Below are 57,671 nucleotides of genomic sequence, written 5' to 3'. Positions count from 1 at the left end.
CGGTTGCCGCGTCCACCGCGGAGGTCGCGTCGTCGAGGACCAGGATCCTCGGGTCGACCAGCAGGGCTCTGGCAAGCGCGATGCGCTGACGCTGTCCGCCCGAGAGCGTCAGGCCGCGTTCGCCGACGACGGTGTCGTATCCGTCCGGGAGTGCGTCGATGAAGGCGTCTGCCTGTGCCAAAGCCGCGGCGGCACGGATGTCCTCGCCGGAGGCGTCCTCGCGGCCGAGTGCGATGTTGGCGGCAATGGTGTCGGAGAACAGGAATGGCTCGTCGAAGACCAGGCTGACGGCGGCACGCAACTGTTCGGTGCGCAGTTCGGCGATGGGGAACGTCTCGCCGGCGGTATCGACGCTGACCTGACCCGATGTCGGCGCGTAGAACCGGGGGAGAAGCAAAGACAAGGCGGTCTTCCCCGACGCGGCCGGACCTACGACGGCGACGGTCTCGCCCGGTTCTATGCGAAGGTTCAGCCCGGTCAGGACGTCGCGTTCGGTGTCGAATCCGAATGCCACGTCTTCGAAGGTGACTCCGAGCGGACCGTCGGGCAGGTCCACCGGATGGTCAGGATCGGCGATGTCCGGCTGGGCGTTGATGACGTCGTAGACACGCTCGACAGCGGCGCGCGCCAGCTGCGCCATGACGATCACCGACGACAGTGTTCGGGTGACTCCGGTCATCGTGACGATGTAGGTGGCGAACGCGAGAAACGTTCCCACAGTGATCTTGTCGTGTAGCGCGAGATACCCACCGAGGGCGATCACACCCACCTGCCCGAGCTGGGGCAAGGCGGCCATAGTTGGCGCGAATTTCGCGTTCAACCACGCGGCGCGAAGCCGCTCCGAGTACAGCGTGCGACTGTGCTTTTCGAGCTGGTCGACGGCTCGTTGTTCCTGCCCGAATCCCTTGACGACGCGAACGCCCGTGACGGTTTCCTCGACGTGTTGGGCGAGGTCGGCTGCCCGCTGCTGTGCGGACCACGTTGCGGCGAACAGCATCGGGCGCATCAGGAACACCACGAGTCCTACGGCTGGGATGACGGCGACAGCGACGAGAGTCAGCAGCGGGGAGAGCCATGCCATGATGCCGATTGCGAGTACAAATTGCAGGAGTGCACCCGCCGACATCGGCACCATGGCGAGCAAACCCTGGACGAGTTGTAGATCGGTGATGGAGCGGGAGACCACCTGGCCAGTGCGGATCTGATCCTGTCCTCGTCCGTCCAGGCGTTGCAACGAGCCGAGGAGGGCAAGTCGCAAGTCGTGTTGAACGTCGAGCGAGAGTCGGCCGGCCAGCATCCGTCGGCCGTACTGGCACGCGAAGCGGACGATCGCGAGCAACGCGATCGCCAACGCGACGAAGCCGATCGCATTGCCAGGGTTCTCCTGGCCGGCGGCGTCGAGCGCATAGCGGGTCAGGAGCGGAAACGAGATGTCGATCGCAGAGGCGATGACGGTGACGAGTAGCGCGCCGATGGCAACTCTTCGGTGCAGCCAGCATGCGTGGGCCAAGCGGCGGATCCAGCCCGGAGCTCGATCCACGTCTCCAGCTACCGGACTGTCCGTGTTGATCGTGTTCATCGAGATCCACGGTAGACCCGGCCCCAGACAGCTTTTTCAGGTGATGTCGCGGGTCCGGGTTCGCAGCCAACCGAGTCCGCAGAACAGAACGACCCAAGCGGCCAGCATCATCGGGCCACTCGGCCAGGACGCAAAGGCCTCGACGTCGATCGACGGTGCCGCATTGACGATGGTGCCGATCGTGGCCGATACCGGAAGCGCGGCCCCGATACCACCGAGATCCATCGCCAGCAGCACTGCGCGGACGATCCATTCACCGAAGACGAACCACAAAATGACCGAAAGGGCGCCCGCCATCGACGATCCGGTGAGCAGTGCCACCCCGGCGCCGAGCAGTGCCCACAGCGCACACGCCAGAATGCCTGCGGCGCAGATGGCGAAAAGATCGGTGGTGAAGCTGAAATCCCGGCCGAAGAGCAACATCGCACCGATGCTGACAACTTCGACCGCCAGCGCGTAGCCGACGGCGAATACCGCGACGACGGCAAGCTTCGCGCCGAGAACGCCGTCGCGCCCACGAGCGGTGAGAAATGTCGTGGTGAGAGTCTTGTAGCCGAATTCCGAACCGGCCGTGAGCGCTCCGAAGACGGCCGCGAACACCAGGACAAGGGTGTTCGAGACACCCAGGCTGACACCGGTGGACACAACGTTGACGTCGAAAGTCGTGTCGGCGGAATCGGCCACAACTTCGACGAAGGTCCGAGTGGAGGCAGCAATCAGCACAGCCACGACGACCGGTGCGATTGCCAGTGCCCACCAGTAGCGCAGGGTGAGAACTTTGAGTGTCTCCGCGCGCACGAGTGTGGTCATCGGTGTCCTCCGGAAGGTCCGTATGCGGCAGGGCCGTAGTAGCCCGGTCCCGAACCCGGGCCGGGTGGGCGGTGGTATCCGACCTGGGGGACGGCATATTGCGGCGTTGTCATCGCCAGGAACAGTTGCTCGAGATCTGCGCCTTCGGTCGCGACGCCGAAGATCGTGACTCCGGCCGCCGACGCCACCGGTGGGAGCGCGGACGTGTCCGTGCCGCCCACCGCGAGCCGTCCGTCCTGGGTGATCTGGGCGTCGATGATTCCGCGAGCGGCCAATGCCGTGGCGAGGAGCGCGGGGTTGGAGCAGGAGACGAGCAGTCGACTGCGCTGGGAGCGGCGAAGTTCGTCCATGGTCCCTTGGTAGACGAGTGAGCCGGCGCTGACGATGACCACGCTGTCAACGGTTGCTTCCACCTCACGGAGCGCGTGGCTGGAGATCAGAACTGTTCGGCCGGAACCGGCGAAGGTCTGCAGGAACTGACGTAGCCACGCCATGCCTTCCGGATCGAGTCCGTTCGCGGGTTCGTCGAGTACGAGGATCTCGGGATCACCGAGCATCGCGGTGGCAAGGATCAGGCGTTGGCGCATCCCGAGCGAGAATGTGCCGGTCTTGTGGGCTCCGACCGAACCCAGACCGACCATTCCGAGTACCTGCGCGGCGCGTTGAGTCGGCATACCGATCGCGGCCGCGTAGATCTCGAGGTGTGCCAGCGCAGTGCGTTTCGGATGGAGGCTGCCCACGTCGAGGACGGCGCCGACGGTCCGCGCCGGGTTGGGGAGCGAACGCATCGGCGCTCCGTTGACGGTGGCCGATCCCGAGGTCGGCGACACCAGGCCGAGGAGCATGCGCAACGTGGTTGTCTTGCCCGAACCGTTCGGGCCGAGAAAGCCGGTGATCGAGCCCGCCTGTACGTCGAAGCTCAGGTCGTTGACCGCGTGCGCCGCCTTGAACGTCTTCGTCAACCCACGAATCTCGATGGGCGCAGAGAAGGATCCCAGTGCGGTGTTCGTCAATGCTGCTCCCGGGTCGGCGGCGAATACGTGATGCGAGCCTACGGCCCGGACAGCTATCTGCGGATGGCCCGGCGTGTCTTCGTTTCAGGGAGGAGGGCGGCATCGTCGGCAGGCATCACGATGAGGTGATCGGTCCACCTGGCGGGCGCGGGTCCGAAGGCTTCGCGCGCGTTCTTGACGACGCCCTTGCCGATGGCCCGGTTACCCGCACCGCCGATGACGGCTCCGATCCCGGCGGGAACGAGTTTGCCGAGGATCAGTGCGCTGCGCCTGGCGGCGTACTTGGTCACGAACTTCCGCACGAGGGTGCTGTTCATTCCCTTCATCGTGGGTCCGGGAATCTTGCTCGTGATCGCGGTTCCCCAGTTCTTGGCCGTGATACCGGTGGCCTTCTGGACGATCTCCATGCCGGATTCGCCGAGGGCGACTGCCAGGACCAGGGCGCGTCGTTGCTGGTGATCCTGCACGGAGATTCCGTGCACCGACGCGATTGCCAACGTCAGCAGCGCGGACGCTTCGAGGAAGAAAGCGGATTCCGCACCGACGGCAGCGATGGACGCGACCGTGCCGACGCCCGGCACCGCGGCCGTGGCACCGACGGCACTGCCGCTTCCGGTCACGGCGAGAATGAACATCTTCTCCATCCGCTCGACGATCTGAGCGGGCGACTCGTCGGGGTGCGCCTTACGGACATGGTTGACGTATTTGGCCACTGCGGGCGCTTGCAGGCGGCTTCCGTTGTCGAGAACGGAAACGAGGACCTTCTCGATACGCCCGCTGTCGTTGTTCGTCGACTTGCTCATTGCTGCCCCTCCACAGTTGTCCTCCTCTGAAACGAGGTGGACCGTATCTCGAGAATAGGTGAAGTTTTCGGTAGCGGCGGTGATCGCAGGGGCCATAGGCTCGTACGAGACTCGGTTTTCTTCGTGAGTTTTCCCAGGCAGGAGTTCGAGTGTTATGACCGCCACTTCGGAACCTCGTTCGACGACCATCTGGCCGACACTGCGCTACCTCGACGCCCGATCGGCAATCCACTTTCTGGTGAGCACCTTCGGTTTCGTGGAGAAGGCCGTCTACGGAGAGGGTGACGTGGTCGACCACGCCCAACTCGACTGGCCCGGCGGTGGCGGCATCATGCTGGGTTCCCCGCGCACCGATTCGGCGATCGCCGGCCTACCACCCGGAATCGGTTCGGTGTACATCGTGGTGGACGACGCAGACGCCGCCGATGCACTCTACGAACGCGCTGTCGCGGCCGGAGCCACGATCACGCAGGGATTGCGCGACGAAGACTACGGTTCGCGAGGCTTCACGTGCCGTGATCCAGAAGGTGTGTACTGGAGTTTCGGGACATACGCAGGGGAGTAGCCTCGCCGCGATCTATCTGGTGGCCCAGTGCTGCGCTGGAACCACTTCGGACGGGATGGGCGGATGAGGCGGTGTGCCGTCCCCGAACGGTCGGCCGCCCAACTGTTCGCGGCCGTGTGGTTCGAGCCAGTGCGTCAATTCCGGTCCCTTGGGCACGATTCCGGAGGGATTGATCTCGGAATGCACGATGTAGTAGTGAGCTTTGATCTGCGTGAAGTCGATGGTGTCACCGAATCCTGGGGTCTGGAACAGATCGCGTGCGTAGTCCCACAGCACCGGCATCTCGCTGAGTTTGCTTCTGTTGCACTTGAAATGGCCGTGATAGACGGGATCGAATCGCGCCAGTGTCGTGAACAGGCGTACATCAGCTTCGGTGATGCTCTCGCCTACCAGGAAGCGTTGCCGCGCAAGACGTTCGGTGAGCCAGTCGAGCCGGGCGAACAGCGTGTCGTATGCCTCGTCGTACGCCTGCTGTGAACCGGCGAACCCGCATCGGTAGACGCCGTTGTTCACGTCGCGGAACACGTACTCGGCCACTTCGTCGATCTCGTTTCGCAGAGGCTCCGGGTACAGATCCGGTGCACCTTCGCGGTGGTACTTCTTCCACTGCGTCGAGAAATCGAGGGTGATCTGTGGGTAGTCGTTGGTGACCACCTTGCCCGTGGAGATCTCCACCATGGCGGGCACCGTGATTCCCCTGGGGTAGTCGGGATCTCGGGCGAAGTACGCGTCCTGTAGTCGCGGGATCTTCAGTACCGGATCGACGCCGCCGGGATCGAGATCGAAAGTCCAGCTTCGCTTGTCGTGGACCGGACCGCAGATGCCCATCGACAGTACGTCTTCGAGGCCGAGCAGGCGGCGGACGATGATGGCGCGGTTTGCCCAGGGGCAGGCACGCGCCACGATCAACCGGTATCGCCCCGGTTCGACGGGGTAACCGTCGCGACCGTCCTCGGTGATCCGGGTCTGGATGTAGTTGGTGTCGCGTTTGAATTCACGACCCTCTTCGACGAATGTCGGTTCGCTCGCGCCATCTTCCGTACTCATCTGCGGTTCCTCTCGTTCGAGTGTCAACTGGGCAGGTGCACGTGTACTCGAGCGTATGCCCCCAGAACGTCGAATTTGGCTTTACGTGGAAGCGTTGCGCTGATGGCGCTGCCCCGACTCGTTCGTAGTTGTGGGATCAATCCCGAATCCAGTGCGTCCTCCGCAGCCAGAAGTGTTACTCCGCAGCCGATTCCGCGTCGGCGGTGCGCTGGGGCTGTCAGGGTCGTGAGATCTGCCACGAAACCTTGGAATTCGGAGTACGCCGCGCATCCGAGTACCTCGTTGTCATCGGTGAGTGCGGTGAACCACCGCGTGCGGTTCTCGAGATCAGCGGTGGTGCTGTCGTCGGGTGGGCACAGCGCAGCGACGGCGAGGGCATCGTCGATGTCGTGGGAAATCAGTAGTTGCTCGTCGGGTGGCGCGTCCGTGTAGTCGCCGAGGAAAGCGAGATCGACGGGTCCGGTGATTCGGCCGCCGTGATCGCCGGCGATCTCGAGCAGACGCGTCGGTTGCAGCAGGGCGTCGACGGAGATTTCCTCGGTGCGCTCGATGAACCACTGCGGTCCGACAATCGCGCCACCGCCGGCCAGGTCCAGTACGTGGATGTCGTCGCCCACCACCCTGGCGGTGTGTGCCGGTCGCAACGCGGAGTCGCCGAGGCCCAGTTCGCGCGCCCATGCGAGTCGGATGATGTCGAGTTGATGATCGTCCACTCGTTACAGGCTAGTCCGGTTCGAACGGGTTGATCGAGATGGCCGGAGGTCGTATATTCCATGTGGACTATTTCGCGTGGAATAGTCAAGAAATAGTCAATTGTGGCTTGTCAGGGAGGGGACTCATGGGTGACGTGTCACTGACGCCTTTGGGGATCACCGTTCTGGGCCTGCTGTCCGAGCGTTCGATGCACCCGTACGAGATGTATCAACTCGCCTCGGTTCGACGGGGCGATCAGCTGGTGAAGATCAAGCCGGGATCGCTCTATCACACGGTTTCGCGGCTGGAGAAGCAGGAATTGCTGGCTTCGATCGGGATCGATCGTGAGGGCAATCGGCCGGAGCGCACGACGTACGAGATCACCGCCCGAGGCCGTGATGCTCTCGAGCACCAACTACGTGAGATGTTGGCGGTTCCGGTGCGGGAGTATCCGCGGTTGCCGCTCGCGCTCGCCGAAATGCACAACCTTTCCGCATCAACTGCGTGTCAGATGCTTCGGATCCGTCTCGCACACCTCGACAAGACGATTGCGAAATTCGAGGTCGACTACGAAGCGGTGAAGGCCGCGGAAAAGCCACGAATCTTCACGGTGGGCGCAGACTACGCCCACGCACTCACGATCGCCGAAAGAGAGTGGATCGGCGCGTTGGTGACAGATATCGAGAGTGGCGAAATGCCTTGGCTCTCACAAGAACTTCTCGACCGGCTGGCCGGCTCCGCGGGCTCGTCCGCACTACCTAAGGACTGAAGATGGAAAAGCAGGTCAATCCCTGGCACGCGCTGTGGGCGCTGTGTATCGGGTTCTTCATGATTCTGGTGGACAGCACCATCGTCGCTGTCGCCAACCCTGCGATCATGGAGGACCTCGGCACCGACATCAACAAGGTCGTCTGGGTCACCAGCGCGTACCTGCTGGCGTACGCGGTGCCGCTGCTTGTCACCGGCCGACTCGGTGACAGGTTCGGACCGAAGAACCTCTACATGATCGGCCTCGTACTGTTCACCGGCGCATCACTGTGGTGTGGTCTGTCCGGCAGCGTCGAAATGCTCATCGTGGCAAGGGCTTTCCAGGGCTTCGGCGCCGCAATGATGACTCCGCAGACCATGGCGGTCATCACGCGCACCTTCGCACCGAACAAGCGTGGCGCCGCAATGGGCCTGTGGGGCGCCGTTGCCGGCGTCGCGACGCTGGTCGGTCCGCTTGCCGGTGGTGTGTTGGTCGACAATCTCGGCTGGGAATGGATCTTCATCGTCAACGTCCCGATTGGTGTCATCGCTTTCCTGCTCGCCTGGAAGCTCGTTCCGTCGCTGCCGACGAGCGAGCACAAGTTCGACATCCCCGGCGTGATCCTCAGCGCCGCAGGCATGTTCCTGCTCGTGTTCGGAATCCAGGAAGGCAGTTCGTACGACTGGAACGGATTCGTCTGGAGTCTGATCGGCGCCGGCGTGCTGTTACTCGCGGTGTTCGTGTTCTATCAGTCGCGCAACAAGAACGAGCCGTTGCTTCCCCTCGAACTCTTCAAGGACCGCAACTTCTCGCTCGCCAACGTCGCCATCACCGCAATGGGCTTCGCGATCACGTCGATGGTCCTTCCGCTAATGTTCTACACCCAGGCAGTTCGCGGACTCTCCCCGACGCAGTCGGCGCTCCTCCTCGTTCCGATGGCCGTGCTGACCGGCATTTTTGCGCCGATCATCGGCAAGCTCGTCGACAAGACGCATCCGCGCTACATCGCGGGCACCGGCTTCCTGCTGTTCGCGATCGCCCTGGGCTGGCTGGCATTGGTTATGTCTCCCGACGTCGCGATCTGGGAACTGCTCCTGCCGATCGGCCTGATCGGCTTCGCCAACGCATGCATCTGGTCGCCGCTCGCGGCCACCGCCACACACAACCTGCCTCCGATGCAGGCCGGCGCCGGCGCCGGCGTCTACAACACCACCCGGCAGGTGGGCGCGGTTCTCGGTAGTGCCGCGATCGGCGCACTGATCACCGCACGATTGGCGGCTCAGGGTCTGACCGGCGGCAGTTCCGAAGCTGGAGTGGGTCACCTGCCCGAGTTCGTTCGTGAACCGTTCAGCACGGCGATGTCGGAGTCGATCTGGCTACCTGCAGGCGTGCTGCTCATCGGCTTCGTCGCTTCGGTGTGCTTCGCTCGGCCTCTGCGCGGCGACGCACACGAGGACGCGATGGCCGTCAGTGCCGAAGCGCGTCGGGAAACATCACTGCACGATTGAGATAGTCGCTCGGGTCCAGGGCTCGCTTGATCGCCCACATCGTGGCTATGTCCTCCGCGGAGAGGGCCAGGTCCAGATAGTTGCGTTTGAGCGAGCCCACCCCGTGCTCGGAACTGACGTTTCCGCCGTGATCGCGAACCAGTTCGAGGACGCTGCGGTACACGGTGTCGGCGTTCGGGCAGTTCAGGACGTTGAGGTGGATGTTTCCCTCGGCGACGTGGCCGAAGAGGATCGGAATCGCCTCGGGGGCGCGACTCGCGATCACGGCCGCGGCGTCTTCGGCGAAGGTGGCAAGCGAGTCCAGGGGCAGTGCCGCGTCGAATTTCAGTGGGGGACCGAACAGTCCGACCACTTCGGCGAAGCACTCCCGCGCTGCCCACAAGCGCGTCGAGCCGGGATCGTCGACCGCTACCGCCGTAGTTTCCGGCGGGCCGATGCGTTCGAGTACTTCGCCCAGGCGTTCCAGCGGATCGTGGGCACCTGACACCTCGGCGAGCAGGTACCACGCCCGCCCCGTCGGCACCGCGGCGTTCACGTGTCGGGCGGCAAGTTCGAGTCCGCGGCCGTCCAACAATTCCAGTGCGTCGACGCCGTCGAGAGTGCGCAACGTTCGCCCCGCATCGACGACGTCCTCCAGCCTGTCGAAACCGGTCAGTGTGGTGACCCGGTGAGCCGGCACCTGGCGCAGTTCCAGATCGACTGCCGTGACCACACCGAGAGTTCCTTCGCTGCCCACCCACAGTGCGGGCAGGTTGTATCCGGAATTGTCGGACAACACTTTCGGTGACCGGCGCACGGTGGTTCCGTCGGGGATCACCACCTCGAGGCCGAGCACCTGCTCGGCCATGTTCCCGTATCGAACCGTGTGCAGGCCACCGGCATTGGTGGAGACCATGCCGCCGATGGTCGCCGTGTCCCGTGAAGCTATGTCGACGCCGAATTTCAGGCCGGCGTCGGCCGCAGCGGAATGTACCTGCGCGAGTGTCACTCCCGCTCCGACGGTGATCCGCCTGCCGGCCGCGTCGACTTCACCGGTCGTCGTGAGACGTTCGGTGGAGAGCAGGACGTCGTCGTGCTCGGGCACCGTGCCCGCGACCAAGCCGGTTCGTCCGCCCTGAACGGTGACCGGTACGCCGTGGGAGCGGCACACGTTCAGCACCGCCGAGACTTCGGCGGTATTTCCGGGTCGGACCAGGGCGCTGGCGTGCCCGCTGTAGCGCCCCGTCTGGTCGGTGGAGCGGGTAGCCAACACGTCGGCGTCGTCGACGACGAACCGGTGTCCCACAACGTCCGCGAGTGCATTTCTCAGACCGTCCACCCGACGATCGTAGGCCGGTTCCATGTGGCAGTGTGGCGGCATGACTGCTCCCGAATCGCACCCCACCCGTCTCGAGCGCTTCACCACCGATGGTGGTGCCGAGGTGGCTGTCCTGACGTTCGCGCACGGACCACTCAATCTGTTCGACCAGGCCATGTTCGACGCGGTCATCGCCGACGTTGCGGCGTTGACCGAGAATCCGCCGCGGGCTGTCCTCCTGCGCGCGGAGGGCAAGGTCAACTCGGCCGGCGTCGACGTCCACGTCTTCGACGGACTGAACCCGGAGCAAGGCGCGGAATTGTGGCGCGAGCTGTTCGCCCAGATCTGCCATCCGCTCGAGGCGTTGCCGTGCCCGGTGATCTACGCGGCGCACGGGTTGACGCTGACTGCGGCATTCGAGATCTCCTTGGCCTGCGACATCATTCTCGCGGCGCCCAAGGCAAAGTTCGGGCTGGTCGAGACAGTGGTCGGTCTGACGCCGTCCATGGGTGGACCGCAACGCCTGGCCGAGCGCGCCGGTTCCGGACGTGCTCGGGAGTTGGTCATGACCGGCGATCTGTACGACGCCGCAACCCTGCACGCCTGGGGCGTCGTCAATGCAGTTCACGACGACGTCGACAGTGCGGCGCGGTCCCTCGCGACCAGGTTGGCGGACGGGCCCACGCGAGCACACGACGCCACCAAACAGATCGTGGCGGCGTGGCGTTCCGGCGGCATCGCTCATGCGGATTCGGTGACGCCCGGGGTGTCCGGCGCGCTGTTCGACACCGACGACCTGCGCGGCGCCGTCCGCAGTTTCCTCGACGTCGGCCCGGGTAAGGCCGTCTACTCCGGAAAGTAGATATACGACCTTTATCGTCAGAGACCTCCACGAACTGTGATCCACGTCATATAGTCGAAGGGCCGGTGGGTTCGTCAGTGACGTGGAGGTATCGATGCGGTCGACGCTTGTGGAATACCCGTGTTCGAATCTGCTCCTCGCCGACGCCCGCGTCACTCGCGCGGGGGACGGAGTGCTTCGGTACAGCCAACTGGACCCGTCGCTGTCCGAACTCCTCGATATTGCCGTTCATCGGTTCTCCTCGCGCATCGCGGTCGAGGAGGTCGACGGCGAGCAGGTCACCTTCGCGGAACTGTGGGCCGAGGCGTCGCGGGTCGCAGGCGGACTGAAGTCGCGAGGCGTCGAGATCGGCGATCGTGTGGCGATTCGTGTCGCCGCGGGGGTGCGGTGGATGGAGGCGTGCCTCGGCGTCATCCTCGCGGGAGGGGTCCCGGTCTCTGTCGGTGTGCACCTGAGTGACGACGCAGCGGACTTCGTCATCGCGGACAGTGGCTCGGTGCTGGTACTCGATGGGGAACTCCCACACGGTGTTCCGTTCATCGACGACGGCGCGGCCCCGGACGAGATGGCGATCCTCGCGTACACCGCCGATTCTTCGGGCGAGATGCTGGGCGTCGAGTTGAGTAACGAGAACGTGCTCTCCGCTATCGTCGGTATTCTGCACTCGCGCGATTACGGCGTCGAAGGTGTGCGGAATCTGCTGGTGGACAATGATTTCAAGTCCGTACGCCAGTTCGTGCACGTGCTCGCGACGCTGGTGGTCGGTGGAACGGTGGTCCTCGCCGGCGACTTCTGGCGCGAGAGTGTGCACACGGTCGACATCGTGACCGGGCGGCCCGAGGACTTGCTCGAGCCACGGTTGCTCACGCTCGGACCGGCGGCGCGTGCCGGTTCGAGGTCGGTGCAGTGGATCGACTGCAGCGGATCGCCGATCACGGCCGAGCAAGAAGCGAAGCTGCTGACGATGTTCCCGGCCGCTCGACATGTGATCGGTTGGGGTAAAACCGAAACCTGTGGGGCCGGTCTCATTCTGCCGACCGAGTCGGCACCCACACACCTCGGCAGCGTCGGAATCGCCTTCGGCGGAATGGAAGTGGCGTTGTACGGCCCGGACGCGCCAGGTGGTTTCGGTGAGTTGCTGTGCCGCGGGCCGAGTGTCACGCGTCGGTATTGGAATTCGCCGGAAGCGACCTCGACGAGATTCACCCAGGGGTGGTTCTGCACTCACGACACCGCGCAGATCGACCCAGATGGCTTCGTCCGTATTGTCGAACGCAACGTCGCGTAGTCACGCGAGTGTGGTCGACAAACGAGAGGGACATCATGGCGGACGAGGTTCTCACCGAGCGGGGCGGGCGGACACTGATCATCACCATCAACCGACCCGAGGCGCGCAACGCCATCAACTCGGCGGTCAGTCACGCGTTGGCCGCTGCGGTCGAAGAGCTTGATGCGGACGACGATCTGTCCTTGGCGGTGCTGACAGGTGCAGGCGGAAACTTTTGTGCCGGTATGGATCTGAAGGCATTCGTGGCCGGCGAGAACGTACTCGTGCCGGGACGCGGCCTCGGATTCACGGAAGGGCCCCCGCGTAAGCCGATCATTTCGGCGGTCGAGGGCTTCGCGTTGGCAGGCGGCACGGAACTCGTGCTCGCCACCGACCTGGTGGTGGCGTCGTCCGAAGCGAAGTTCGGTATCCCGGAGGTCAAGCGAGGACTGGTTGCAGGTGGCGGCGGATTGCTGCGCCTGCCCAAGCGGATTCCGTACCAGAAGGCACTGGAACTGGCCCTCACCGGTGACAGTTTCACCGCCGAGGAGGCATACCGCTACGGTTTCGTGAACACGTTGACCGAGCCGGGCAAGGCGCTCGAAGGCGCACTCGACCTCGCAGATCGAATCACCCGCAACGGACCGCTCGCGGTTGCCGTCACCAAGGAGATCATCGTCAAGGCCGGCGGGTGGTCCGACGACGAAGCTTTCGCGAAGCAGTTGCAGGTTATGGCGCCGGTGTTCGCCTCCGAAGATGCACGCGAGGGTGCAACGGCGTTCGCCGAGAAGCGTGCCCCGGTCTGGAAGGGACGCTGAACCGAAATGGCTACTCCTGTCGCAGAACTGCACATGCACATCGAGGGTTCGTTGGAACCCGAACAGATCTACCGGCTCGCCGAGCGCAATCGAATGGATTTGCCGTACAAGGACATCGACGATCTGAAGTCGAGGTACGAGTTCACCGACCTGCAGTCGTTCCTTGATCTCTACTTCGCCAACATGGCCGTCCTGCGTACCGCGGAGGATTTTGCCGACCTGACGCGGGCGTATTTCCGTCGGGCAGCAGCCGCTGGAGTGGCGCATGCCGAGTTCTTCTTCAATCCGCAGGCGCACGTAGTCCGCGGTGTTCCGCTGACCGAGGTCCTGGACGGGATCATGGATGCGGTGGCATCGAGTGAGCGCGAGTTCGGGCTCAGCAGTGCGGCAATCGCCGCCATTCTCCGTGATCAGCCGGTCAAGGACGCCGAAGAGATCTTCTCCGAGATCATTCGCTTGCAGGCGCCGATCGTCGGACTCGGACTCGACTCCGCCGAGGTCGGCAACCCGCCCTCACTGTTCGAGGACGTGTTCGCCCGTGCGCGTGCCGAGGGCTTGCACGTCGTTGCTCACGCCGGTGAGGAGGGACCGCCCGAGTACATCTGGCAGGCGCTCGACATTCTCGGCGCCGAGCGCATCGACCACGGCGTCCGGGCGCTCGAGGACCCTGCCCTCATCGAGCGTCTGGTCGACGAGGAGATTCCACTGACGGTCTGCCCGTTGTCGAACGTTCGTCTGCGAGTGTTCGATTCGCTGTCTGATCATCCGCTTCGATCGATGCTCGAGATGGGTTTGATCGTCACGGTCAACTCCGACGACCCGGCCTATTTCGGGGGATACGTCGACGACAATTTCACCGAACTGGGCCGAGCCTTGGGGCTGACCGAGGCCGAGCGCGACACCCTCGCCCGGAACTCGATCAAAGCCTCGTTCGCCAGTGACGCGCGAAAAGCGGAACTGCTGAGGCACTAACTGCTGCGGCACTAACTGCTGCGGCACTGACCGTCAGTCGCCGAGCACCTGACGTAGGTATTCGTTGTCGAACACTCGATTCGCGTCGTACTTGTCTCGAACGGCGACAAAATCGTCGAGTCGATCGTACGTAGGACGCAGGTCGTCGACGGTCCGGTTGTGCATTTTCCCCCAATGCGGCCGGCCGTCGACGGCGCGCGCGATGGCTTCCACTGCGGCGAAGTATTCGGTTTCAGGTCGGCGGTGGTACTGATGGACCGCGATGTAGGCGGTGTCGCGTCCGTGAGCGGTCGAAAGCCAGAGGTCGTCGGCGGCAGCAAAACGTACTTCGACGGGAAAAGCGACGTTCGTTCCGGACTTCTTCATCCAGCGATCGATTTCGTGGAGCGTCTCGGTGACGTGTTCGCGGGGAATCGCGTATTCCATCTCCTTGAACTTCACCCGGCGCGAGGACGCGAATACTCGGTAGCTGCGATCGGTGAATTCGCGGGCGCCGAGCAGTCGAGACGACACGTTGTTGATTCTCGGGATCGCGGCCGGTGCCAGGGTCGCGACGCGATTGACGCCTTCGAAGAGTGTGTTCGAGAGGAGTTCGTCGTCGACGAACGCGCGGACCTTGCCCACCGGATCGGGTTCGGTATCTCCGGGGAGTCGGGTGTTGCTCTTCGTGAGCACACGGTCGGTGTGCGGAAACCAGTAGAACTCGAAGTGATCCAGGCCCAGACGATCGCTCTCAAGGGTGTCCAGTATGTGAGACAGCGTGTCGGGTTCCTCGATTGCACGGAGGGTGAATCGCGGTACGCAGGCGAGAGTGATCTTCGAAATGATGCCGATTGCACCCAATCCGAGGCGCCCCGCTTCGAACAATTCGACATTTTCGTCGGCACTTGCGGTAACCACGGATCCGTCGGCGAGAGCGATCTCGATTCCGCGAATCTGTGTGGCGATACCGCCGAATCGGGCGCCGGTTCCGTGCGTGCCGGTGGATGTCGCGCCGGCCAGTGACTGGACGTCGATGTCGCCGAGATTGGCCATCGCATATCCGCGTTGCCACAGGGCGTCGTTGAGGGCGTGAAGGCGAGTGCCTGCAAAAACAGTAACCAGCGCGCCGTCGTCGGTCGGCGTGATCGAATCGATTCCGCTCAGGTTGTCCAGGCTGACGAGGATACCGTCGGTGACCGCGACACCGGTGAACGAATGGCCTGCGCCGACGGCCTTCACACGTTGGCCACGCGCCGCAGCCTCGGCGACCAACGACGAAAGTTCACGGGTATTTGTCGGCGTCGCAAAGCGACGCGGCGCGGCGCTTTGAGTGCCCGCCCAGTTCTGCCAAGTGTCCGAAGCCATTACGCAATAATGTACTTGGACGGTCGTCCAGGCAAGTATTGCGCGAAGATTTTGTCATTTGCGTTCTACGATCATTGGATGCTGAACAGGCTCCCGGCGGACGAACGCCGCACACAATTGGTCGAGTCCGCTTTGTCCATTGCGGAACAGCGCGGTGTCAGTTCTGTGACGGTAAGGGCGGTGGCAGAAGAGGCCGGCGTGTCGCTCGGCGTCGTTCATTACTGCTTCGAGAGCAAGGAAGCGCTGATCGCGGCAATGGGTGAGACGCTCATTCTGCAGCTCAGTGCGTCGATGCAGTACGCATTTGCGCAGGTCCGACACGCACCGGATCTCAGTGGTGTGCAGGGGCTCAAGGAATTGCTGCATATCGGGTTGACGGGAATGTGGCCCACTATCGAGGCAACGCCGGACAGGCAGTTGTTGACCTACGAAATCACCGCGCAGGCTCTCCGCAGTCGTAATCTCGGCGCCGAACGCGCTGGGGCTGTTGCTTTCGAGCAGTACCGAATCATGGACGAGCTTGCGGTTTCGTTTCTCGAGGAGTGCGCCAAAATTTCCGGCACCGTGTGGACCGAGCCGTTGAGTTCGATTGCGCGCCTGAGCCTTGCACTTATCGACGGCCTCGTCCTGCGTTGGCTGGTCGATCGTGACTCCGACGCGACTATTGCGGAGTTCGGAGAAATGGTTCAGGTAATTGCCAACAAAGCAGTGATCGCGCCCCAGTAGAAGTGCCATCCTGGACATACGTCCAGTATTGGTGATTGACTGGTCGCACGCCGCGACGATTGGATCATCTGTGACCCGGACCCTCGATCGACTCACTGCTGCCACGCGAGAACTCGACCCGCCTCTGGCCGCTCTGGATCTGACCACACTGCGCAGTAATGCAGCCGACCTGGTGCGCCGCGCCGGTGGAACGCCGGTGCGAGTGGCGAGCAAATCGGTTCGTTGTCGGACGGTTCTGGCTGAAACTCTCGGCGACACACTGACCGCGTCCGGCGGATTCCGCGGAATCATGGCGTACTCACTGCGCGAGGCTTTGTGGCTGGTCGGGTTGGGCGCACGGGACATCCTGATGGGATACCCGACCGCCGATCGCGGCGCCATCGCGGATCTCGCTGCCGACGACACCGCTCTCGAATCGATCACCTTGATGATCGACGACGATGCACAGTTGGATCTCATTCGTTCGGCGTCGACGGGGGATGCGCCTGTCCGGGTGTGTCTCGACGTCGACGCGTCACTGCGGATCGGCCCGATCCATCTGGGCGTACGACGCTCACCGCTGCGCGAACCTGCCGCGGTCGCCGCACTCGCGGCGCGTGCGCGCCAACGCGGATTCTCCGTCGTAGGAGTGATGTTCTACGAAGCTCAGATTGCCGGCCTTCCTGACACCAGTGCTCCGATCGGTTGGGTCAAGAAAGCCTCTGCGCGCGAATTGGCGTCCAGAAGGGGCGCTGTGGTCGCGGCCGTCACCGATGCCGTTGGTGCACTCGAGATCGTCAACAGCGGCGGCACGGGGTCGCTGGAGGTCAGCTCGGCCGATCCTGTGGTGACCGAGGTAACAGCAGGCTCCGGGTTGTATGTACCGACCCTGTTCGACCGCTACCGCGCCTTCCGACCCGATCCTGCGCTGTTCTTCGCTCTGTCGGCAGTGCGCAAGCCGACTCCGTCCGTCACGACCCTGTTCGGCGGCGGATACATCGCGTCGGGACCTGCGGGAGCCACCCGCGTTCCGTCGCCGATCTGGCCTGCCGGTCTCAAACTGCTCCGCAACGAAGGGGCAGGCGAAGTTCAGACCCCGGTCACGGGAAAGGAAGCCGGAAACATCGCGATCGGCGACCGCGTGTGGTTCCGGCACGCCAAGGCAGGCGAGTTGTGCGAGCGTTTCGACCGCGTGTACGTGGTCGAAGCCGACGGCACCCGAACCTCGGTTCCCACCTACCGCGGTGAAGGACAGTGTTTCGGGTAAGGCAGGCTTCGGGTAAGGCAGGCTTCGGCTAGCTCGTCAGCCTCATGAACGCGCCCAGTTCCACCAATCCCGCGGGCGTGCTCGGCATGTACTGCGTCATTGCGTGCGATCGGACGATGATCGCGCACCACTTGCCGCGTGAGACAGCAACGTTGAGGCGGTTCCGCGACAGCAGGAACGAGATTCCTCGCGGGACGTCGTCGACGGCGGAGGCAGCCATCGACACGATTGCCACCGCGGCCTCGCGTCCTTGGAACTTGTCGACGGTGCCGACCTCAACCTCCGTGAGACCGGCCTCGGTGAGATCGCGCTCGACGGTGCCCACCTGGGCGTTGTACGCCGCGACCACGAGAATGTCCGACTGCTCCAGCGGCCTGGTTCCCTCGAACTCGCTGGGGTCGGTCCACGGTGTACCGAGAAGTTCCTGGATCTGGCGAACGATCTCCTGCGACTCTTCCGGAGAGTACGTGGAATTGCCGCGGTGATCGACGTACACCGTGTGCACTCCGGCGGCGAGTCCGTCGAGTTTCCTTGCTGCACTGACGGTTTCCTGGGAGTGGAGTTTGCCCTCGTACGACAGTGCAGACACGGGGGCGCACAGATCAGGGTGCATCCGCCACGTTTTCTCGAGGAAGTAGCCGAGTTGGGGTGGCAGTGCACCGTGTCCCTCGGCGAGCCAACCGAGTGCCGATTCGTCGACAGGTTCGGGGTGCGTGCCTTGGCTGACCTGCGGCAGTTGCTGTGGATCGCCCAGTAGCAACAGGTTTCGCGCGGAGATCGCGACGGCAATCGTGTTGGCCAGCGCGAATTGACCTGCCTCGTCGACCACGAGCAAGTCCAAACTGCCGGCGGGAACACGATCGGTGTTCGCGAAGTCCCATGAAGTGCCGCCGATGACGCAGCCGACGCCTTCCGCTTCGGCGATGAAACCGGCGTATTCCTCGGACGCGATGTCCTGCCATTCCGCGGTCTTGCTGCGGCTACCCTTCTTTGCGACCAGTGCGGGGTCCACGCCGGCCTTCAGAATGCCGCCGAGCATGTTCTCGACCACCGAATGTGATTGTGCCACCACGCCGATTCGCCAATGGTGTTGTTCGATCAGTGCCTTGACGACGCGAGCGCCCGTGTAGGTTTTGCCCGTACCGGGAGGACCTTGCACCGCCACGTAGGAATCGTCGAGGTCGAGAAGTGCGGCGGTGATGGCGTCGGCGTAGTTGTTGTCGGCGCCGACAGGTGGCAGCGGTGAACCCGAGAGGGTTCTCGGGGTGCTGCGCCTGAGAATGTCGACTGCCGCGATGTGTGGCAGTTCGGGCAGGCTCTCACTGGCGCCGGACGCGGCAGCGGCGATGGACTTCTCCATACGTCCGGTGGGAATCGGACGACCAGGTGCCAACGCGACCGGGGAATCGATGTATTCGTCACCGCTGAGCAGTTCTTCCACGGTGACCACGTCGAGCCCTTCGGACTTGACGACGGCGGTGACCTTGACGCTGCTGGTGCCGCGCTGGGTGGGGTTCTCGCTTGCAACGGCATCCGGGGAGGGGGTTGCGTAGAGCGCGAAAAGATCACTGCCCGGGCTCAAAGACGTTCCGGTGCCGAAACTTCCGGTCAACTGGATGTGGCGACGAAACTTCTTCTGCCGCGGGGTGCTCTTGTGCCAGTCCGCTTCGATTTCGGACTGCTCGACCACCATGACGTCGCGGATGTCCACGAGGTCTTCGATCGGTGTGACCAATCGGTCGAAGTGGGCCCACCAGTACGGCTTCCGTTCGCGATTGTGGTAACCGACTGCTGCGGCCAATAGAGCAGCAGCCTGCTGATCGGGGGTGCGTGTCGAACCGGCCTTGTGGCCGGCGAAGTCGCGGAGTGCGATTTCCGATTCGGTGAGTTCTTCGAGTGGAATCTTGATCTGTCCGGTCGGCTCACGAAGTTCGACACCATGTTCTGCGGCGCGCTCGGCGAGCCAATCACGCAGGCGGAGAGTGGATTCGCAGTCGTACTCGTTGTAGTCGGAGATGCCCTGAAGAAGCTCCCTGGCCTGGTCGGCTTGTCCGCCGTCGCGCAATTCGCAGTAGTCGGCATAAGCGACGACCGAGGCGGCGGCGTTGGTCACGTCACCGTCGCGGCCGTGCTCACCCATGTAGAGCGGCTCGAGTTTCTTGATGCTGTACGAGCGTTGTCCGATCCGCAGGCACGCACGGACGATCGGATACAGGTCGACGAGCACGTTCTCGCTGAGCAGCGTGTCCACTGTCTGCTCGCCGACACCGTGACGTGCGGCCAAGCGCAACAGCGCCGATTTCTCGTACGCGGCGTAGTGGTAGATGTGCATGCCGGGGTGGGCTTCACGGCGCGCGGTGACGTAGTCGAGGAAGTCGAGGAGCGCTTGGCGCTCACCCTCGCGGTCGTGTGCCCAGAACGGCTTGAACACATAGTTGTCCGCCGGCCCTTCGACCACGCCGAACAGGTACTCCAACCCCCAGTCGGTGGATCCGTCCTCGGCCCAGAGTGGATCGCCCTCGAAGTCGAAGAAGATGTCGCCGTCGTCGGGGACGGGTAGACCGCCGAGCGCCGAGGGCTCGTAAACCTCGAATTCGGCGTCGCCGGATTGTTCCTGGCGTAGTTGAACGGCTGCCTGCGCACGAAGTTTGTCGAGGGTTTCCCGGCGGATTCCCTCAACTGCGCCAGTGCTCGAGGCGAGTTCGTCGATTGTCGTGATCCCCGAGACGATCAGTTGTTCGCGCTGATTGCCGCGGACACCCGCAACCAGCAGGAGGTCCCGATGGCTTTCGACCTCGACGCTGCAGGTGTCGCAGCGACCGCAACGTAGGTACCGATCGTCGAGCCACTGGGTTGGTTTTCCCTCGGCGCGGTGCTCGTCGAGGACTCGTTCGAGTTCAGCTCGGCGTGCCGCGAACACCGGTGCGATGTCTCCGATGTCGTGTGACGACGTGCTGCCGTCTCCGAGCAGTAGATGAACCTGATCGGAGGCGGCAATTGCATTGCGCTCCAAAGCGTCTGCGTACGCGGCGAGTTGGAGGAGCGCCGACACCTTGGCATGCCGGGAGAGTTTGCTGTCGTAGACGGCGTACGTGTCGCCCTCACGGACGAGGAAATCGCAGAAACCGAGGAATCGGCCGTCGAAGAAGGTTCCCTGATAGATGACGGGCGCACCGGATCGGGCGGCCTCGACGGTGGCCAGGGTGGCGGCGGTCAACCCCGCGCGTGAGTGTTCCGGCCGCGGCATGACGACGACGCCGTCACCGTGTTGATCGATGAACTTCTGAAGCTGTTCGCGCTCGTGCGAGTCGCCGAGGCTCGACGTTCGCTCGAGCATCGGATCCGCCTCGGCGGCCTCGGCCGCGATCAGACCGGTACGGGCGTCGAGTTGCCGCAGCAGTGCGAACTCGCACGAGGCCGCAGCCGAGAGGTCGCTGGCGCTGTAGACGATCTGATCATCGAGTAGGAACACAGGGCGATTGTGCCATCGCTCACCGACAAGGCAACCCACCAGTAATCGCCCACGCGCCGCGGATACCGGTCGCGGAGTGCAGAATGACGATCATGCCCTTCTTCGACGGACGAACCGGTCAGGTGCACTTTCGGCATTGGCCGGCGGCAGGGGGTGTGGTGCCCACGGTGTCATTGGTCTTTCTGCACGGTCTCGGTCAGCACAGCGGGCAGTATCACCGCTTCGCTGGCGCTATGACGGCGTCGGCGATAGACGTGTGGGCGATCGATCACACCGGGCACGGCTTGTCGGAGGGTGATCCGGGGGTAGGCGCTCCGCTGTCCGATCTTGCTGCCGACGCAGCAGCGCTTGCTGACATCGCTTTGGCGGAACTGCCCGAAGTCCCGCAGGCGGTGATGGGCCATTCCTTGGGCGCGGTGACGGCGCTGACGATGTTGGCTCATCGCGATCACGATTTTGCCTCCGCAGTGCTGTGCGGCATTCCGCGCAGCGCGGTCGAGCAACACGGGTGGGCGGAACTCTCCGAAGCCGGGATTCCGGTGTTGGTCGTCCACGGCACCGACGACCGGATCGCGCCGGTCGATCCGGTCCGAGACTGGGCCCGGACGCTGCGCAACGTCGAGATGCGCGAGTTCGAGGACGCCGGTCACGACCTGTTGCACGAGAAGGTTCACGCCAGCGTCACCAACGTCAGCCGTGAATTCCTTCTCGCGCATTCCAGATAGGCCTCTCAGGAGAGCGCGTCAAGCACCTCTTTCGACGTGACGGGATGCGAGAACATCGGGTAGTCGTAGGTGATCGCGTTCTCGTGTTCGGCGACCGAAGTTCCGGCTACACAATCGGTGAGAGTGATGACCCGGTAGCCGTTCTCGTATCCGGTGCGCATGGTCGATTCGACGCAGCAGTTGGTCAGGAAACCGCCGAGAATGATCGTGCGAATTCCCTTGCTGCGCAGAATGAAATCGAGGTTGGTGCTGGCAAATGTGTCGAGTCCACGCTTGCCCTCGATGACGATGTCGCCGTCCTTCGGGGTGAGGTCGTCGACGATCGCGGCGCCCCACGAGCCCTTCACGAAAGCTTTGCCGTCGACGACGCCCTTGAGGATTCCGTACGGATGCGAGGTGATTTCGTTGTACCCCTCGGCGAAGGTGATCGGTGCGTGCATCACGGTGACACCCGCCGCGCGGGCCGCATCGACCAGTGCGGCGGTGTTCGCGAGGAGTCCGTTCGATTCCATGACAGGTGCGACGGCCTCGTGGAGGACGCCGCCTTCGGTGGTGAAGTCGTTCTGGTACTCGATGAGCACGACGGCGGTGGTTGCGGGGTCCAATTCGAGCTTGTCGGTCATGGTCGGCACCTTCTCTGTTGTGGTCCGGGTCACGAATCTTCTCAATTAAACAGTTTGTCAGACAAGCAGGCAAGGGGTGGTAGCGTCGCGGCATGGATACGACTCCGTTGTCGCGCATGCCGCTCAGCCTTGCCGTGTCGGGAAGAATCCGCGCTGCCATTCTCGACGGCTCGCTTCCCGTCGGTGAGGCATTGCCGACCGAACAGGAACTTGCACAGACGTTCTCGGTGGGTCGATCGACGGTCCGTGAGGCACTTCGCGTCCTGCAAGCGCAGGGATTGCTGACTGGCGCGGACACCACGTCGACTGCCAGACCTCGTGTGACGCACGAGCATACGGCCGATTCCGCCGCCACCGCCCTCAGTACGGCGTTGCAGGTGGGTGCAGTTCCGCTGGGCGATCTTGTCGAATTACGAGTGCTGCTCGAAGCCGCCGCGCTGCGCACAGTCGGTGCGGTTCCAGGCGAGGCCAGGGACGCGATCGAGCGGATGCGCGTCGCGACGCTTGCCGACGACTCGGTCGCCTTCCACGACGCAGACGTCGACTTTCACGTCGCGCTCGCCGGAGCGGGCGGGAACAAGGCGTTCGGGTTGGTCATGACGGTTCTGCGGGACAGCATCGCCGGCTACTTGCTGAGCGAGCTCGACGCGCGCGAGGACTCGGAAGCCACACTCGGTGCACTGCTGAAAGAACACGAGGGTATCGCCGACGCGATCGAGCGCGGCGCCTCCGACGAGGCTGCCCATTTGGTCGAGCGCCACGTGCGCGGATTCTACGAAGGACGAACGGAATGACCACGAGTATCGATCTGTTGGGCGAACGCTTGCAGAAAGCGCTGGGGGACAGGGCCACAACCGACCCCGACCGAATGGGCGCGTACGTCCGGGATCAATCACTGCTCACTGCGGCGGGAAAGCCTGCTGCACTGGTCAAAGCGCAGACGGTCGACGACGTCGTCGCCGTCATGACGGTGGCCCACGAACTCTCCGTTCCGGTGGTGACGCGAGGGGCGGGAACCGGGTTGGCCGGCGCCGCCAACGCGCTCGACGGATGCATCGTTCTGAGCGTCGCGGGCATGGATCGCATTCTGGAGATCGATGCCGCCGCGCGCACCGCCACGGTGGAGCCCGGAGTGATCAACGGCGACCTCGCCGAAGCTGCTGCACAGCAGGGCCTTTGGTACGTACCGGATCCGGGAAGCCGGGCGATCTCGAGTATCGGCGGCAACCTGGCGACAAATGCGGGCGGCATCTGTTGCGCAAAGTACGGTGTCACCGGCGATCACGTCGCGGCCCTGACGGCGGTACTGGCGGATGGGCGTCTGATCCGTACCGGTGCGCGGACGCGCAAAAATGTCGCGGGGTTGGACCTGACACATCTGCTCGTGGGGTCGGAGGGCACGTTGGCCGTCATCGTCGAAGCCACGATGCGATTGCGAACGGCGCCCACTGCAGCGACCACCGTCGTTGCATTTTTCGATTCCGCGGAGTCCGCGATCGATGCGGTCCTCGCCGTGTCGGCAGTGGCCGAACCGTGTCAGATGGAGTTGATGGACGGCGTCACCATCGGCGCGGTCAACCGCCTGACGAAGATGGGGCTGGACGAGTCGGCCGGGGCGATGCTGCTCATCCAGTGCGACGGTAGGTCAGCTGCCGCCGAAGCTGCGGACTGTGCCGCAGCGTGCGAAAGCGTCGGGGCGAGAGAGGTTTTCCACACCGATGATCCGGTGGAAGGTGAAGAGTTCACCGCGGCTCGCCGGATGGCATTACCCGCTCTCGAGGCGATGGGCACGGTGCTACTCGACGATGTCGCGGTGCCCGTGCCCGCGTTGCCGTCGATGCTGGGGTGCATTCGTGAGGCGGCCGAGCGTCACGGTGTCACGATCGGAACCTTCGGTCATGCCGCCGACGGAAATCTCCACCCGACCATCGTGTTCGACGCCGCCGAAGTCGGAGCACAGAATCGTGCGCGTGGAGCGTTCGACGACATCGTCGCCGGGGCGCTGGCGTTGGGCGGAACGATCAGCGGTGAACACGGTATCGGCGTGCGCAAAGCGCCGTACATGGCAGACATGGTCGGTCAGACCGAACGCGAAATGATGCTTGCAGTGAAGGCCGCATTCGATCCGAAGAACATTCTCAATCCCGGGCGAGGTATCTGAGCGTTTCGTCTGTCGTACTCATCGGGAATTGCGCTACCAGACGAACGTGTTGCCGCACGACGCTTTTCGAGTGACGATGGCCGTCATGAAGCTGTTGATGCTCGGAGGAACACGGTTCCTCGGCCGCGCCCTCGTCGACGACGCTCTGGCACGGGGCTGGGAAGTGACAGTGCTCCATCGGGGGCTCACCGGAGCGCCGCCGTCTACGGCGGAGGTCCTGCTCGCTGATCGCACCGATCAGCGAGCGATGGTCGAGGCGCTCGGTGACCGTCGATGGGACTTCGTCGTCGACACGTGGTCGGGTAGCCCCCGGGTGGTCGGTGAGAATGCACGCGTCTTGCGCGGTCACGTCGAACGGTACGCATACATTTCCAGCGGATCCGTCTACCAGTGGGGCTTGCACGTCGACGAGAGCTCACCTGTTGTTGCCGCTTCCGCGACGTCCGACGACGGCAGCGATTACGCGTCCGCCAAACGCGGCGCCGAACTCGCTGTCCTGGAATTCTTCCCGAATGCACTGCTCGCGAGGGCAGGGCTGATCCTCGGACCACACGAGGACATCGGGCGATTGCCGTGGTGGCTGCAGCGCATCGGCGCAGGAGGCCGCGTCGTTGCTCCCGGGGTGCCGACCAGGCCACTTCAATACGTCGATGTCCGTGACATCGCATCATTTGTCCTGTCCGGACTGGCCGCAGGGATCGGCGGGGCATACGACGTCATCAGCCCGTCCGGGCACACCACAACCTCCGGGCTCCTTCAGGCGTGCGTGGACGCCACCGGTTCGGGCGCGGAATTGGTGTGGATCGACGAGGGCAGGCTGGCGGCGGCTGGAGCGCAGCCGTGGACACAACTCCCGTGTTGGGTGCCGCAAGAGGGTGAGTTCGCAGGCTTCCTCGAAGCCGACACCGCCAAGGCGGCCCAAGCAGGGCAGGCGGGCCTGCGATGCCGCCCGGTCGAAGACACCGTGCGAGATACCTGGGCGTGGATGCAACAGGAAACTCTGCCGGCCCAGCGGGAGGATCGTGCGGTGCACGGATTGCCTCCGGAGATCGAAAGAGAACTTCTTTCCGCCGGAGACTGAAACGCGTCTGGCCCGGTTCGCATTCGAACCGGGCCAGACGCGTGAAAGACGAGGATCAGGCGTACAAGTCGCTGATCTTGGTCTTGTGAGCTTCGTGAATGATGTTGCGCTTGAGCTTGAGCGTCGGCGTCAATTCGCCGGTCTCCTGGGTGAAGTCGACCTCGAGGATCGTGTACTTCTTGATCTGCTCGGGGTTGGAGACCTTCTTGTTGGCGTCGGCAACGGCCGAGTCGATCTCGGCGATCAGATCGGCGTTCTTCACCAGATCGGCAATCGCGGTGTTCGCGGGCAGGCCGTTGCGCTCGACCCAACCGGGCAGTGTTTCCGGATCGAGGGTGATCAGTGCACCGATGAACGGCTGACCGTCACCGACCACGAGGCACTGGCTGATCAGAGCGTGCGCACGCAGGGAATCCTCGAGGCCTGCCGGTGCGACGTTCTTACCGCCGGCGGTGACGATGATTTCCTTCTTGCGGCCGGTGATCGAGACGTAGCCCTCGTTGTCGATCGATCCGAGGTCGCCGGTGTGGAACCAGCCGTCGACGATGGATTCGGCAGTGGCCTTCTCGTTGTGCCAGTAGCCGGCGAACACGACCGGGCCCTGCAGGAGGAGTTCGCCGTCTTCGGCGATCCGGGCGGCGTGGCCGTTGATCGGCTTGCCGACGGTGCCGACGCGCTGCGCGCTCGAGGTGTTGACGGTGATTGCGGCGCTGGTCTCGGTGAGTCCGTAGCCCTCGTAGATCGGGATGCCGACGCCGCGGAAGTAGTGGCCGAGGCGCGCACCGAGAGCTGCGCCGCCGGAGACCGCACGCTCGCACTCGCCGCCCAGTGCTGCGCGCAGCTTCGAGTAGACGAGCTTGTCGAATACCGCGTGCTTGAGCTTGAGTGCCAGTCCGGGGCCACCCTTTTCGAGGGATTCGCTGTATTCGATGGCTGTGGCCGCAGCCTTGTCGAAAATGCTGCCCTTGCCGCCGTCGACGGCTTTCTGGCGAGCCGAGTTGTAGACCTTCTCGAACACGCGGGGCACCGACAGGATGAAGTTGGGCTTGAAGCCGGCGAACTGCTCGAGGAGCGTCGTCAGATCCGACGTGTGGGCGACGGTGACCTTGGCGTCGAAAGCGCCGAACGAGATCGCTCGCGCGAACACGTGGGCGAGCGGCAGGAACATCAGCGTCTTCTTGCCGGGGACCATCGACTCCGGCATCGCCAGGCGGCAGGCGTTGGACTCGGCGTAGAAGTTGGAGTGCGTCAGCTGGACACCCTTGGGGCGTCCGGTGGTTCCGGAGGTGTAGATAAGGGTCGCGGGCGAGGCTGCGGTGACCTGGTGACGACGAGTGTGCAGTTCTTCGTCGGTGATTGCGGAACCGCGGCTGGACAGCTCGTCGATCGCACCCGACTCGATGACCAGGACTTCGCGGAGGGCTTCTGCGCCGTCGGTGACTTCCTTGTGGGTCTCCGCGTGCTTGGCCGTTTCGACGACCAGAAGCGTCGTAGCGGAATCCTCGAGGATCCACTGTGCCTGGTCAGGGGAAGAGGTCTCGTAGATCGCGACGGTGCATCCGCCGGCTGTCCAGATGGCGTAGTCGAGAACGACCCACTCGTAGCGAGTCGCGGACAGGATAGCGACGCGGTCGCCGAGCTCGACACCCGAAGCGATCAGACCCTTGGCAACTGCGGAGACCTGCTTCGCGAATTCAGCCGCGGTGACGTCGACCCATCCACCGTTCGACGGCCGCTTGAACGGCACGAATGTGGGGTCTTCTTCTGCATGACGGAACACGGAGTCGGCCATTGAAACGTTCTCCGGAATTGAGAACGACTGTGGAACTGAGAACTCGCGCACTATTGACCCCTCCAGTGACTACTGACATTTCTGATGTGCATTGCATCACATTAGTCGTCATTTTGCACTGTCGTTACTATTCGGTAGAACTGGTCGGGCGCTGACCTGCAGTTTAGTGTGACCGGCTGTTTACAGGTACTCAGGCGACGTCTTGGAGCGTGCGGCCGTGCACGGACAACCAGCGGCGAATTGCGTAGTCCAATCGGTCCGGATCCACGCCGAGTTGCTCTGCAGTAGCTGCAAGGATCTCCGAGGTGTCTCCCGGCAGTTCGGTGGTGCCGAGTGTTGCGCTGATGAAGGTGTCGGCGGCGGTGCCCAGATCGGTGTGGGGGATTCCGGCCAACATCAACAGGTGCGCCCAGGTCACTTCGGAACCGTCTCCGCAGGCGTCGACCCAGGCGTGGTGAACGGCATCGAGAGCGTTGTCGGAATCAGCAGCGGACAGCAGGTCCTCGACGCTGTTGATCCGCAAGTGATGGAGTTTCTCGGCGACCTGTTGGATGTGCCGTGCCTCGATCGGGACACCCGTCGCCGTGTAGCGACGCTTGTACGAGCCGATCTTGCCTGCCCACTGGTCCGAACTGCCGGCTTCCTCGAAGGTGCGGAGTAGTTCGCGTGCGCCATCCGTGACGGGTTTGTCCTCGCGAGCTTTCCGGTAGGCCAGGTAGCGATCGACGACGGTCACTTCGCTGTGACCCGAAGTGGACTGAACGGATTCGATGATGCACAGGGCGAGGCTCTGTCGATAAGCGTCTGACGCAACCCAGGCGGACGGGTCGCCCAGGCGGTCACGGCACGCAGCTGCGACGGCGTCGACGGTATCGGTCGAGATGGTCACGGTTCCTCCAGAAAGCCGAATTCTTTTTGTTCCATTTGGGCTATCGGCACCGAGGAGCGAAATGTTGCACACATCACAAATTCTCAGAGATCTCTTGGACTGTGCTCAGGCTGGAGAGGTGTGCACTCAGGCGAGGAAGGACAGCACTTCGTCGTCGCTGAGTTGATGAAAGTCCTCGAATGCAGCACCGACGCCGCCTAACAGGGCAGGAACGAACGGGCAGACGACCCGATCGGCCGAGCACGAGACCACTCTCATGGCTTCGGGGGAGGCTACTGGGACCGCGACGATCACGGAGGCAGCACCCGCGGTGCGCGCGCATCGGCAGGCAACGGCGGCACTCGCGCCCGTAGCCATTCCGTCGTCGACGATCACCGCAGTGCATCCGTGGAGGGAAACCGGGGTCCGTCCCTCGCGTAGGAGATGCGCCCGCCGTTCCAATTCGGTTCGCTCGTCGTGTTCGACGGCGGCGAGTTCTCTTTTCGAGACGCGAACCGCTGCGATGACGTCGTGGTTGAGGACTCGCACCCCGCCCTCGCCGATAGCGCCCATCGCGAGTTCCGGGTTGTACGGACTACCGAGCTTGCGCACCACCACGATGTCCAGCGGTGCATTCAGTGCTGCAGCAACCTCGGCTGCGACGGGTACTCCGCCGCGTGGGAGTCCGAGAACGACGGGCTTGTCGATACGCAAGGTCTCGAGCCGCCCGGCCAGAAATTTGCCGGCGGAAGATCGATCCCGATACTGGGTCACTGCGTTGTCCTCGAGAAGCTCGAACCCCGACCAGTTCGACGCTACTCGCTGCAGGTCACCGCGACGAGACTGTGAACCTCCGCAGCGCGAGAGCAGGATTCTTCTCGCGTACCTCGGCGATGCGAGCAGCCGAAACGAGTGCGGTGGCGACCCCGACCTGCTCGCCAAGGGAACACATCACGACGCCCATCGGGTCGACGATCATGCTGGCACCCGCGCCGCCGCGCGCGCTCTGATCTGCCGCAGCGATGTACATCGTGTTCTCGATGGCCCGGGCGCGCACGAGAGTGGTCCAGTGGTCTTCCTTGAGCGGCCCGGGCACCCACTGGGCGGGCAGGAGCAAGACGTCCGCGCCGACGTCGACGATGCGCCGGGTGACTTCCGGGAAGCGCAGGTCGTAGCAGGTCTGGAGGCCGAAGGTCAGGCCGTCGCACCCGAAAGTCTGCGGTTCGGTGATGTCACCCGCGCGGATCACGGCCGATTCCTGGTAGCCGAAGGCGTCGTAGAGATGCAGTTTGCGGTAGGTCGCCACCAGTTCGCCGTTGGGGTCCACCGCGACGAGGGTGTTGGAGATTCTGCTCACGTCGTCGATTCGCTCGTTCATTCCTGCCACGAGGAAGATTCCGAACTCCGCGGCGACCGCCGCCAGTGCCGAACCGAATTCGCCGTCCAGGGCCTCCGCGGACTCGATCAGTCGCTCGTCCGTCTTCGGGGCGGTGAACATCGAGTACTCCGGCGCCACGACAACTTTCGCGCCCCGTGCTGCTGCGTCGGAAGCCAGTGATCGCAGTGATTCGAGGTTGGCTTTCTTGTCCGTCCCCGGAGCGAATTGGGCAATCGCGACAACGGTCTGGGAGGGGGTGGCTGTGGTGGCTGCGGTCATGCTTCCTACGCTAGGCGAAACCCGCTGGGAGGGTGGATCTGTCGTAAATGCACCCCCGGTATGTCGTCGTGTCTATACTCTATCCGCTAAACTGCTGGTCAAATGAGTGATATTGAGCGTGACCCCGAACCCCCAACATTTGCCGACCTCGACATCGATGATCGGGTACTGAAGGCACTGTCAGACGTGGGCTACGAGTCGCCCTCGCCCATTCAGGCTGCCACCATTCCGCCACTGCTCGAAGGCAAGGACGTCGTCGGTCTCGCACAGACCGGTACCGGCAAGACCGCAGCCTTCGCAGTTCCCGTTCTGTCGCGGATCGACACGTCGATCAAGCAGACCCAGGCGCTGGTGCTTGCTCCCACGCGTGAGCTGGCGCTTCAGGTTGCCGAGGCATTCGGCAAGTACTCCGCCCACATCCCCGGACTCAACGTCCTGCCGATCTACGGTGGCCAGAGCTACGGCGTCCAGCTGTCCGGCCTGCGCCGCGGTGCGCACGTCGTCGTCGGCACCCCGGGTCGAGTCATCGACCATCTCGAAAAGGGCACCCTGGACCTGACCAATCTCAAGTACCTCGTTCTCGACGAGGCCGACGAGATGCTCAAGATGGGTTTCCAGGAGGACGTCGAGCGCATCCTCCGCGACACCCCCGGCGACAAGCAGGTTGCCCTGTTCTCGGCAACGATGCCCGGCTCGATTCGCCGGATCTCGAAGCAATACCTGAACAATCCGGTCGAGATCACCGTCAAGTCCAAGACGTCGACCGCCTCGAACATCACGCAGCGCTACATTCAGGTTGCTCATCAGCGCAAGCTCGATGCACTGACCCGAGTCCTCGAGGTCGAGGCTTTCGAGGCGATGATCATCTTCGTCCGTACCAAGCAGGCCACCGAAGACCTGGCGGAGAAACTGCGGGCCCGCGGGCACTCGGCTGCCGCGATCAACGGCGACATCGTGCAGGCACAGCGTGAGCGGACCATCGGTCAGCTCAAGAACGGCGCCCTCGACATCCTCGTCGCGACCGACGTTGCTGCTCGAGGCCTCGACGTGGATCGCATCTCCCACGTCGTCAACTACGACATCCCCCATGACACGGAGTCGTACGTTCACCGCATCGGTCGTACCGGCCGCGCCGGTCGTCAGGGTGACGCGTTGCTGTTCGTCGCTCCGCGTGAGCGTCATCTGCTCAAGTCCATCGAGAAGGCGACGCGTCAGCCGCTTGCGGAGATGCAGCTTCCCAGTGTCGACGACGTCAACGCCCAGCGTGTGACCAAGTTCGGTGACTCCATCACCGAGAGCTTGGCATCGGAGAATCTCGCGATGTTCCGCAAGATGATCGAGGACTACGACCAGGAACATGACGTTCCGCTCATCGACATCGCTGCCGCCTTGGCGCTGCAGTCGCGCGACGGTGAGGCATTCCTGCTCGCTCCCGAGCCGCCGGCACCGCCGCGTCGTGAGCGTGAGCCCCGTGAACCTCGTCCCCCTCGCCGTTTCGACGACGGCCCGGCTCCTCGCTCGCGTGGACCCGAGGGTCAGGAATTGGCCGCGTACCGCATCGCAGTCGGCAAGCGTCATCGCGTCGTGCCCGGTGCCATCGTCGGTGCAATCGCCAATGAGGGCGGGCTTCGTCGAAGCGACTTCGGGCACATCAGCATTCGCCCGGATCACAGCATTGTCGAGTTGCCGGCCGACCTCTCCAACGAGACTCTCGAAGCTCTGCGTCGCACACGCATCTCCGGCGTTCTGATCCAGCTGCAGCCTGATTTCGGCCCGCCGCAGGGACGTCCGAGTGGGCGTGGCGACCGTGGTGGCCGCGATGATCGCGGTGGACGTGACGACCGCCGTGGTGGCGGACGCGAACGCTACAACGACTGACGCACAGCCTTCAACGTCTTGACGTGAAGACTGAAACAGGCGCTGCCCTCCGTGAGGAGGTCAGCGCCTGTTTTTGTGGGGAGGCGGCCGGGGCGGGCAGTATCAGATCGGCGTCGGTTCGAGGGCGCCGTTCTTCCTCGCGTTGGTGTCGAACTGCGTGCGGTACAACTCGGCGTAGCGACCACCGCGTACAAGCAGTTCTTCATGGTTGCCGCGCTCGATGATTTGGCCTGCCTCGACGACAAGGATCAGGTCGGCTGCCCGGATTGTGGACAAACGGTGTGCGATCACCACAGCAGTCCGCCCGGCGAGCGCTTCGCCGAGTGCTTCCTGAACCGCGGCTTCCGACGTCGAGTCGAGATGCGCGGTGGCCTCGTCCAGGATGACGACGCGAGGCTGGGCCAGGAGCAGTCGTGCGATGGTCAGGCGTTGACGCTCACCGCCCGATAGGCGGTATCCGCGTTCACCCACCACTGTCTCCAATCCGTCGGGTAGCGACGCAACCAGGTCGGTGAGCCGTGCTCGCTCCAGAACCTCACGCAGATCTTCTTCGGTGGCATCCGGTCGCGCGAGGAGCAGGTTGGATCGAAGGCTCTCGTGGAACAGGTGCCCGTCCTGCGTGACCATGCCGACGGTTTCACGGATGGAATCGGAACTGAGGTCTCGGACGTCGACGCCGCCCAGCTCGACCGATCCGGAGTCGATGTCGTAGAGGCGCGGAATCATCTGCGCCACGGTCGACTTTCCGGCACCGGACGTGCCGACCAGGGCGACCATCTGTCCCGCTTCGGTGCGGAACGAGAGGTCGTGCAACACGTCCTCGCCGCCGCGGGTGTCGAGGATCGCGACCTCCTCCAGCGAAGCGAGTGACACCTTGTCGGCAGAGGGGTAAGCAAAAGTGACGTTCTTGAACTCGACGGATACCGGGCCCTCCGGCACCGTGCGTGCGTCGGGCTTCTCGGTGATGAGTGGTGCCAGATCGAGAATCTCGAATACCCGCTCGAAGCTGACCAGAGCGCTCATGATGTCCACCCGGGCGCTGGCCAGTGCGGTCAACGGCGAGTACAGCCTCGTGAGCAGCAGCGCCATCGCGACGACGGCGCCTGCATCCAACTGACCGCGCAGCGCGTAGAAGCCGCCGAGGCCGTAGACGAGGGCAAGGGCAAGCGCGGAGACCAGCGTCAGTGCTGTGACGAAGACGGACTGCAGCATCGCGGTCCGGACTCCGATGTTGCGCACACGCCTGGCACGAACCGCGAACTCCGCAGACTCTTGCGAAGGGCGACCGAACAGCTTGACCAGAGTCGCGCCGGGAGCGGAGAACCGTTCCGTCATCTGGGTGCTCATCATCGAATTATGGTTGGCAGCTTCACGATTGAGTGCCGCGAGTTTTGCGCCCATCCGCCGTGCGGGGATCACGAAGATGGGGAGAAGTACCAACGCGAGCACGGTGATCTGCCACGAGATCCCGAGCATGACGATCAGCGTGATCACCAGCGTGACCAGATTGCTGACCACTCCGGACAATGTGTCGCTGAAGGCGCGCTGAGCGCCGATGACGTCGTTGTTGAGACGGCTGACGAGCGCTCCGGTTCGAGTTCTGGTGAAGAACGCGATCGGCATCTTCTGGACGTGATCGAAGACGGTGGTGCGCAGATGCAGGATCAGATCTTCACCGATGCTGGCCGAGAGCCACCGGGTCAACAGGCCCAGCGCGGCCTCGAGAATTGCGACCAGTGCGATCAGGGCGGCAAGTTTGACGACCACGTCGACGGCGTCGCCGCCGACTATCGCGTTGACCACGCGCCCGGCGAGGACGGGTGTTGCCACGGCAAGCGCAGCCGTGACGACGCTCAGTACGAGGTACCAGCTGAGATTGCGTTTCTGCGGGACTGCGAATGTCGCGATCCGCTTCAGTGTCGCCTTCGAGAACGGGCGCCGATCTTCTTGCGCGTGCATCGCGTTGTACATCGCGTTCCACGCGGTGACTTCCATACTCATGACTTCGCCCCTCCGGTCGCCGGCTACGAAGATTACGCGGCCGGTACGACACGAAGGTAGAACCTAAACCAAACTTCAGGTCAAGTGTGGCCTCAGCGGGCGACGTCGACCACCACTCGCGGAGGATCGCTGAGCGTCGTCACCGTGAACGGCTGCTTCTCGGTCACCCCGATGAACGACTGCGTGACTCCTTCGAACACGTTCGACCCATTGACCTCGGTCACGACTCCGCCGACGCCGGGAACCGGGTTGGGGCCGGAGTACTGTTCGACTCCGCTGTCGAAGGGATAGGCGGAACCGTCGATCAGGACCTGGATCACTGCGGCGCCCTGGATGTTCACGGGCTTTCCGCTGCCTTCCTGCGTGGCCGCGTCGACGTACTTGACGCGCCATCCGGGTGTGCCGGTGCCGCCCATCTCGTAGACGACGCGATCGAATCCGTCGTGCTCGCCCACGCGGACGTCGACGACGGTGAGCTTGGATTCGGTGCCCGCTGCCGATGTCTTGTCGGAGCTGTCCGTCGGGACTGGTTCTGTGGTCGACGCTGCGGCACTCGAAGTCGAGGTGACGGCCGAGGTGGCTGCCGTGGGAGTGGTCTCCGCGTCCTGCGAACAGGCAGTAAGGCTCACGCCCACTGCGATGGCAGCGACAGCGGCAAATGATCTCGTCCGGTTCGTTGTCATGACTCGATCGTAGGGCTCGCGTGATCGGGTTCCGCGGCGGCGGTGCCCGGAGTTATCTAACCGATATCGCCGTCGACGTAGAGCCACTTGCCATCCGTTCGCGCAAATCGACTGCGTTCGTGGAGCATTCCCCGCTCGCGCCCGAATGCGTAGTGAGCGCGAAATTCAACGACGCCGTCGGAATCGAACAGGCCACCTCGTTCGGTGTCCAGGATCTCCAACCGGAGCCAATTCTGGTTGGGATCGAGATCGAGTTCGGTGGGGCGATTGTCGGGATGCCAAGTCCGCGTGAGGTATTCGTCGTCCATCACAGTGAAAGCCGTGTAGCGCGAACGCATCAGGGTTTCGGCGGTCGGGGCATGTGCCGCCCCGCTGAGGTACTTGCCGCAGCACTCGACCAACGCGTTGCCGCTGCCGCACGGGCACGGATCGTTCGGTCGGGGTGTGGTGGGGCGGCTCGAGGTCACCGCCCCATTACAGCACGGGTTCTCAGACCAGCTTGTGTTCGCGGTTCTCCCAGTAGGGTTTGCGGAGGTCGCGTTTGAGGATCTTTCCGGTGGGATTGCGAGGAAGGATCTCGACGACGTCGATACTGGTCGGGCACTTGAACTTTGCGAGGCGTTCTTGTGTGTAGGTGATCAGTTCGGTTTCGTCGATCTGCGCATCGGCGGTGAGAACCACGACGGCCTTGACGGTTTCACCCCAGCGGTCGTCGGGAACGCCGATGACCGCGACCTCCGCGATTGCCGGATGCTCCACCAGTACGCGTTCGATCTCGGGGGAGTAGACGTTCTCGCCGCCGGTGATGATCATGTCCTTGAGACGGTCCTCGATGAACACGAAGCCGCCGGAGTCGGCGCGGCCCATGTCGCCGCTGCGCAACCATCCGTCGGCGGTGATGGTTTCGGCCGTCGCCTCGGGCTTGCCCAGATATCCGGGTGTGCACTGTTCGGATCGCCACCACAGTTCGCCGGTCGTACCGGTGGGCACGTCCTCGAGCGTGACGGGGTCCACCACGCGCATCTCGACGCCGGGGATCGCTGTACCTGCTGATGCCATGCGCTCGACCTGCGACTCGTCGCGGTGAACGTCCGGCATCAACGCGGTAATGACACCTGCCATTTCGGTCATGCCGTAGACCTGGACGAATTCGGTGTCCGGCCACGCTGCGAGTGCCGCTCGCAACAGTGGGAGCGGCATGGGGGCGGCGCCATAGGTGATGCGTTTGAGTGCCTTGAAGGCGGCGACTGCCTGCTCGCCGGCGGCCAGGACCCCGGCAATGACCGGTGGGACGAGGAAGGCGATGTTCGCTCCGGCGGCGAGACCGGCGAAGATCGACGGCCCGTCGGCTTCTCTGGTGAAGTGACAGCGTCCACCGGCGTGAATTGCCATGATGGCGTAGCACGTTCCACCGACGTGGAACATCGGCATCGCGATCAGAAATCGATGATCCTCGTGAGCCGGCAGGATTTCGAGAACACTGTTGCTGTGCGCGAACAGGTTTCGATGCGTGAGTTGGACACCTTTGGGTCGACCGGTCGTTCCGGAACTGTAGAGAACCAGAGCGGTGGCATCGGGGCTCACCTCGGGTCGGGAACTCAGCGGAGTGACCTCGTCGATCCACGGTTCGAACTCGTCGTGTTCACCGCCAACGGCGAAGATCGACTCGACGGCCGTCAATCGATCGCGCATGGCGACGATCTGGGGCAGGAGGTCGCTGCCGACGAACAGGATGCGTGCGCCACAGTCCGCGAGGACGTAATCCAGCTCTTCGCCCGAAAGTCGCCAGTTGGGAATGACATTCGCGGCCCCGAGTAGTGAGGCGGCGTACGTGACTTCGAGACAGGACAGATGATTCTTGTCGACGAAAGCGACAGTGTCGCCGGCACCGATGCCTGATTCGGCGAGGGCGGCGGCGATACGCAGGATGCGGTCCCGCCACTGGGCCCACGTGTATTCGGTCCCTTGGAAGGTCATCGCTGCTTGATCAGGCTTGACCGTCGCCCAGTGCTCTAGCCGATCGAAAATGATTCCAGCGGTGGCGTCGGACATTCGGCCGCCTCTCTCGTGTGATTGGTGTCACAAGGTTAGTGCGCGCCCGCCATTCATATCGCTGTTTCTCGCCAATGCACGCCCTTGGAGCGCCGTGAATTCTCAGACCCTGATCGGCTCGGCCGTGGATATCAGGGTGGTCCCCGATGGCGGGCGGGCCCCACACCCGACAGGATGGAACCAACCATTGCGGGCGTCCGTGTTTTCACGGGCGCCCGTCACGCCCGCAAAGTAGCACCGAAGTGAACAGGAAAGGCGATCATGAGTTCGCACGCCCAGGATGTCGCGGCCCGCGCAGTCGGCCTGTCCAAGACCTACGGCACCGGAGATACCCAGGTGCACGCCCTCAGTTCGGTGTCCGCAGATTTTGCCCGCGGTGAGTTCACGGCGATCATGGGGCCGTCCGGTTCCGGCAAGTCGACGCTGATGCATTGCCTCGCCGGTCTGGATTCCGCCAGTTCGGGTTCTGTCCTCATCGGCGACACGGAACTCACGACGCTCTCCGACAAACAGATGACGCAACTACGACGCGATCGCATCGGATTCGTCTTTCAGGCGTTCAACCTGGTGCCGACGCTGACGGCGCTCGAGAACATCACGTTGCCCCTCGACATCGCCGGACGCAAAGCGGATCAGACCTGGCTGAACAGCGTCCTGACCAAGCTGGGACTCGGGGATCGGCTCGATCACCGGCCGGGAGAGTTGTCGGGTGGTCAGCAGCAGCGTGTGGCGTGCGCGCGTGCGCTGGCGGGTCAGCCGGAGATCATCTTCGGCGACGAGCCGACCGGAAACCTCGATTCGAAGTCCTCCGGGGAGGTGCTCTCGATCCTGCGCGCAGCGGTCGACGAGTTCAACCAAACCGTGGTGATCGTGACGCACGATCCGCGGGCAGCGGCGTACGCCGATCGGGTCGTGTTCCTCGCGGACGGCAAGATCGTCGACGAATTGCGCGAGCCGACGGCGGATTCGGTCCTCGATCGGATGAAGCGCCTCGACGCTCCGCAGGCGGTCGTGAACGTGGAAGCCGGGGCTTGAGCACATGGCTTCGGTAAGCAACTCGCCGATGCGCAAGGTTTCCCTGCGCAACTTGGCGGCACACAAGGTGCGACTTGCGCTGACGGTTCTGTCCGTCGTGCTCGGTACGGCTTTTGTCGCGGGGTCCTTCGTTTTCACCGACACCCTCCAGAAGACCTTCGATTCGATCTTCGAGAACACTGCCCAGGGCGTCGACGTTCGGGTATCGATGGAAGACCGCAACACCAGCGGCGTTCCGGTGGAGGACGTCGACAAACTTGCCGCGGTTGACGGCGTCCGGGCGGTCGCGCCGGCCGTCAGCGGACAGATCGTCCTGATCAATGCAGACGGTGGTGCCGTTCAGACGGGCGGCGCGCCGAGTATCGGGCAGTCCTACCTACCTCCGGGCCAGGCGATTGCCGAACCCGACACCTTCGTCGAGGGCGCGCCTCCGACGCAGACCGGTCAGGTCGCGCTGAACACCAGCGCCGCCGAGCGCGCCGGTCTGAAGGTGGGGGACCCCGCCAAGGTTCTGGCTCCGGCCCGCGGAATCGTGGACGTGACGTTGTCCGGCATCTACGAAGGGGCCGGTAGTGACACCGGTGGATTCATCGGCGCGCTCTTCACCGACGAACAGGCTCGTGGACTTTTCACCGACGGCCGGCATGTCGAGTACATCGACGTCGCGGGCAACGGGGTCTCGCAGACGGAACTGCAGCAACGCGTCGAGCAGGTTTTCCCCGATCTCAAGGTGCAGACCGGTGACCAGGTTCGCGAGGAGACCAAGGCCGAGGTCGACTCGGCGCTGAGCTTCATCAACTACTTCCTGCTGGCGTTCGGTGCGATCGCTCTGCTCGTCGGCACGTTCATCATCTACAACACCTTCTCGATGATCGTGGCGCAGCGTCTTCGTGAGCTGGCGCTGCTGCGTGCGATCGGTGCGAGCCGAGCGCAGGTCGGTCGTTCGGTGGTCACCGAGGCGTTGGTGGTCGGGCTCATCGGCAGCATCATCGGTCTGCTCGGTGGTATCGGTCTCGCCTACGGATTGCGCAGTCTGCTCAACACCTTCGACGTCGGTCTGCCGGAAGGCCCGCTTCAGGTGGGCGCGCGCACGATCATCGTCGCGTTGGTGGTGGGCGTCGTCGTCACGACGCTCAGCGCTTACGCTCCCGCTCGGCGTGCGTCGAAGATCCCGCCGGTAGCGGCCATGCGTGAGGAGTTCGCCTCCACTGGCGACTCGCTGCGGGTGCGGACGCTGATCGGCGCGATCCTCGGCGTGATCGGTGTGGCACTGCTCGTGTTCGGCTCTCGCGGTACCGGCGGCGGCGCCGCTCTGATAGTCGGACTCGGCGCGTTCTCGTTGATCATCGCGGTTCTTCTCGGTGCTCCGGCGCTGTCGCGGCCGATCGTCGGTGCGCTCGGTGCCGTGTTCGCCAAGCCGTTCGGTGCCATCGGGCGGCTGGCTCGTACCAACGCGGTGCGCAATCCCCGTCGCACGGCCGCAACGGCATTCGCACTGACTCTCGGCCTGATGTTGGTGACCGTCATCGGAGTGTTCGGATCTTCGGCCAAGGCGAGCATCAATGCTCTTGTGGACGTGGGTGTCTCGGCCGACTACATCCTGACCGGTCCCAACGCGATCGGTGTGCCGCGCGGTGCGGCCGACGCCGTCCGGCAGGTGCCCGACGTGCAGAGCGCGACGTCCTTGCACGGAGTGCGCGCGAAGGTCGACGGTGAGGACGAGCAGGGCGCTTCGTTCGACGGTCCGATCGAAGGCGTGCTCGAGTACAAGATCCTCGAGGGCACGGTCGATCTGACCGGCAACAACATGCTCGTCTCGAAGTCGACTGCGGACGACAAGGGGTGGGCTGTCGGCTCGACTCAGACGCTCACCGGTCCCGGCGGCGTCGAGTACCAGACCGTTGTCGCGGGAGTGTTCGAGGACAACCAACTGATCGGTTCGTGGATCGTCTCGGACGAGGCGTACCGGAAGCTGATGCCGGCGGAGAGCCTGCCGGACTTCGTGGTTCTGGTGAAGGCGAAGCCGGGGGCGGATCTGACGACGCTGCGATCCGAACTCGAAACGGCGACGGAGAAGTACGTTGTCGTCCAGGTGCAGGATCGTGAGGAGTTCAAGGGAACCCAGGGGCAGCAGATCAACACGTTGTTGGCGATCCTCTACGGTCTCCTTGCACTCGCGGTCGTGATCGCGATCCTCGGCATCATCAACACGTTGGCACTCTCGGTGGTCGAGCGGCGACGAGAAATCGGAATGCTGCGAGCCGTCGGCATGCAGCGAGGACAGATGCGACGCACGATCTACCTCGAATCGGTGCTCATCGCGGTGTACGGCGCTGCAGTCGGAGTTGTTCTCGGCATCGCGTTCGGTTGGGCGTTCGTCAGCACTCTCGCGGATCAGGGCCTCGACAAGATCACGATCCCGTGGGGTCAGGTAGTCGGAATGCTGATCGGCTCCGGTGTGGTCGGCGTCTTGGCGGCGCTGTGGCCGGCCAACAGAGCGGCCAAGACGAAGCCGCTGGAGGCGATTGCGGACATGTAGGGCCTTCGGCCCCGTGCGCACTTTTGGTAGCGGTAACAGCCGAAAGTGCGCACGGTACCGTTGCCGCATGAGCACCCTTCAAGAAGTCGGCGAACGTGAATCCTGGCGCTGCTGGCTGTGCGACGAACCGGTCGACCCCGACATGTCCGTCAACGATCCGCGTGGCCCGAGCATCGACAGCATCAACACCGCAAAAAAGGGTGGCAAGACCAAAGGTGGCGTCGAACGTCTGGCACATCGCGCATGCAACACCAAAAAGGGTGCGGTCAAACCTGTTGTGGAATGGCCGGATCGGCTGTTCGTCGTCGATCCCGCTCCGATCATCGGGGTCGTGGAGCAGCTCGAGCGCAAGGGTGGCCGCGTCGCCGTCGCTCGCTGCCCCGGCAAGGACGACGCCCAGGAAGCCTCCGACTGGCTGATCGATCGGTTGTCGCGTCTGGCTCCCGCGTTGAACGTCGAAACGAGCATCGACGCCGCGGGTGGGGGTTACCTGTTGGTCCTCAAAACCGTGTAGGAGCGCAGTTCGGGGGCCGTCTTTCGCGGTACCTGTTCCGCCTCCAGTGTCGTCGGGGTACGGTCGAACCGAACATGAATCCGGTTTCGAGTGCGAAGGAATTCCGATGAACCTGGCATTGACCGACGAGGAACTAGCGTTCCGCGACGAGATGCGGACGTTCTTCCGTACGCAAATCCCCGCGGACATCAGGGAGGCGTACGCCCACGGCGAGGAGTTGGGGCGCGACCGTATGGTCGAGGCGCAGCAGATCCTCAACGCTCACGGTCTGGCGGTGCCGCACTGGCCGGTCGAGTGGGGCGGCAAGGACTGGACCCCGGTCCAGCACAACATCTGGCTCGACGAACTCCAGCTCGCGTCTGTCCCCGAACCGTTGGCGTTCAACGCCAACATGGTCGGTCCGCTCATCGCGGCCTTCGGCTCGCAGGAGCAGAAGGAGAAGTTCCTTCCGGCGACCGCGAACCTCGACATCTGGTGGTGCCAGGGATTCTCCGAACCCGAGGCCGGCTCCGATCTCGCTTCGCTCAAGACTCGCGCGGTCCGCGACGGAGACGACTGGGTCATCAACGGCCAGAAGACGTGGACGACGCTGGGACAGTACGCCGACTGGATCTTTTGCCTCGTGCGTACCAACCCCGATGCGCCCAAGCGCCAGGCGGGCATCTCGTTCATCCTCGTCGACCTGAAGACGCCTGGCGTCACGGTCCGCCCGATCAAGCTGATCGACGGCGGCTACGAGGTCAACGAAGTGTTCTTCGAGGACGTCCGCGTCCCGGGGGAGAACCTGGTCGGTGAAGAGAACCAGGGCTGGGGTTATGCCAAGTTCCTGCTCGGCAACGAGCGCACTGGTGTCACGCGCGTCGGTTTCTCGAAGGTTCGTCTCGCGCAGGCCAAGGCTCGCGCTGGCGAGGTCAAGGTCGGTAACGGAACACTGCTCGAAGATCCGCTCTTCGCTGCCCGCCTCGCCGAACTCGAAAACGAATTGCTTGCACTCGAGCTCACTCAGCTCCGGGTGGTCGCCAGTTCCGCTGACGGCCAGCCGAATCCGGCCTCGTCGCTGCTGAAGCTTCGCGGTTCCGAATTGCAGCAGGCGAGTGTCGAACTGCTGATGGACGTGGCCGGCCCCGATTCACTGCCGTACGACGCGGGCAGCGACATCGCCTCCGCGAGCTGGGCGCAGCACACTGCCCCGACGTACTTGAACTACCGCAAGGTATCCATCTACAGCGGATCGAGCGAAGTGCAGCGCAGCATCATCGCCTCCTCGATCCTCGGATTGTGAGGCGTGGCATGGACTTCGAACTCAACGACGAGCAAAAACTTCTCCGCGATACCACCAAGGATCTCCTCGCGCGCAGCTACGACGCCGAGAAGCGCAATGCGATCATCGACTCCGATCCCGGGTGGAGCCCGCAGGTCTGGAAGCAGTTGGCCGAGGTCGGCTTGCTCGGCCTGACGTTCTCCGAGGACGACGGCGGCATGGACGCGGGGCCGGTGGAAATCGGCGCGGTCATGACCGAGATCGGTCGACGCTTGGCTCCCGAGCCGGTACTCGACGCGGTCGTGACGCCGGGCGGCCTCATCTCCGAAGGTGGCAGCGCAGAGCAGCGGTCGTCGATCCTTCCCGGTGTTGCCGAGGGCGTCACGTTCCTGGCGTTCGCCGATCAGGAACCCGGAATCCGTTGGCCGGCAACCGAACGTGCGACAGCCGCGGCGCAGGTCGACGGCGGTTGGGTCGTGACAGGGATCAAGAATCCCGTCGGGCACGGCGCGACGGCGGACATCCTCGTCGTGAGCGCTGCGCTCCCCGGCGGTGGCGTCGGACTGTTCCTCGTCAAGAACGATGCCTCCGGTTTGGTGCGCAAGTCCTACGCCACTCACGACGGTCTGCGCGGTGCGCAGATCGAGTTCACCGACACGCCGGCCGAAGCGCTCGGTGAGGGCGGCGACGCTTCCGCTCTGATCCAATCAGCGCAGATCCGTGAGCAGGCTGCTCTGTGTGCCGAGGCTGTCGGAGCGATGGAAGAGGCGCTGCGACTGACCACCGAATACCTCAAGACGCGTAAGCAATTCGGAGTTCCGCTCGCGAAGTTCCAGACGCTGACGCATCGCGCTGCCGACCTGTACGTCTCGCTCGAGTTGGCGCGCAGTATGAGTCTCTACGCGACGATGTCCCTTGCCGACGGCGTCGTCGATCCCGTGATCGCTTCGCGGGTGAAGTTGCAGATCGGGCGTTCGGCTCGGCTCATCGGTCAAGAAGCAATCCAGATGCACGGTGGTATCGGTATGACCGCCGAATACCCGGTGGGTCATTACGTGAGCCGACTCGTCGCCATCGAGCACACGCTCGGTAGCACCGAAGACCACCTTCGGGTGTTGGCTGCCGGTGTGGCTGATCACGAGATGGTCAGCGTGGTCTGACCTTTCACGACTCAGGTAGGGGTCGCACTCCGTTCGCGGGGCGCGGCCCCTTCGCCGTTCAGTGGTGATTACGCAGGACATCCAAGCGGAGACGGCGCTGCTCGATATTGGCGGCGCTGTCGGTGAACGCTTGTTTCCAGCCGGGGTCGCCCGTTCGGGACGCCGCGTCGTGCAGAAGCGGAATCGCGTCGAAAGGGAAGCGCGCCTGCACACTTCGCAGGGTGGAGAAGTGACTGTGGCGCGAGTGGATGCCCAAGTCCTCGCCTGTCGCAGCATGCTCCAACGCTTCGTTTTCCAAGGCATTCAACAGTTTTTCGGCGACGGCCAGTGGCCATGGGCGGTCGATGCCGTCGAGTAGCGCGCTGCCGTCGACTCCCAGAAGGTACTCGTCCGCGTGTCCGGCGACGATGTACTCGACGCGCTCGCGCGGGTCCGCGATGGCGACGATTCTGCGGTCCGTCGTGCGCCCGTCTCGCTCCAGAAATGCCGACGCCCATGCCGTATTCTTCTGGAGAACGGTTGCCGCAGTCCATGATTCGATCATCACGTCGCGCCACTGCTTCTCGATGGGGATGGTGAGGGCGCCGCGCGGTGAACCGGCCATCGATTCCCAGAGCGTCAGGGGAGTGGCGGTCACGACTTGCCGCAACCACCAGCGCCGGATGCCTTTGTTCTTGTAATGGACGTCTTCGATGCCGTCTCGGAATGCGAGGTCGTCGAGCGAACCCGGCAATCGGACGGCCAGGCGGGGTCGCAACGGCTTCGTCTCGAGCCGCACCCACGACTGAGCGCGAGTGACCATGCGAGAGGCAAACGGAGATCGGGGGAGTTGCCGCAGGAGTTGAATTGCGCGCTCACGGACCCGCACGGCTGAATCCTCGAGTGCGCGCTCGAGGAGGGCGTAGTCGTGTTCACCCAGCCCGACGTCGAGATGGTCGAGAAAATGCAGGCGGCTTGCCGTGGCCTCGTCGTCCCAAGCGATCTCGAGCTCTTCGCTCGCCAGTTCCGGGTCGACCGTACGTATGTAATCGAACCAGGCCGTACGGTCGGCCGGATCGGGCGAAAGCCACAGCTCGTCCCGGCGTGATCCGATTCGTCGTAGCTGGGCCCAATCCGGATTCTGCTCCGCCAGATACTGCCCACGTCGACCGGCGAGGCGTAGTAGCGCTTCGCGGTGCTCGGGATACTTCATCGCGGCTTCCATGAAGAGCGGAACGCTGGCAGCGGGCGCGAGGAATCCGCGTTGGTCGGCCATTGCGAACCATTCCGCGAGAGTCCAGGAGCGAACCTGCAACAAGGACTGAAGTTGTTCGATCGCGAGGTCGGGAAGCAGCGGTTGAACCGCTGGACCAGTCTTCGATGCACGCGAGTGACCTGCGTGCGCGTCTAATCGCAGGGAGGTCACCCGCCTACGGTATGGCAGGGGTGCGTAGAGCTCAGGGGCAGGGGTCGGGCGCGTGTCGGCAGATTCTGGAACAGTGGTAACCGGCGACCACCAGGAGGCGTGAGATGACAGACGGAACTGACGACGTCTTTGTCGTGGCGTCGGTGACCGAACGGCGAACGCTGATCTCCACGCGGGTGAGGGAGTGGTGTGCGGCGGGGACCGTCGAGTCGAACCGACCGGAGTTGTCCGACGACGTCGCACTGCTGATTGCCGGTGGCTATGCGGACGAGTCGACGCGATCGATCCTGGCGAACCGGCGCAGTGTCGGGCGCTCGTTCCCGGAGATCGGCGGCTTCTCGGAGTTGCGCTACCTCACCGACGAACTGGCCCGCACCAGAGCCAGACTGGTCGCGACCCGCATCGGTCCTGTTCAGGTAGTCCTCGAACGGCGGGTGCAGACGCTCGACAAGCGCGTGCAGTCGATGCGTTCGGCGATAGTGCATTCCAATCGTCACTTCGCGAGCAGCGTCCGTGCCATTCGCAAGGACCGTCGCGACGGCCTTCATCTCGATGTCGAGCAACGTGAGGCACTTTTTGCCGGGCTCACCCGCACCCCGGTTCCAGCCAAGCTGCCGGTGGGGTTGGGGGTCGTGGCAAGTGGTGGAAACGCTGCGCTCGACAAACTCGCCGCCCAGCTGGGGAAGGTCCAGGGAACCGGTGTCATCGCCGACGCGGGTAGGCGGATCGCGGAGGTCCTCGACGGACTGGTCGATTCCGAGCCCGAAGGACGTGCAGGGGAGTACGACGCTCTGCTTTACCTCGCCGGAAATCTGTTCGACCGGATCGAAAGCTCCAGCGCATGGCATTCCGACCACTTTGTCATCCAACGCCATCAACTCGACCTGGCCGACGAGATCACCCAGATCGCGGTCGATACCGTAGCGCTGCGTTCGATTCTCGCGGAGTTGGACGACGCGGCTGCGTTGGCACGCGACGAGGGGACCCGAGCCGGGATCGCTTCGCGCAAGGAAGCGCTCGGCGCGGTCTGGGACCAGTTGGTCGAACGCGTCGCGGCGCTCGCGCGGATCGGTGACCTGGTCGCACGGGCCGAGGATCAGTTGAGTTCGCAGCGCGCGGTTGCGCATGCAGCGAGCCTCGACAGCCGGATCGACGACCTACTTGCGCGCTCCGGTTCACGTGAACTTTCGGCCGCAAACACGCACTACGTCGGGGATCAATTCGACGGTGTGGAAGAGCTGATGTTCGCTCACCGCGCGGCTCTTTACGGGGACATTGCACTGCTGACCTCTGGGAACGAGCGTCGGGCGCCGTAGTCAGGCCGACGTCGGAGCTGTAAGGTCGGAGGTACTGACCGGCCGCACGATCGAAGAACAGGCCGAGAATTCGCTCCTTGCTCGACCCCGTGCCGATCCGGTGATGCGGGCGTATCCGCTTCAAGACAGGTCGATCATGGAAGACACCGCAAGCCGCGGCATCAATGCGTTCATTTCCGAAGCTACGCAGCGTGGGGGCAAGGCCGTCCGGCTCACACACTCGCGTCGTAATCCCGTCGAGGTGACGGGTGCAGACGGCACCAGTCGTATCGTCCGAGTGCGTTCGAAGCTCGAAGGCGACTGGCAGGCCAGGCGTCAAGACGAGTCGCTCGAGAGTGACGACACGCGCTCCGAGTTCTGGGTGTTCGTGGACCTGGCAGCAGATCCGCACGAGTTCTTCATGCTGCCCTCCAACGAGGTCGCCGACGACATCCGTGCCGAGGTCGACCTGTGGATCATGGACAGCCCCGGACGCAATCGCACCGGTCATCATGCGATCCCCCGCGGACGCGTCGTGCACGGCCATGATCGTTGGGACGCTCTGGGCCTCGCTGCCGTCAAGGATCCGAGCATTCACGTCGAGACACCGGTCGCAGCCAAGCGCAAGGCTTCGCCGGTCGCGGCGAAGAAGCGCCGCGCCAGCGGAGTCGAGGAGATCGAAGTTGTCGACAATCGCCTCGAGATGACGGCTGATTGCCACGGATACCGCTGGGTCGGACGCTTCGACGAAACCACCGAGGTGGTCGAGATCATGCGCGGACCGATGGAAGGCCGCCGGTTCCCCGATCCGACCGCCGCCGCCAATGCCGTCACCGGTCACATCTCAGGCGACACCGAGAGCCATGACGGCTGGTCGTTCTGGACGATCAACAACACTGCTCTCGGTGCCCATCTCAAAACTGCCTGATCTAGGCGCCGACTGCCGCCGACACCCGTTCGAGCGTGTCCAGTTCATTCGACGACAGCACGAGGTTCGGGGCGTCCAGTAGCGCGGGGAGCTGCTCCGGCCGGCTGACGCTCGCGATCGGTGCGGTGATGCCCGGTCGAGTCAGCAGCCAGGCCAGCGCGACGGTCGAGATCTCGGTGTCGTGTGCCTGCGCGATTGTCGCCAGTTCTGCGACGACGTCGAGTCCGGCGTCGCTGAAGTATCCAGCGGTCAGTCGTTCGCGGGAGCTGCCTTCGATGTCTGCGCGGGTCTTGTACTTTCCGGTCAGGAAGCCGGACGCGAGAGCGAAGTAGGGGAAGACGCTGATGTTGTTGTCGGTGGCGATCTCGGCGAGTTCAGGTTCGTACGACTTACGGTGCACCAGGTTGTAATGCGGTTGCAGCGCGATCGGCGCGGCGTAACCGTTCTCTTCGGTGATCCGCAACCACTCCCGGATGCGGTCGGGGCTGTAGTTGGAGATTCCGAGGTAGCGAACTTTGCCCGCGACGACCAAGGCATTGAAGGCTTCGAGCGTTTCTTCGAGCGGAGTCTGCGGGTCGTCGAAATGCGCGTAGTACAGATCAATGCAGTCCGTCTGCAGACGGCGCAGCGACGCCTCTGCTGCGGCTGCGATGTTGTCTGCCTTCAGCCCTTTGAAATCGGGATGGCTACCCACCTTGGTGGCGACGACGATGTCGTTCTGTAGTCCGCGATCGGTGATCCAATTCCCGATGATCGTTTCGGATTCCCCACCGGAATTTCCGGGAGCCGACGCCGTGTACGAGTCGGAGGTGTCGATGAAGTTTGCACCGGCTTCGGCGAACGAGTCGAGGATCTCGAAGGACGTCTTCTCGTCTGCGGTCCAACCGAAAGGGTTGCCGCCCAAGCTAAGTCGGAAGATGTCGAGGTCCGAATTTCCGATGATCGCCACTGTGTGGAACTCCCGTCGATGAAGGTGGTCGCTGCATCCCGCACCGTACCCTCTCATGGCACTGACGATGGCGCGCCCTCGCCAGGTTCGCCGAAAAATGTATCGGATCGTGATGGCCGCCGTCGGCGTAGGTTGGCCCCGAATACTGAATTCTTCGATGGACTACTGACAGGGCGATCGGCGCCGCGGGGCATCTGCTCGCAACAGAGCAGCACAATGACATCCTCGAAGGCGTCTGAGCGAAGTGCGGTCTGGAGACGATCCGGCGGTACGAATACAAATCGAGCGGCCCCGCATTTCGCGGGACCGCTCGACGTGCGGAGAAACCTACTGCGCGAGTGCGCGCTTCATGCCGCGTTCGACTGCTGCGATGATCTGCGGACGCAGTTCTGCGGCAGGCACGATCTCATCCACCGAGCCGACCTCTCGGGCCCGCTGGATGTTGTGGATCGCTTCGAATTCGGATGCCACTTCGCCGAGCTTGTCGGAGCGGACGGCGATGCGCTGAGCGTTCAGTTCGACGCGCAGATGTGCTTTCTCCGTGTCGTCCTTGGCTGCTGCCAAGTCTGCTTCGAGTTGCTGCACCTTCGGATCGTTGTTGGTGCGGGTGTTCACCTCGCGGGTGAAGACCACTGCGGCGGCCGGGGCGCCGCCGAGTACCGAGGCGAACGAACCTTCGACAGCAAGAACTTCCATGTTGTCGTTGAGCGCGCCGGAGAACACGACGAACGCGCCACCGTGGTAGCGGGAAACGACGCAGAACACGATCGGTCCGTCGAAGTTGACGATGGCGCGGCCGATTTCGGCGCCGTACTCGAGCTGGATGTTGCGCAGCGACTCCGGTGAACCGTCGAAGCCGGACAGGTTGGCCAGCACCACGATCGGACGGTTGCCGCTCGCAGCGTTGATCGCGCGGGCCGTCTTCTTCGACGAGTTCGGGAACAGCGTTCCCGATGTCCAGGTGTCGGGTCCGTCGGCGGGGAAACGACCCTTACGCGGGATCGCGCGGGACTCGATGCCCACCACCGTGACGGGATGTCCGGCGAGGTGCGCGTCCAGAACGACCGAGGTGTCGGCGCCGGCCATGTCGGCCCAACGCTCGAGTACCGAGTGGTCCTGGTCGACCACCGAACGCATCACGGTTCGAATGTCGAAGGGCTTCTTGCGATCCGGGTTCTTCGCCGAGGAGAAGATGTCGCCGACCGTCTCGAAGTCGCTCGACGGGTGGGTGTGCGGGAAGCTACGCACGTCGCGATCGACGGGGTCCGTGGTCGCCGCGCGCCTCGGGAACCGTTCGCCGGGAGCGAGGTACGAGTGTGCGTAGTGACGGAACAGGATCTCGCACGCCGCGGTGAGGTCGGGGGCCCAGTACTGCGCCTGGCCGTTGGGGCCCATGACGCGGTCGTAACCACCGATACCGAAGTTGTCTTCGGCCGACACACCGCCGGAGTAGTCGAGAGACTGCTTGCCGGTCAGCACCATTGCGCTGTCCGGGGTCATCACCAGAATGCCCTTGGTGTGCATCAACATGGTGGCTTCGGCGTTCCAGTAAGGCTGAGCGCCGACGTTGATTCCCGTGACGACGATGTTGATCTCGCCGCCGTTCTGGGTGAACGTGATGATCCGGCGCAGACCACGCGAGACCCAGTCCATGTTCTCGGTGCCGCTCTCCATCGAGATGGTGGCACCCGAGGACAGTGCGAACCACTCGACCGGAGCGTTCAACTTCTCGGCCAGGTCGATGGCGGCTACCACGCGTGAGCACTCGGCCTCGGCGACAGTACCGAGCGCCTTGGTCGGATCACCGAAAAGCGCTACGCGGGTCATTCCCTCGGGATAACGCGGCGTCGGAGTGTTCACGAGGCCGACGACGATTCCGGCCTTGTTGAGTCCGTACGGACGCTCGACGGGGGACAGGACGCCCGCTTCGTCGAAGTCGTGCTCGACGAAGGTGCCCTTGGTACCGGTCAGGAGCGGAATCAGCTCGTACGGGTACACCGTGCCACGTGCCCGCGAACTCTGAACCTTCTGCGCATAGGCGTCGAGGGGGAGCAGAGGTTCGGTGGGGGGAGTGGTCTTGTTGATGACCACACCGGCACCCGCGCGGTAGGAGAAGCGCAGCGCAACTTCCTTGGGTGCGCCACCCTTCCGGTCCTTCAGGCGGGTGATGAGCGTGATCTCTTCGATCCCGGCACCGACGGTCAGTCGGGCTGCGTTCTGAGCGATCACCGAGAAGCGTTCGCTGGGAACGTCGGCGACCGGCCACACGTAGAGCACGACGCGGTTGGCCGCGAGTCGACGCTTGTCCCCGCGCTGGGACTGCGCACGGCGGATGCCGTCGAGGCAGGCGGCAAGAGTGCGCTCGATGGCCGGCAGAGCAACCATCTGGCCTTCGTCGTCGAGTTGCGGTGTCACGTCGCGGATTTCGGCCAGAGCGATCAGACGCTCGTCCTTCGGGTTCTCCTTGGCGGAGAGGTGGAACAGGTAGGTGTTCTCCGGAGCCGGGAGACGCTTTCCGTTGAAGTTCTTCAGGCGCCACATGTCCAGACGCTGACCCGTGAGCGGGTGCATGTCGCGAATGATGTGGTCCTCGACCAGTTCACCGTCGACCGGACGGAAGGTGACCCATCGGACCGGATCCCCGTTGGGGTTGCAGATGATCACCGTGGCGCGCCGTGAACGGGTGATCGTCTCGTTGCGCGAGAGTTCGGTACGCAGCGTCTCGACGAGCGTGTCGCCGTCAGCGGGCTGATTCGGCCAGTCGAGGTAGATGTCGACCACCAGGCCGCGACCCGACGGAGCATCCTGCGCGATCGTGGCGACATCGTCGAGAGCGGTTCCGAGAGCATCGAATTCGGCCACCGTCGAGACCAGGTGCAGACCGTCGCCCTTCAGATCGAAGTTACCGGTTACGAAACGGCGGTCGACGTGCTCGAAAACGCGGACGTCCTCGAATGAGTGAATCTTGTAGTAGCGACGTGTGATGACCTCGAGCAGTGGTCCGCCGTCGCGGTTGCCGAGGCCGATCTTTCGACCCAGCAGGTCCAGGAGCGGTTCGGGGGTGGCGACGAGGTTGGCGATCCGCTCGTTGAAATCAGCAGCGTCCGGCTGCTCTTCGAGGTAGGCGAGGTTGCCGCGTACTCCGTCGTAGACGTCTTCGCGAACCTTACGGATTCGCGGCTCGTCGAAGAACCGGAAACGAAGGTTGCGGGCGACGTCGCCGATGACGGGGTAGCGGACCTGCGTCGCGACGATGAGTCGATCGAGAACCTCGTTCAGCTCCTGAGCCGAGCAACCGGGAGCCTTGTCGCCGACCAGCCAGCCTTCGAGAAGTGCTGCAATGACCGGGATCTGGGCTTCCATCCGCTGCAGAGCCAGGAAGAGTCGGTAGACCGCTTCCTCGACTGCCTGGCGATCTTCCAGATCGGTGACGTCGTAGTGGCGAAGTGCGCGTTCGAGTCTCGTGCGGAACGACGCGGGCAAACCTTCACGCTCGGCGTCGAGCGAGTGCAGGAAGGTGTGGAAGTGCTCGCGGGGGCTGTGGACGGATTCGTCCTTCGCCGACTCACCCGAGGTGGGCTTGTTGCGCGAGAGTTCGCAGATGTCGGCGAACGTGGTCAGCACGGCGAGTTCGGCCCGCACCAGTTCGCGGTCCTCGGATTCGAGTGCGCTGCGAAGAGCGTCGTACTCGGCCAGGACAGCGTTGGCGTGCTTGCCGCTGACGTCGTAGCCACTGAGCATCGCGGTCAGGGCTTCGAGCTGTGCCAGTGCGTCGTCGCGGGCGTCGGTACCCGAAGTCGCAGCAGGAAGGTCGAATTCGACGCGCGGAGCCTTTTCCGCGACAGCTTCCTCACTGACCTGGTCGACGCGCAGGAGCGGCGCGCCGGCATCGACCTGCGAGTTGACGGTGGCGAGAACTTCTCGCACCTTGCCCGCGTAGGGAGCGCGAACTGCGGTCTCCATCTTCATGGATTCGAGCACGACCAGAGTGGAGCCGGCTTCGACGTCGTCGCCGACCGCGACCGGTACGGCCACCACGACGGCAGGAGCCGGCGCGCGGACCACTCCGGCGTCGTCCTGGCTGATCTGGTGGCTGATGCCGTCGACCTCGACGAGATAACGAGCCGGGCTCACAACGGAAACGACGTGGAAGCGGCGATCACCGATCACCAGACGTGACTCGAAGTCACCGAGACGATCGACGTCGACCTCGATGTCGCCTGCGTCTCCGTCGACGCGGTAGCGGTGCGGGCCGATGCGCCCGACGGTCAGTTTGTATGCCTGACCTTGGTAGTTGAGCTCGACACTACGTCCGATCGCGTGATTCGCGCGGGGGCGACCGCCACGTGCCGAGGCGAGGAAGGCCGCACGCTCGAGGAATTCTTCGACGTCGTAGGCATCGATGGCGGTGGCGATCAGCGCGACGTCGGCGCGGCGTGTGGCGCCGGTGAGGGCGCCCGTGCGGTCGAGCCAGCCGGTATCCGCGGATGCGGAGATGACCTCGTCGCGATCGAGTAGGTCGAGGAGGAACGACTTGGTGGTGGTGCCGCCGTCGAGTACGACGGTGGTTTCACGGAGAGCGGTGCGTAGACGCGCGAGTGCTTCGGAGCGGTTGCGGCCCCACGCAATGACCTTCGCGACCATCGAGTCGTAGTCAGGCGGAATGACGTCGCCGGCTGCGATGCCGGTGTCGACGCGGATGCCCGAGCCGAGCGGGAACTTCAGCAGCTGAACGGTGCCCGGCGCTGGAGCGAAATCGTTGTCGGCGTCTTCGGCGTTGAGGCGAGCCTCGACGGCATGACCGAACGCGGGCGGGCAGTCGCCGACCAACTCTTCACCGCTGGCCACGAGAATCTGCAGTTTGACGAGGTCGATGCCGGTCGTGACCTCGGTGATCGGATGCTCGACCTGGAGGCGCGTGTTGACCTCGAGGAAGGTGAAGAGCTTGTTCTCGGGCTGGTAGAGGTATTCGACCGTGCCGGCGCCGTGGTACCCGGCTGCCTTGACGAGTTCGGCCGAGACCTCCTTGAGGTGGTCCGACTGTTCTTCGGTGAGGACGGGGGAAGCGGATTCTTCGATGACCTTCTGGTTGCGACGCTGAATCGAGCAGTCACGAACGCCCGGAGCCCAGACGTTGCCGTGGTTGTCGGCGATGATCTGTACCTCGACGTGGCGCGCATCGGTGACAAGGCGTTCGAGGAAGACGACGGGGTCGCCGAACGAGCGCTCGGCCTCACCCTGGGTGCGCTCGAGCGCAACTTCGAGCTCGTCCTCGGCCCACACCTTGCGGATGCCGCGTCCGCCGCCGCCGCTGCGAGCCTTGATGATCAGCGGGTAGCCGATCGCCTGCGCGTGACGGCGTGCGTCGGCGCGAGTCTCGACCGGCCCGCCGCTCCACGGGGCGACCGGTACGCCGACCTTTTCGGCGAGGATCTTGGCGGCAACCTTGTCGCCGAGCAGGCGCATCGCGTCGGCGCTCGGACCGATGAACGTGATGCCCAGCTTCGCGACGATCTCGGCGAACGTGGGGTCCTCGGCCACGAAGCCCCAGCCGACCCAGACGGCGTCGGCCTTGGCTGCGAGAAGTGCTCGCTCGAGTTCGGCGTAGTCGAGGTACGGGCTGCCCGTGCCGGTGCTGCGGAGAGTGACACCTTCGTCGGCCTGGCGAACGAACATGGCCCGACGCTCGGCCTCCGTGTGCAGTGCAATGACGCGAATGCCGTGGTCGTGTTCGGCGTTCAGTTCGCGTACAGCCCTGATCAGGCGGACCGCGGCCTCACCTCGATTGACCACTGCGATTCGTTTGAACATTGTCACTGCCACCGTCCCTTGATGAGATTCTTCGTCACGTACGTTGCGATATGAGCCGACCGTGTCCCACATACCCGGATTGTCCGGTTCGTGAACTACGCCGCGATGCGCTGTGTTTCCCCCGGTTGCGCGTCGGCAGGTGATTGCCCTTCCGGTTCGTCGAGTCCCTTGCGCCGAAGCACCGTGTGCGCTGATGCACCACGTGTGCCTTGTGCGCCACCCTGCAGGCGTGGACTCAGAACCGCTCCAATCACGAATCAGCAACATATTGTGTCTGCTTCCAGGGAATCCCTGGTTTATCTAAGGATGCAGTATGTCGACGCTCATGTCACCTGGGCGAATTGAAGAATATTAGTCAACGTGAACCACGGTTACATATATGGTGTTAAACCATTGCAGTGCAACAGGATTCGCTCTTGTGACAGGGATCACGATGGTAATGAAATTGGCAAGAAAGTGAATACTCACTGGTAACAAAATCGCATATTCGGAGAATTCTCCCGATTGCTCGATTATTACTGATCGGTACTACTGGCGAGTATTTTTTATGTCCTGTCGGACCGTTTTCGAGAAATCGCTTTCGATGGTTGCGATGTGCTTTGCGATCGCATCGAGTCCTCCGGAAGGGAGTTGCAATGCGTCGCCGAGGGCAAGTGAAGTCCGCTTGAAGTGCTCGACAAGTGGTTCGTATTTCGTGACCAGTCTCAGTCTGTCGGTCTCGTTCAGGTACTTCACGCTTCCCGCGTTGTCGACGAAGTCGCTGAACTTCACGAGGAACACTGCGGGATCCGCGATCGCGCGGATGACGTGATCCTGGTATCCGGCGGTGGTGTTGTCGTGCGGGTATTCGATCGGATTGGTCACTGCCTCAACAAGTTCGGAGATTCTGTGGCCGAAGCGCGAGGCGATGAGTGTTGACGCACGTTCTTGCGCATCGGAAGGGGACATATCGTCTGCAGTCTGACCACCGAGGAGCGCGATGACGGCGTGTGGTCGGTCCTCGACCGTGTCGTGAAGCGCGGTTGCGCTCAGGATCTCGACATCGGAGCACCCGTACCGAAGCAGGCGCAATACATTTCGTAGGGGATGAACGATGTAGGGATCCTCGTCGGACTTTATCCCGTTCTTTCTGAACTGATCGAGGTGCGCGAGGGTCGCGACCTCCATGGCGAGTCGCAGGGTTTCACCCGGGATCGCCAGTTCGTCGACGGCGCTCTCGATGGCGAAGACCAGCGTCGCAGCGTCCATCTCTTTCAGGGGCAACTGATCGAATGCAGATCTGATCGGGTCGGAGTTGCTCATGCCGAATAGCCTTCCGGTTGGTGAGGCGTCGCGACGAATTTCCTGGTGCGGATCTGCGATCGAGCCCTGGTTGACGCCGGAAATACGGGCCGAGGTCAGAATCATCTTGATTCTATCCGGCGACTGCGACAGCAAGTGTTCCTAGCGTTGTCATCGAGGTCGGCGGGGAGTTTCGTCCGCGTCCATCACAAGCAGACTAGGGCAGGAAGAGGTTCGATGACCACGGAGGCGACCCTGGCGTCGTTTGTCGAGACAGTTCACACGGATGTCGACATCCATCCACTGGACGACCCTGTGCGACAAGGTCTTCGCGGACAACATGCGCATTTCGCTCACTGGGCAGGGAGGGTTGCACGATACGACCCGACGGTCGCGCCGTTTGTCGGTCATCCGCCCGAGTTGGACGCCGAAGACTGGGAGAACCTGCGCACACTCGTAGGTCCGGGCGGCACAGTAGGTTTGCGAGGATTCGACCATCATCCGCCGGTAGGGTGGCGCATTGTCGATCAGTTCGGCTCGGTGCAGATGGACGGCTCCGCACTCGAAGTCTCTGTTGATCCGTCGGTCGAACTTCTCGGAACGAGCGATGTTCCCGAAATTCTCGCGTTGATCGAGCGCACCAAACCCGGGCCTTTTCTCGCTCGCACCGTCGAGATGGGGAGCTACTACGGCATTCGCGTCGACGGAAGACTTGTAGCCATGGCGGGGGAGCGGCTGCACCCTCCGGGATGGACGGAAATCAGCGCGGTGTGCACTGACAGCGATTTTCGAGGTCGAGGACTGGGCACGACCCTGATCCGAGCCGTCGCCGCCGGGATTCGCGAGCGCGGCGAGCTGCCGTTTCTCCATGCAGTGCAATCGAATACGAATGCGATCAGACTCTACGAATCACTGGGATTCGTGCTGCGGAAGAAATCCCGGTTGACCGCGGTGCAGGCGCCCGCCTGATCGAATTCTCGCCGACGCCTGTGTTTCGGGCGCACGGCCACTAGTCTGAACAAATGACAGTCGATCAGGCGTTGGACAGTGATTTCCTCACTCTTGCCGATCCGTACCGCCGCGAGTTGCTGGCGCACTGCTATCGCATGATGGGATCAATCCACGACGCCGAAGACCAGGTCCAGGAGACGTTCATCCGGGCTTGGCGAGGATTCGACGGTTACAAAGGCCAGTCGTCGCTCAGAACCTGGCTCTACCGCATCGCGACGAATACGTGCCTGACCGCGCTGGAAGGGAGATCGAGGCGTCCCCTCCCGACCGGCCTCGGCGCACCTAGTTCGGACCCGGCCGACGATTTGGTCGAGCGCAACGAGATTGCCTGGTTGGAACCGATCGCCGATTCTGCGTTGGGCGACGTCAATGATCCGGCCGTCATGGTCGTCAATCGCGACTCGGTGAGGCTCGCGCTTGTCGCCGCTTTGCAACACTTGTCCGCGCGCCAACGTGCGGTTCTGGTTTTGCGTGACGTTCTGCAGTGGAAGGCATCGGAAGTTGCGGAGGCCCTGGACACCACAACCACTGCGGTGAACAGCCTGCTGCAGCGGGCTCGCGCACAGATCAATCACATCGCGCCTACTGAGGACGACCTCGTGGAACCGACTACCGAGGCTGCCCGGAAATTGCTTCGCGACTACGTGCACAGCTTCGAGAGCTACGACGTCGAGGCCATCGTTGAGCTGTTCACGCGCGAGGCCATCTGGGAGATGCCGCCGTTCGAGGGTTGGTACCAAGGCCCCGAGGCAATCGGGCAGCTCATCGGAACCAAATGCCCGGCCGACGGACCAGGGGCGATGCGTCTACTTCCGACCGCTGCCAACGGACAGCCGGCGTTCGGCCTCTACATGCGCGAGCCCGACGGCGTTCACCGAGCTTTTCAGTTGCACGTTCTCGATGTCACCGAGTCAGGGATCTCGCACGTGACGTGTTTCTTCGATCTGAGCCTGTTCCCACGGTTCGGATTGCCCGCAGAACTGTAGGAGCAAGGAGTTGCGCGAGCCCTCCGGTATGGAGGACCCGCGCAGCTACTCGTTACTGCTCTTGCTGCCCGTTACTGCTGGGGAACCGTCGCAGCCGGGTCCATCCACATGACCTCCCAGACGTGGTTGTCGAGGTCGCGGAATGCGCGTCCGTACATGAAGCCGTGATCCTGGGGCTCCATCCACTTGCTACCGCCGGCAGCAATAGCCGCGTCGACGAAGGTGTCGACTTCCTCCCTGCTGTCGGCCGACACACACATCAGTGCCTCGCGAGCTTTCGACGTGTCACAGATGTCGTCGGCGATGAAGTCCCCGAAACGGGGTTCGTTCAGGAACATGACCGTGGCGGAATCGCTGACGATCATCGAGACGGTGTTCTCGTCACTGAACATGTCGTTGAACTCGAAGCCGAGGCCGCTGAAGAATGCCCGCGTGGCAGCGACATCCTTGACCGGCATGTTGACGAAGAGAAGACGAGACATGGAGTGCTCCTTGAGGTCGGTTGACTGATTACTGATCGCTTCGGTTCCAGTTGGTTCCTGTTCATACAGACCGCAGGGGGGACAGAAAGTCATCGCGGCAGTCGAAAATTCGGAGAAAATGTCGGTTGTTAACCCGTAGTAGTGCTCTGACCTGGCGATTTGGTGTTGTGTTGATCTTCGCGTAACTTTGTCCAGGTCAGAGCGACACGGACACCGACTCCCACCTGCGAGGGTGAGTGACACGAGGTTGTACGAAGTGCCTGGCGAACACAATCCAGTTTTTCTTCAGAAGGTTCCGGTTTGCGCCGGTGACCTGGTTGGGGTAGGCTGGAAAAGTTGCCCCGGAGCGGCGGCCATAGGGTCGTGGTGATGGTGTGTGCGTGTTCTTTGAGAACTCAACAGTGTGTCGATGAATGTCAGTGCCAAATATTTTTTGGTACTTCACATGTCGGATGATGTTCCGGGCCTTCGGGTTTCGGTTCTGATGTTCGGGGTGTGAGTATTTTTCGTCGGTGATTGTTCATTCTTCCGTCTGAATGGTTGCCGACACATTTTTGCTAGTTGAGTTTTTTGCTAGTGATTTGACTCTTTTTGTCTATGACTGATTAGCAGTTTCGGCTGTGAAATCTAGAGTCTTCAACGGAGAGTTTGATCCTGGCTCAGGACGAACGCTGGCGGCGTGCTTAACACATGCAAGTCGAGCGGTAAGGCCTTTCGGGG

Annotated in this window: 46 protein-coding genes and 1 rRNA gene (1 of these 47 running past the window's edge); 24 read left to right on the top strand and 23 right to left on the bottom strand. The window is 63.4% G+C overall.

Translation table 11 applies throughout. The features are described 5' to 3' along the window. From ACWF6P_RS28885 to ACWF6P_RS28870, 4 genes are all read right to left on the bottom strand, one after another. On the bottom strand, positions 1 to 1,579 hold the 5' portion of the coding sequence (locus ACWF6P_RS28885) for an ABC transporter ATP-binding protein (protein ID WP_452623332.1). 2,231 nt of this gene lie to the left of the window's left edge; the window shows 1,579 of its 3,810 coding nt (coding positions 1–1,579); the start codon lies at positions 1,577 to 1,579; its stop codon lies off the left edge, out of view. A 36-nt stretch (positions 1,580 to 1,615) separates the two neighbouring features. Beyond that, entirely contained in the window at positions 1,616 to 2,389 is a 774-nt protein-coding gene (locus ACWF6P_RS28880) for an ABC transporter permease (RefSeq protein WP_452623331.1), read from the bottom strand. Beyond that, positions 2,386 to 3,387, bottom strand: a complete 1,002-nt coding sequence (locus ACWF6P_RS28875; protein ID WP_378449104.1) for an ABC transporter ATP-binding protein — start codon at positions 3,385 to 3,387, stop codon at positions 2,386 to 2,388. Before ACWF6P_RS28875 ends, ACWF6P_RS28880 begins: the two co-directional genes overlap by 4 nt. Before the next feature lie 68 nt (positions 3,388 to 3,455). Then, the gene (locus ACWF6P_RS28870) at positions 3,456 to 4,205 is read right to left on the bottom strand and encodes a hypothetical protein (RefSeq protein WP_378449067.1); all 750 of its coding nucleotides are present in this window, start codon (positions 4,203 to 4,205) and stop codon (positions 3,456 to 3,458) included. 154 nt (positions 4,206 to 4,359) lie between these two features. Between ACWF6P_RS28870 and ACWF6P_RS28865 the strand changes: the two genes are divergently transcribed. Further along, on the top strand, positions 4,360 to 4,770 hold the full coding sequence (locus ACWF6P_RS28865) for a VOC family protein (protein WP_317555185.1): 411 nt from the start codon (positions 4,360 to 4,362) through the stop codon (positions 4,768 to 4,770). A 12-nt stretch (positions 4,771 to 4,782) separates the two neighbouring features. Here the strand turns inward: ACWF6P_RS28865 and ACWF6P_RS28860 are convergent, their stop codons facing one another. Both ACWF6P_RS28860 and ACWF6P_RS28855 read right to left on the bottom strand, forming a co-directional pair. After that, positions 4,783 to 5,817, bottom strand: a complete 1,035-nt coding sequence (locus ACWF6P_RS28860) for a glutathione S-transferase family protein (RefSeq protein WP_378449069.1) — start codon at positions 5,815 to 5,817, stop codon at positions 4,783 to 4,785. 23 nt (positions 5,818 to 5,840) lie between these two features. Then, a complete protein-coding gene (locus ACWF6P_RS28855) occupies positions 5,841 to 6,530 on the bottom strand; it encodes a GNAT family N-acetyltransferase (protein ID WP_378549584.1) in 690 nt (229 codons plus the stop codon). 125 nt (positions 6,531 to 6,655) lie between these two features. On the opposite strand from ACWF6P_RS28855, the gene ACWF6P_RS28850 reads away from it, so the two are divergent. Together ACWF6P_RS28850 and ACWF6P_RS28845 are read left to right on the top strand one after the other, a co-directional pair. Beyond that, the gene (locus ACWF6P_RS28850; RefSeq protein WP_378549581.1) at positions 6,656 to 7,279 is read left to right on the top strand and encodes a PadR family transcriptional regulator; all 624 of its coding nucleotides are present in this window, start codon (positions 6,656 to 6,658) and stop codon (positions 7,277 to 7,279) included. Positions 7,280 to 7,281: 2 nt separating this feature from the next. Next, positions 7,282 to 8,766, top strand: a complete 1,485-nt coding sequence (locus tag ACWF6P_RS28845; RefSeq protein ID WP_378646221.1) for a DHA2 family efflux MFS transporter permease subunit — start codon at positions 7,282 to 7,284, stop codon at positions 8,764 to 8,766. On the opposite strand, the gene ACWF6P_RS28840 is transcribed toward ACWF6P_RS28845, so the two are convergent. Beyond that, the gene (locus tag ACWF6P_RS28840; protein WP_452623330.1) at positions 8,726 to 10,126 is read right to left on the bottom strand and encodes an FAD-binding oxidoreductase; all 1,401 of its coding nucleotides are present in this window, start codon (positions 10,124 to 10,126) and stop codon (positions 8,726 to 8,728) included. The two genes, ACWF6P_RS28845 and ACWF6P_RS28840, sit on opposite strands and share 41 nt — an antisense overlap. Here ACWF6P_RS28840 and ACWF6P_RS28835 point away from each other — a divergent pair. From ACWF6P_RS28835 to ACWF6P_RS28820, 4 genes are all read left to right on the top strand, one after another. Next, positions 10,125 to 10,925, top strand: coding sequence for an enoyl-CoA hydratase/isomerase family protein (locus ACWF6P_RS28835; protein ID WP_452623329.1), 801 nt, complete (start codon positions 10,125 to 10,127; stop codon positions 10,923 to 10,925). The two genes, ACWF6P_RS28840 and ACWF6P_RS28835, sit on opposite strands and share 2 nt — an antisense overlap. Positions 10,926 to 11,019: 94 nt before the next feature. Next, complete coding sequence (locus tag ACWF6P_RS28830) at positions 11,020 to 12,213, top strand: class I adenylate-forming enzyme family protein (protein ID WP_378449075.1); 1,194 nt, start codon at positions 11,020 to 11,022, stop codon at positions 12,211 to 12,213. A gap of 35 nt (positions 12,214 to 12,248) precedes the next feature. After that, a complete protein-coding gene (locus ACWF6P_RS28825; protein ID WP_452623328.1) occupies positions 12,249 to 13,010 on the top strand; it encodes a crotonase/enoyl-CoA hydratase family protein in 762 nt (253 codons plus the stop codon). A 6-nt stretch (positions 13,011 to 13,016) separates the two neighbouring features. Continuing rightward, the gene (locus ACWF6P_RS28820) at positions 13,017 to 13,982 is read left to right on the top strand and encodes an adenosine deaminase (RefSeq protein ID WP_003945144.1); all 966 of its coding nucleotides are present in this window, start codon (positions 13,017 to 13,019) and stop codon (positions 13,980 to 13,982) included. 33 nt (positions 13,983 to 14,015) lie between these two features. Here the strand turns inward: ACWF6P_RS28820 and ACWF6P_RS28815 are convergent, their stop codons facing one another. Then, on the bottom strand, positions 14,016 to 15,329 hold the full coding sequence (locus ACWF6P_RS28815; RefSeq protein WP_452623327.1) for a D-arabinono-1,4-lactone oxidase: 1,314 nt from the start codon (positions 15,327 to 15,329) through the stop codon (positions 14,016 to 14,018). 78 nt (positions 15,330 to 15,407) lie between these two features. On the opposite strand from ACWF6P_RS28815, the gene ACWF6P_RS28810 reads away from it, so the two are divergent. Continuing rightward, complete coding sequence (locus ACWF6P_RS28810) at positions 15,408 to 16,055, top strand: TetR/AcrR family transcriptional regulator (protein ID WP_230817438.1); 648 nt, start codon at positions 15,408 to 15,410, stop codon at positions 16,053 to 16,055. 70 nt (positions 16,056 to 16,125) lie between these two features. Continuing rightward, positions 16,126 to 17,301, top strand: a complete 1,176-nt coding sequence (locus ACWF6P_RS28805) for an amino acid deaminase/aldolase (RefSeq protein WP_230817439.1) — start codon at positions 16,126 to 16,128, stop codon at positions 17,299 to 17,301. 28 nt (positions 17,302 to 17,329) lie between these two features. Here the strand turns inward: ACWF6P_RS28805 and ACWF6P_RS28800 are convergent, their stop codons facing one another. Next, positions 17,330 to 20,773 carry a TM0106 family RecB-like putative nuclease gene (locus ACWF6P_RS28800; protein WP_452623326.1) on the bottom strand — a complete coding sequence of 1,148 codons (3,444 nt, stop codon included), beginning with the start codon at positions 20,771 to 20,773 and terminating at the stop codon, positions 17,330 to 17,332. An 83-nt stretch (positions 20,774 to 20,856) separates the two neighbouring features. On the opposite strand from ACWF6P_RS28800, the gene ACWF6P_RS28795 reads away from it, so the two are divergent. Then, positions 20,857 to 21,498, top strand: coding sequence for an alpha/beta hydrolase (locus ACWF6P_RS28795; protein ID WP_452623325.1), 642 nt, complete (start codon positions 20,857 to 20,859; stop codon positions 21,496 to 21,498). A gap of 5 nt (positions 21,499 to 21,503) precedes the next feature. Here the strand turns inward: ACWF6P_RS28795 and ACWF6P_RS28790 are convergent, their stop codons facing one another. Further along, on the bottom strand, positions 21,504 to 22,121 hold the full coding sequence (locus ACWF6P_RS28790) for a cysteine hydrolase family protein (RefSeq protein ID WP_317555172.1): 618 nt from the start codon (positions 22,119 to 22,121) through the stop codon (positions 21,504 to 21,506). A gap of 92 nt (positions 22,122 to 22,213) precedes the next feature. Here ACWF6P_RS28790 and ACWF6P_RS28785 point away from each other — a divergent pair, with 92 nt between their 5' ends. From ACWF6P_RS28785 to ACWF6P_RS28775, 3 genes are all read left to right on the top strand, one after another. Continuing rightward, positions 22,214 to 22,915 carry a FadR/GntR family transcriptional regulator gene (locus tag ACWF6P_RS28785; protein ID WP_378646231.1) on the top strand — a complete coding sequence of 234 codons (702 nt, stop codon included), beginning with the start codon at positions 22,214 to 22,216 and terminating at the stop codon, positions 22,913 to 22,915. Next, positions 22,912 to 24,282 carry an FAD-binding oxidoreductase gene (locus ACWF6P_RS28780; RefSeq protein ID WP_452623323.1) on the top strand — a complete coding sequence of 457 codons (1,371 nt, stop codon included), beginning with the start codon at positions 22,912 to 22,914 and terminating at the stop codon, positions 24,280 to 24,282. Before ACWF6P_RS28785 ends, ACWF6P_RS28780 begins: the two co-directional genes overlap by 4 nt. Before the next feature lie 85 nt (positions 24,283 to 24,367). Then, positions 24,368 to 25,363 (top strand): NAD-dependent epimerase/dehydratase family protein, encoded by a 996-nt coding sequence (locus tag ACWF6P_RS28775; protein WP_452623322.1) that lies wholly within the window; start codon positions 24,368 to 24,370, stop codon positions 25,361 to 25,363. A 55-nt stretch (positions 25,364 to 25,418) separates the two neighbouring features. Here ACWF6P_RS28775 and ACWF6P_RS28770 read toward each other — a convergent pair whose 3' ends face one another. The 4 genes from ACWF6P_RS28770 to ACWF6P_RS28755 all read right to left on the bottom strand — a co-directional run bounded on the left by ACWF6P_RS28770 (position 25,419) and on the right by ACWF6P_RS28755 (position 29,680). Next, positions 25,419 to 27,206 carry an AMP-dependent synthetase/ligase gene (locus tag ACWF6P_RS28770; RefSeq protein WP_378449081.1) on the bottom strand — a complete coding sequence of 596 codons (1,788 nt, stop codon included), beginning with the start codon at positions 27,204 to 27,206 and terminating at the stop codon, positions 25,419 to 25,421. A 139-nt stretch (positions 27,207 to 27,345) separates the two neighbouring features. Then, positions 27,346 to 28,044: a heme peroxidase gene (locus tag ACWF6P_RS28765; protein WP_452623321.1), complete on the bottom strand. Its 699-nt coding sequence runs from the start codon at positions 28,042 to 28,044 to the stop codon at positions 27,346 to 27,348. A gap of 126 nt (positions 28,045 to 28,170) precedes the next feature. Further along, positions 28,171 to 28,797, bottom strand: coding sequence for a phosphoribosyltransferase (locus ACWF6P_RS28760; RefSeq protein WP_452623320.1), 627 nt, complete (start codon positions 28,795 to 28,797; stop codon positions 28,171 to 28,173). Between the two features lie 55 nt (positions 28,798 to 28,852). After that, positions 28,853 to 29,680 carry a carbon-nitrogen hydrolase family protein gene (locus tag ACWF6P_RS28755; RefSeq protein ID WP_452623319.1) on the bottom strand — a complete coding sequence of 276 codons (828 nt, stop codon included), beginning with the start codon at positions 29,678 to 29,680 and terminating at the stop codon, positions 28,853 to 28,855. Between the two features lie 102 nt (positions 29,681 to 29,782). Between ACWF6P_RS28755 and ACWF6P_RS28750 the strand changes: the two genes are divergently transcribed. After that, positions 29,783 to 31,558, top strand: coding sequence for a DEAD/DEAH box helicase (locus tag ACWF6P_RS28750; protein ID WP_230817450.1), 1,776 nt, complete (start codon positions 29,783 to 29,785; stop codon positions 31,556 to 31,558). Positions 31,559 to 31,660: 102 nt separating this feature from the next. On the opposite strand, the gene ACWF6P_RS28745 is transcribed toward ACWF6P_RS28750, so the two are convergent. The 4 genes from ACWF6P_RS28745 to ACWF6P_RS28730 form a co-directional block, all read right to left on the bottom strand. After that, positions 31,661 to 33,559: an ABC transporter ATP-binding protein gene (locus ACWF6P_RS28745; RefSeq protein ID WP_452623318.1), complete on the bottom strand. Its 1,899-nt coding sequence runs from the start codon at positions 33,557 to 33,559 to the stop codon at positions 31,661 to 31,663. A 92-nt stretch (positions 33,560 to 33,651) separates the two neighbouring features. Further along, the gene (locus tag ACWF6P_RS28740) at positions 33,652 to 34,242 is read right to left on the bottom strand and encodes an AMIN-like domain-containing (lipo)protein (RefSeq protein ID WP_452623317.1); all 591 of its coding nucleotides are present in this window, start codon (positions 34,240 to 34,242) and stop codon (positions 33,652 to 33,654) included. Between the two features lie 56 nt (positions 34,243 to 34,298). Continuing rightward, a complete protein-coding gene (locus tag ACWF6P_RS28735) occupies positions 34,299 to 34,709 on the bottom strand; it encodes a YchJ family protein (RefSeq protein WP_452623316.1) in 411 nt (136 codons plus the stop codon). A gap of 22 nt (positions 34,710 to 34,731) precedes the next feature. Further along, positions 34,732 to 36,294 carry a long-chain-fatty-acid--CoA ligase gene (locus ACWF6P_RS28730; RefSeq protein WP_452623315.1) on the bottom strand — a complete coding sequence of 521 codons (1,563 nt, stop codon included), beginning with the start codon at positions 36,292 to 36,294 and terminating at the stop codon, positions 34,732 to 34,734. 261 nt (positions 36,295 to 36,555) lie between these two features. Here ACWF6P_RS28730 and ACWF6P_RS28725 point away from each other — a divergent pair, with 261 nt between their 5' ends. The 5 genes from ACWF6P_RS28725 to ACWF6P_RS28705 all read left to right on the top strand — a co-directional run bounded on the left by ACWF6P_RS28725 (position 36,556) and on the right by ACWF6P_RS28705 (position 42,803). Then, positions 36,556 to 37,329, top strand: coding sequence for an ABC transporter ATP-binding protein (locus tag ACWF6P_RS28725; protein WP_092763254.1), 774 nt, complete (start codon positions 36,556 to 36,558; stop codon positions 37,327 to 37,329). Between the two features lie 4 nt (positions 37,330 to 37,333). After that, on the top strand, positions 37,334 to 39,868 hold the full coding sequence (locus ACWF6P_RS28720; RefSeq protein WP_452623314.1) for an ABC transporter permease: 2,535 nt from the start codon (positions 37,334 to 37,336) through the stop codon (positions 39,866 to 39,868). A gap of 67 nt (positions 39,869 to 39,935) precedes the next feature. Then, positions 39,936 to 40,382 carry a hypothetical protein gene (locus ACWF6P_RS28715; protein ID WP_007736175.1) on the top strand — a complete coding sequence of 149 codons (447 nt, stop codon included), beginning with the start codon at positions 39,936 to 39,938 and terminating at the stop codon, positions 40,380 to 40,382. 106 nt (positions 40,383 to 40,488) lie between these two features. Beyond that, complete coding sequence (locus ACWF6P_RS28710; RefSeq protein WP_452623313.1) at positions 40,489 to 41,664, top strand: acyl-CoA dehydrogenase family protein; 1,176 nt, start codon at positions 40,489 to 40,491, stop codon at positions 41,662 to 41,664. Between the two features lie 8 nt (positions 41,665 to 41,672). Next, positions 41,673 to 42,803, top strand: a complete 1,131-nt coding sequence (locus ACWF6P_RS28705; RefSeq protein WP_452623312.1) for an acyl-CoA dehydrogenase family protein — start codon at positions 41,673 to 41,675, stop codon at positions 42,801 to 42,803. Positions 42,804 to 42,861: 58 nt separating this feature from the next. Here ACWF6P_RS28705 and ACWF6P_RS28700 read toward each other — a convergent pair whose 3' ends face one another. After that, positions 42,862 to 44,451 (bottom strand): DUF5691 domain-containing protein, encoded by a 1,590-nt coding sequence (locus ACWF6P_RS28700; protein ID WP_452623311.1) that lies wholly within the window; start codon positions 44,449 to 44,451, stop codon positions 42,862 to 42,864. On the opposite strand from ACWF6P_RS28700, the gene ACWF6P_RS28695 reads away from it, so the two are divergent. Further along, positions 44,343 to 45,524, top strand: a complete 1,182-nt coding sequence (locus ACWF6P_RS28695; protein WP_452623348.1) for a hypothetical protein — start codon at positions 44,343 to 44,345, stop codon at positions 45,522 to 45,524. The two genes, ACWF6P_RS28700 and ACWF6P_RS28695, sit on opposite strands and share 109 nt — an antisense overlap. A gap of 136 nt (positions 45,525 to 45,660) precedes the next feature. Continuing rightward, positions 45,661 to 46,431: a hypothetical protein gene (locus tag ACWF6P_RS28690; protein WP_283302988.1), complete on the top strand. Its 771-nt coding sequence runs from the start codon at positions 45,661 to 45,663 to the stop codon at positions 46,429 to 46,431. A 1-nt stretch (position 46,432) separates the two neighbouring features. Here the strand turns inward: ACWF6P_RS28690 and ACWF6P_RS28685 are convergent, their stop codons facing one another. The 3 genes from ACWF6P_RS28685 to ACWF6P_RS28675 all read right to left on the bottom strand — a co-directional run bounded on the left by ACWF6P_RS28685 (position 46,433) and on the right by ACWF6P_RS28675 (position 54,598). Continuing rightward, positions 46,433 to 47,380 carry an aldo/keto reductase gene (locus ACWF6P_RS28685; protein WP_378449108.1) on the bottom strand — a complete coding sequence of 316 codons (948 nt, stop codon included), beginning with the start codon at positions 47,378 to 47,380 and terminating at the stop codon, positions 46,433 to 46,435. Between the two features lie 327 nt (positions 47,381 to 47,707). After that, entirely contained in the window at positions 47,708 to 53,191 is a 5,484-nt protein-coding gene (locus ACWF6P_RS28680) for an ATP-binding protein (RefSeq protein WP_452623310.1), read from the bottom strand. Between the two features lie 528 nt (positions 53,192 to 53,719). Beyond that, positions 53,720 to 54,598, bottom strand: a complete 879-nt coding sequence (locus ACWF6P_RS28675) for a hypothetical protein (RefSeq protein WP_452623309.1) — start codon at positions 54,596 to 54,598, stop codon at positions 53,720 to 53,722. A gap of 111 nt (positions 54,599 to 54,709) precedes the next feature. Between ACWF6P_RS28675 and ACWF6P_RS28670 the strand changes: the two genes are divergently transcribed. Then, entirely contained in the window at positions 54,710 to 55,441 is a 732-nt protein-coding gene (locus ACWF6P_RS28670; protein ID WP_452623308.1) for a GNAT family N-acetyltransferase, read from the top strand. A 53-nt stretch (positions 55,442 to 55,494) separates the two neighbouring features. Continuing rightward, positions 55,495 to 56,469, top strand: coding sequence for a sigma-70 family RNA polymerase sigma factor (locus tag ACWF6P_RS28665; protein WP_452623307.1), 975 nt, complete (start codon positions 55,495 to 55,497; stop codon positions 56,467 to 56,469). A gap of 71 nt (positions 56,470 to 56,540) precedes the next feature. Here the strand turns inward: ACWF6P_RS28665 and ACWF6P_RS28660 are convergent, their stop codons facing one another. Continuing rightward, complete coding sequence (locus ACWF6P_RS28660) at positions 56,541 to 56,951, bottom strand: VOC family protein (protein ID WP_003945103.1); 411 nt, start codon at positions 56,949 to 56,951, stop codon at positions 56,541 to 56,543. Between the two features lie 636 nt (positions 56,952 to 57,587). Between ACWF6P_RS28660 and ACWF6P_RS28655 the strand changes: the two genes are divergently transcribed. Beyond that, a 16S ribosomal RNA gene (locus ACWF6P_RS28655) occupies positions 57,588 to 57,671 on the top strand; the annotation flags it as partial.

Source organism: Rhodococcus sp. NPDC055024 (assembly GCF_053608585.1).
The sequence above is the reverse complement of the archived record's forward strand: the minus strand, read 5'-3'. Positions and strand labels throughout refer to the sequence as shown.

Excerpts from the sequence above, each read along its gene's own strand:
- ACWF6P_RS28795 (WP_452623325.1), top strand. The coding sequence starts at position 20,857 with ATGACGATCATGCCCTTCTTCGACGGACGAACCGGTCAGGTGCACTTT.
- ACWF6P_RS28880 (WP_452623331.1), bottom strand. The coding sequence starts at position 2,389 with ATGACCACACTCGTGCGCGCGGAGACACTCAAAGTTCTCACCCTGCGC.
- ACWF6P_RS28845 (WP_378646221.1), top strand. The coding sequence starts at position 7,282 with ATGGAAAAGCAGGTCAATCCCTGGCACGCGCTGTGGGCGCTGTGTATC.
- ACWF6P_RS28675 (WP_452623309.1), bottom strand. The coding sequence starts at position 54,598 with ATGATTCTGACCTCGGCCCGTATTTCCGGCGTCAACCAGGGCTCGATC.
- ACWF6P_RS28785 (WP_378646231.1), top strand. The coding sequence starts at position 22,214 with ATGGATACGACTCCGTTGTCGCGCATGCCGCTCAGCCTTGCCGTGTCG.
- ACWF6P_RS28780 (WP_452623323.1), top strand. The coding sequence starts at position 22,912 with ATGACCACGAGTATCGATCTGTTGGGCGAACGCTTGCAGAAAGCGCTG.
- ACWF6P_RS28830 (WP_378449075.1), top strand. The coding sequence starts at position 11,020 with ATGCGGTCGACGCTTGTGGAATACCCGTGTTCGAATCTGCTCCTCGCC.
- ACWF6P_RS28870 (WP_378449067.1), bottom strand. The coding sequence starts at position 4,205 with ATGAGCAAGTCGACGAACAACGACAGCGGGCGTATCGAGAAGGTCCTC.
- ACWF6P_RS28715 (WP_007736175.1), top strand. The coding sequence starts at position 39,936 with ATGAGCACCCTTCAAGAAGTCGGCGAACGTGAATCCTGGCGCTGCTGG.
- ACWF6P_RS28750 (WP_230817450.1), top strand. The coding sequence starts at position 29,783 with ATGAGTGATATTGAGCGTGACCCCGAACCCCCAACATTTGCCGACCTC.
- ACWF6P_RS28850 (WP_378549581.1), top strand. The coding sequence starts at position 6,656 with ATGGGTGACGTGTCACTGACGCCTTTGGGGATCACCGTTCTGGGCCTG.
- ACWF6P_RS28775 (WP_452623322.1), top strand. The coding sequence starts at position 24,368 with ATGAAGCTGTTGATGCTCGGAGGAACACGGTTCCTCGGCCGCGCCCTC.
- ACWF6P_RS28835 (WP_452623329.1), top strand. The coding sequence starts at position 10,125 with ATGACTGCTCCCGAATCGCACCCCACCCGTCTCGAGCGCTTCACCACC.
- ACWF6P_RS28710 (WP_452623313.1), top strand. The coding sequence starts at position 40,489 with ATGAACCTGGCATTGACCGACGAGGAACTAGCGTTCCGCGACGAGATG.
- ACWF6P_RS28680 (WP_452623310.1), bottom strand. The coding sequence starts at position 53,191 with ATGTTCAAACGAATCGCAGTGGTCAATCGAGGTGAGGCCGCGGTCCGC.
- ACWF6P_RS28810 (WP_230817438.1), top strand. The coding sequence starts at position 15,408 with ATGCTGAACAGGCTCCCGGCGGACGAACGCCGCACACAATTGGTCGAG.
- ACWF6P_RS28740 (WP_452623317.1), bottom strand. The coding sequence starts at position 34,242 with ATGACAACGAACCGGACGAGATCATTTGCCGCTGTCGCTGCCATCGCA.
- ACWF6P_RS28745 (WP_452623318.1), bottom strand. The coding sequence starts at position 33,559 with ATGAGTATGGAAGTCACCGCGTGGAACGCGATGTACAACGCGATGCAC.
- ACWF6P_RS28840 (WP_452623330.1), bottom strand. The coding sequence starts at position 10,126 with ATGCCGCCACACTGCCACATGGAACCGGCCTACGATCGTCGGGTGGAC.
- ACWF6P_RS28825 (WP_452623328.1), top strand. The coding sequence starts at position 12,249 with ATGGCGGACGAGGTTCTCACCGAGCGGGGCGGGCGGACACTGATCATC.
- ACWF6P_RS28815 (WP_452623327.1), bottom strand. The coding sequence starts at position 15,329 with ATGGCTTCGGACACTTGGCAGAACTGGGCGGGCACTCAAAGCGCCGCG.
- ACWF6P_RS28790 (WP_317555172.1), bottom strand. The coding sequence starts at position 22,121 with ATGACCGACAAGCTCGAATTGGACCCCGCAACCACCGCCGTCGTGCTC.
- ACWF6P_RS28725 (WP_092763254.1), top strand. The coding sequence starts at position 36,556 with ATGAGTTCGCACGCCCAGGATGTCGCGGCCCGCGCAGTCGGCCTGTCC.
- ACWF6P_RS28665 (WP_452623307.1), top strand. The coding sequence starts at position 55,495 with ATGACAGTCGATCAGGCGTTGGACAGTGATTTCCTCACTCTTGCCGAT.
- ACWF6P_RS28860 (WP_378449069.1), bottom strand. The coding sequence starts at position 5,817 with ATGAGTACGGAAGATGGCGCGAGCGAACCGACATTCGTCGAAGAGGGT.
- ACWF6P_RS28865 (WP_317555185.1), top strand. The coding sequence starts at position 4,360 with ATGACCGCCACTTCGGAACCTCGTTCGACGACCATCTGGCCGACACTG.
- ACWF6P_RS28705 (WP_452623312.1), top strand. The coding sequence starts at position 41,673 with ATGGACTTCGAACTCAACGACGAGCAAAAACTTCTCCGCGATACCACC.
- ACWF6P_RS28730 (WP_452623315.1), bottom strand. The coding sequence starts at position 36,294 with ATGTCCGACGCCACCGCTGGAATCATTTTCGATCGGCTAGAGCACTGG.
- ACWF6P_RS28660 (WP_003945103.1), bottom strand. The coding sequence starts at position 56,951 with ATGTCTCGTCTTCTCTTCGTCAACATGCCGGTCAAGGATGTCGCTGCC.
- ACWF6P_RS28755 (WP_452623319.1), bottom strand. The coding sequence starts at position 29,680 with ATGACCGCAGCCACCACAGCCACCCCCTCCCAGACCGTTGTCGCGATT.
- ACWF6P_RS28670 (WP_452623308.1), top strand. The coding sequence starts at position 54,710 with ATGACCACGGAGGCGACCCTGGCGTCGTTTGTCGAGACAGTTCACACG.
- ACWF6P_RS28690 (WP_283302988.1), top strand. The coding sequence starts at position 45,661 with ATGGAAGACACCGCAAGCCGCGGCATCAATGCGTTCATTTCCGAAGCT.
- ACWF6P_RS28720 (WP_452623314.1), top strand. The coding sequence starts at position 37,334 with ATGGCTTCGGTAAGCAACTCGCCGATGCGCAAGGTTTCCCTGCGCAAC.
- ACWF6P_RS28820 (WP_003945144.1), top strand. The coding sequence starts at position 13,017 with ATGGCTACTCCTGTCGCAGAACTGCACATGCACATCGAGGGTTCGTTG.